General features: G+C 74.4%; 57 protein-coding genes (2 of these 57 only partly in view). 31 read left to right on the top strand and 26 right to left on the bottom strand.

Annotation, left to right across the window (positions count from 1 at the left end):
- Positions 1–940, top strand: the 3' portion of a protein-coding gene (locus tag HJG45_RS06030) for an NAD(P)/FAD-dependent oxidoreductase (protein ID WP_254452293.1). It extends 416 nt beyond the left edge of the window; the window shows 940 of its 1,356 coding nt (coding positions 417–1,356); its start codon lies beyond the left edge, outside the window; it ends in the stop codon at positions 938–940.
- 147 nt (positions 941–1,087) lie between these two features.
- Positions 1,088–2,038 (top strand): polysaccharide deacetylase family protein, encoded by a 951-nt coding sequence (locus tag HJG45_RS06025; RefSeq protein ID WP_217362829.1) that lies wholly within the window; start codon positions 1,088–1,090, stop codon positions 2,036–2,038.
- Here the strand turns inward: HJG45_RS06025 and HJG45_RS06020 are convergent.
- Both HJG45_RS06020 and HJG45_RS06015 read right to left on the bottom strand, forming a co-directional pair.
- Entirely contained in the window at positions 1,995–2,768 is a 774-nt protein-coding gene (locus HJG45_RS06020) for a glycosyltransferase family 2 protein (RefSeq protein ID WP_171611170.1), read from the bottom strand. The genes HJG45_RS06025 and HJG45_RS06020 overlap by 44 nt on opposite strands.
- A complete protein-coding gene (locus tag HJG45_RS06015; RefSeq protein WP_171611169.1) occupies positions 2,768–3,586 on the bottom strand; it encodes a 1-acyl-sn-glycerol-3-phosphate acyltransferase in 819 nt (272 codons plus the stop codon). The genes HJG45_RS06020 and HJG45_RS06015 overlap by 1 nt, the downstream gene beginning before the upstream one ends.
- Positions 3,587–3,713: 127 nt before the next feature.
- Between HJG45_RS06015 and HJG45_RS06010 the strand changes: the two genes are divergently transcribed.
- The 13 genes from HJG45_RS06010 to fabG all read left to right on the top strand — a co-directional run bounded on the left by HJG45_RS06010 (position 3,714) and on the right by fabG (position 15,246).
- On the top strand, positions 3,714–4,484 hold the full coding sequence (locus HJG45_RS06010) for a class I SAM-dependent methyltransferase (RefSeq protein WP_368040520.1): 771 nt from the start codon (positions 3,714–3,716) through the stop codon (positions 4,482–4,484).
- A gap of 6 nt (positions 4,485–4,490) precedes the next feature.
- Complete coding sequence (locus HJG45_RS06005) at positions 4,491–5,177, top strand: methyltransferase domain-containing protein (RefSeq protein WP_171611167.1); 687 nt, start codon at positions 4,491–4,493, stop codon at positions 5,175–5,177.
- 245 nt (positions 5,178–5,422) lie between these two features.
- Complete coding sequence (locus HJG45_RS06000; RefSeq protein ID WP_171611166.1) at positions 5,423–5,728, top strand: phosphopantetheine-binding protein; 306 nt, start codon at positions 5,423–5,425, stop codon at positions 5,726–5,728.
- Between the two features lie 4 nt (positions 5,729–5,732).
- On the top strand, positions 5,733–6,320 hold the full coding sequence (locus HJG45_RS05995) for a hypothetical protein (RefSeq protein WP_171611165.1): 588 nt from the start codon (positions 5,733–5,735) through the stop codon (positions 6,318–6,320).
- Positions 6,310–7,761 carry an AMP-binding protein gene (locus HJG45_RS05990; RefSeq protein ID WP_171611164.1) on the top strand — a complete coding sequence of 484 codons (1,452 nt, stop codon included), beginning with the start codon at positions 6,310–6,312 and terminating at the stop codon, positions 7,759–7,761. The genes HJG45_RS05995 and HJG45_RS05990 overlap by 11 nt, the downstream gene beginning before the upstream one ends.
- Before the next feature lie 11 nt (positions 7,762–7,772).
- Entirely contained in the window at positions 7,773–8,105 is a 333-nt protein-coding gene (locus HJG45_RS05985) for a hypothetical protein (protein WP_171611163.1), read from the top strand.
- Positions 8,090–9,046, top strand: coding sequence for a lipid A biosynthesis acyltransferase (locus HJG45_RS05980; protein ID WP_171611162.1), 957 nt, complete (start codon positions 8,090–8,092; stop codon positions 9,044–9,046). Before HJG45_RS05985 ends, HJG45_RS05980 begins: the two co-directional genes overlap by 16 nt.
- Positions 9,043–9,639, top strand: a complete 597-nt coding sequence (locus tag HJG45_RS05975) for an outer membrane lipoprotein carrier protein LolA (RefSeq protein ID WP_171611161.1) — start codon at positions 9,043–9,045, stop codon at positions 9,637–9,639. Before HJG45_RS05980 ends, HJG45_RS05975 begins: the two co-directional genes overlap by 4 nt.
- Positions 9,636–12,032, top strand: a complete 2,397-nt coding sequence (locus tag HJG45_RS05970; RefSeq protein ID WP_171611160.1) for an MMPL family transporter — start codon at positions 9,636–9,638, stop codon at positions 12,030–12,032. The genes HJG45_RS05975 and HJG45_RS05970 overlap by 4 nt, the downstream gene beginning before the upstream one ends.
- Positions 12,025–13,233: a beta-ketoacyl-[acyl-carrier-protein] synthase family protein gene (locus tag HJG45_RS05965; RefSeq protein WP_254452292.1), complete on the top strand. Its 1,209-nt coding sequence runs from the start codon at positions 12,025–12,027 to the stop codon at positions 13,231–13,233. The genes HJG45_RS05970 and HJG45_RS05965 overlap by 8 nt, the downstream gene beginning before the upstream one ends.
- Positions 13,230–14,036 (top strand): beta-ketoacyl synthase chain length factor, encoded by an 807-nt coding sequence (locus tag HJG45_RS05960; RefSeq protein WP_171611159.1) that lies wholly within the window; start codon positions 13,230–13,232, stop codon positions 14,034–14,036. Before HJG45_RS05965 ends, HJG45_RS05960 begins: the two co-directional genes overlap by 4 nt.
- Positions 14,030–14,497 carry a hydroxymyristoyl-ACP dehydratase gene (locus tag HJG45_RS05955; protein WP_171611158.1) on the top strand — a complete coding sequence of 156 codons (468 nt, stop codon included), beginning with the start codon at positions 14,030–14,032 and terminating at the stop codon, positions 14,495–14,497. Before HJG45_RS05960 ends, HJG45_RS05955 begins: the two co-directional genes overlap by 7 nt.
- Positions 14,497–15,246: a 3-oxoacyl-ACP reductase FabG gene (gene fabG / locus HJG45_RS05950; RefSeq protein WP_171611157.1), complete on the top strand. Its 750-nt coding sequence runs from the start codon at positions 14,497–14,499 to the stop codon at positions 15,244–15,246. The genes HJG45_RS05955 and fabG overlap by 1 nt, the downstream gene beginning before the upstream one ends.
- Positions 15,247–15,258: 12 nt before the next feature.
- Here fabG and HJG45_RS05945 read toward each other — a convergent pair whose 3' ends face one another.
- The 3 genes from HJG45_RS05945 to HJG45_RS05935 form a co-directional block, all read right to left on the bottom strand.
- Complete coding sequence (locus HJG45_RS05945; protein ID WP_171611156.1) at positions 15,259–15,645, bottom strand: hypothetical protein; 387 nt, start codon at positions 15,643–15,645, stop codon at positions 15,259–15,261.
- A gap of 242 nt (positions 15,646–15,887) precedes the next feature.
- Positions 15,888–18,185, bottom strand: coding sequence for a xanthine dehydrogenase family protein molybdopterin-binding subunit (locus HJG45_RS05940; RefSeq protein ID WP_171611155.1), 2,298 nt, complete (start codon positions 18,183–18,185; stop codon positions 15,888–15,890).
- Between the two features lies 1 nt (position 18,186).
- Complete coding sequence (locus tag HJG45_RS05935; RefSeq protein WP_171611154.1) at positions 18,187–18,642, bottom strand: (2Fe-2S)-binding protein; 456 nt, start codon at positions 18,640–18,642, stop codon at positions 18,187–18,189.
- Positions 18,643–18,970: 328 nt separating this feature from the next.
- On the opposite strand from HJG45_RS05935, the gene ybaK reads away from it, so the two are divergent.
- From ybaK to HJG45_RS05920, 3 genes are all read left to right on the top strand, one after another.
- Complete coding sequence (gene ybaK / locus HJG45_RS05930; protein WP_368040519.1) at positions 18,971–19,429, top strand: Cys-tRNA(Pro) deacylase; 459 nt, start codon at positions 18,971–18,973, stop codon at positions 19,427–19,429.
- A gap of 109 nt (positions 19,430–19,538) precedes the next feature.
- Complete coding sequence (locus tag HJG45_RS05925) at positions 19,539–20,528, top strand: MDR family oxidoreductase (RefSeq protein WP_171611152.1); 990 nt, start codon at positions 19,539–19,541, stop codon at positions 20,526–20,528.
- Complete coding sequence (locus HJG45_RS05920; RefSeq protein WP_171611151.1) at positions 20,525–21,508, top strand: tripartite tricarboxylate transporter substrate binding protein; 984 nt, start codon at positions 20,525–20,527, stop codon at positions 21,506–21,508. The genes HJG45_RS05925 and HJG45_RS05920 overlap by 4 nt, the downstream gene beginning before the upstream one ends.
- A gap of 35 nt (positions 21,509–21,543) precedes the next feature.
- Here the strand turns inward: HJG45_RS05920 and HJG45_RS05915 are convergent, their stop codons facing one another.
- The 4 genes from HJG45_RS05915 to HJG45_RS05900 all read right to left on the bottom strand — a co-directional run bounded on the left by HJG45_RS05915 (position 21,544) and on the right by HJG45_RS05900 (position 26,126).
- Positions 21,544–22,593, bottom strand: a complete 1,050-nt coding sequence (locus tag HJG45_RS05915) for a hypothetical protein (protein ID WP_174890390.1) — start codon at positions 22,591–22,593, stop codon at positions 21,544–21,546.
- Positions 22,590–24,611 (bottom strand): DNA/RNA helicase domain-containing protein, encoded by a 2,022-nt coding sequence (locus tag HJG45_RS05910; RefSeq protein WP_171611150.1) that lies wholly within the window; start codon positions 24,609–24,611, stop codon positions 22,590–22,592. The genes HJG45_RS05915 and HJG45_RS05910 overlap by 4 nt, the downstream gene beginning before the upstream one ends.
- Positions 24,608–25,453 (bottom strand): DMT family transporter, encoded by an 846-nt coding sequence (locus HJG45_RS05905; RefSeq protein WP_171611149.1) that lies wholly within the window; start codon positions 25,451–25,453, stop codon positions 24,608–24,610. The genes HJG45_RS05910 and HJG45_RS05905 overlap by 4 nt, the downstream gene beginning before the upstream one ends.
- A gap of 208 nt (positions 25,454–25,661) precedes the next feature.
- Positions 25,662–26,126 (bottom strand): cupin domain-containing protein, encoded by a 465-nt coding sequence (locus HJG45_RS05900; protein ID WP_171611148.1) that lies wholly within the window; start codon positions 26,124–26,126, stop codon positions 25,662–25,664.
- 160 nt (positions 26,127–26,286) lie between these two features.
- On the opposite strand from HJG45_RS05900, the gene HJG45_RS05895 reads away from it, so the two are divergent.
- A complete protein-coding gene (locus tag HJG45_RS05895) occupies positions 26,287–26,910 on the top strand; it encodes a HupE/UreJ family protein (protein WP_171611147.1) in 624 nt (207 codons plus the stop codon).
- A 107-nt stretch (positions 26,911–27,017) separates the two neighbouring features.
- Here the strand turns inward: HJG45_RS05895 and HJG45_RS05890 are convergent, their stop codons facing one another.
- The 6 genes from HJG45_RS05890 to HJG45_RS05865 form a co-directional block, all read right to left on the bottom strand.
- Positions 27,018–28,199, bottom strand: a complete 1,182-nt coding sequence (locus tag HJG45_RS05890; RefSeq protein WP_171611146.1) for a GNAT family N-acetyltransferase — start codon at positions 28,197–28,199, stop codon at positions 27,018–27,020.
- Positions 28,200–28,437: 238 nt separating this feature from the next.
- Positions 28,438–29,427 (bottom strand): MBL fold metallo-hydrolase, encoded by a 990-nt coding sequence (locus HJG45_RS05885; RefSeq protein WP_171611145.1) that lies wholly within the window; start codon positions 29,425–29,427, stop codon positions 28,438–28,440.
- Positions 29,424–29,798 (bottom strand): DUF2155 domain-containing protein, encoded by a 375-nt coding sequence (locus HJG45_RS05880; RefSeq protein WP_171611144.1) that lies wholly within the window; start codon positions 29,796–29,798, stop codon positions 29,424–29,426. The genes HJG45_RS05885 and HJG45_RS05880 overlap by 4 nt, the downstream gene beginning before the upstream one ends.
- 139 nt (positions 29,799–29,937) lie before the next feature.
- Complete coding sequence (locus HJG45_RS05875) at positions 29,938–30,156, bottom strand: hypothetical protein (protein WP_171611143.1); 219 nt, start codon at positions 30,154–30,156, stop codon at positions 29,938–29,940.
- A complete protein-coding gene (gene mlaD / locus HJG45_RS05870; RefSeq protein WP_171611142.1) occupies positions 30,153–30,695 on the bottom strand; it encodes an outer membrane lipid asymmetry maintenance protein MlaD in 543 nt (180 codons plus the stop codon). The genes HJG45_RS05875 and mlaD overlap by 4 nt, the downstream gene beginning before the upstream one ends.
- 25 nt (positions 30,696–30,720) lie before the next feature.
- Positions 30,721–31,080, bottom strand: a complete 360-nt coding sequence (locus tag HJG45_RS05865; RefSeq protein WP_171611141.1) for an NADH-ubiquinone oxidoreductase subunit NDUFA12 family protein — start codon at positions 31,078–31,080, stop codon at positions 30,721–30,723.
- A gap of 198 nt (positions 31,081–31,278) precedes the next feature.
- On the opposite strand from HJG45_RS05865, the gene HJG45_RS05860 reads away from it, so the two are divergent.
- Positions 31,279–32,862 (top strand): TSCPD domain-containing protein, encoded by a 1,584-nt coding sequence (locus tag HJG45_RS05860; RefSeq protein ID WP_171611140.1) that lies wholly within the window; start codon positions 31,279–31,281, stop codon positions 32,860–32,862.
- A gap of 148 nt (positions 32,863–33,010) precedes the next feature.
- On the opposite strand, the gene HJG45_RS05855 is transcribed toward HJG45_RS05860, so the two are convergent.
- A complete protein-coding gene (locus HJG45_RS05855; protein ID WP_171611139.1) occupies positions 33,011–34,585 on the bottom strand; it encodes an alkaline phosphatase in 1,575 nt (524 codons plus the stop codon).
- Between the two features lie 189 nt (positions 34,586–34,774).
- Here HJG45_RS05855 and HJG45_RS05850 point away from each other — a divergent pair, with 189 nt between their 5' ends.
- The 3 genes from HJG45_RS05850 (at position 34,775) to HJG45_RS05840 (ending at position 37,515) form a co-directional block, all read left to right on the top strand.
- Positions 34,775–35,407: a 2-hydroxychromene-2-carboxylate isomerase gene (locus HJG45_RS05850; RefSeq protein WP_171611138.1), complete on the top strand. Its 633-nt coding sequence runs from the start codon at positions 34,775–34,777 to the stop codon at positions 35,405–35,407.
- Positions 35,404–36,684, top strand: coding sequence for an NAD(P)/FAD-dependent oxidoreductase (locus tag HJG45_RS05845; protein ID WP_368040518.1), 1,281 nt, complete (start codon positions 35,404–35,406; stop codon positions 36,682–36,684). Before HJG45_RS05850 ends, HJG45_RS05845 begins: the two co-directional genes overlap by 4 nt.
- Before the next feature lie 99 nt (positions 36,685–36,783).
- Complete coding sequence (locus tag HJG45_RS05840; protein ID WP_368040517.1) at positions 36,784–37,515, top strand: cold-shock protein; 732 nt, start codon at positions 36,784–36,786, stop codon at positions 37,513–37,515.
- Between the two features lie 97 nt (positions 37,516–37,612).
- Here the strand turns inward: HJG45_RS05840 and HJG45_RS05835 are convergent, their stop codons facing one another.
- On the bottom strand, positions 37,613–38,089 hold the full coding sequence (locus HJG45_RS05835; protein WP_171611136.1) for a CHAP domain-containing protein: 477 nt from the start codon (positions 38,087–38,089) through the stop codon (positions 37,613–37,615).
- A 325-nt stretch (positions 38,090–38,414) separates the two neighbouring features.
- On the opposite strand from HJG45_RS05835, the gene HJG45_RS05830 reads away from it, so the two are divergent.
- Both HJG45_RS05830 and HJG45_RS05825 read left to right on the top strand, forming a co-directional pair.
- Positions 38,415–38,972, top strand: coding sequence for a hypothetical protein (locus tag HJG45_RS05830; protein WP_171611135.1), 558 nt, complete (start codon positions 38,415–38,417; stop codon positions 38,970–38,972).
- The gene (locus HJG45_RS05825) at positions 38,969–39,490 is read left to right on the top strand and encodes a hypothetical protein (protein ID WP_171611134.1); all 522 of its coding nucleotides are present in this window, start codon (positions 38,969–38,971) and stop codon (positions 39,488–39,490) included. The genes HJG45_RS05830 and HJG45_RS05825 overlap by 4 nt, the downstream gene beginning before the upstream one ends.
- A 43-nt stretch (positions 39,491–39,533) precedes the next feature.
- On the opposite strand, the gene HJG45_RS05820 is transcribed toward HJG45_RS05825, so the two are convergent.
- From HJG45_RS05820 to HJG45_RS05800, 5 genes are all read right to left on the bottom strand, one after another.
- The gene (locus tag HJG45_RS05820; RefSeq protein WP_171611133.1) at positions 39,534–40,511 is read right to left on the bottom strand and encodes a TRAP transporter substrate-binding protein; all 978 of its coding nucleotides are present in this window, start codon (positions 40,509–40,511) and stop codon (positions 39,534–39,536) included.
- 232 nt (positions 40,512–40,743) lie between these two features.
- Positions 40,744–41,733, bottom strand: coding sequence for a hypothetical protein (locus HJG45_RS05815; protein WP_171611132.1), 990 nt, complete (start codon positions 41,731–41,733; stop codon positions 40,744–40,746).
- Positions 41,730–42,470, bottom strand: coding sequence for a hypothetical protein (locus HJG45_RS05810; RefSeq protein ID WP_171611131.1), 741 nt, complete (start codon positions 42,468–42,470; stop codon positions 41,730–41,732). The genes HJG45_RS05815 and HJG45_RS05810 overlap by 4 nt, the downstream gene beginning before the upstream one ends.
- Positions 42,467–42,979, bottom strand: a complete 513-nt coding sequence (locus tag HJG45_RS05805) for a hypothetical protein (protein ID WP_171611130.1) — start codon at positions 42,977–42,979, stop codon at positions 42,467–42,469. Before HJG45_RS05805 ends, HJG45_RS05810 begins: the two co-directional genes overlap by 4 nt.
- Before the next feature lie 190 nt (positions 42,980–43,169).
- The gene (locus HJG45_RS05800; RefSeq protein ID WP_171611129.1) at positions 43,170–43,424 is read right to left on the bottom strand and encodes a hypothetical protein; all 255 of its coding nucleotides are present in this window, start codon (positions 43,422–43,424) and stop codon (positions 43,170–43,172) included.
- Between the two features lie 299 nt (positions 43,425–43,723).
- On the opposite strand from HJG45_RS05800, the gene HJG45_RS05795 reads away from it, so the two are divergent.
- Positions 43,724–44,470, top strand: coding sequence for a transposase (locus tag HJG45_RS05795; protein ID WP_171611128.1), 747 nt, complete (start codon positions 43,724–43,726; stop codon positions 44,468–44,470).
- Between the two features lie 157 nt (positions 44,471–44,627).
- Here the strand turns inward: HJG45_RS05795 and HJG45_RS05790 are convergent, their stop codons facing one another.
- The 3 genes from HJG45_RS05790 to HJG45_RS05780 all read right to left on the bottom strand — a co-directional run bounded on the left by HJG45_RS05790 (position 44,628) and on the right by HJG45_RS05780 (position 47,281).
- On the bottom strand, positions 44,628–45,377 hold the full coding sequence (locus tag HJG45_RS05790; protein ID WP_171611127.1) for an SDR family NAD(P)-dependent oxidoreductase: 750 nt from the start codon (positions 45,375–45,377) through the stop codon (positions 44,628–44,630).
- Between the two features lie 16 nt (positions 45,378–45,393).
- Positions 45,394–45,843 carry a PH domain-containing protein gene (locus HJG45_RS05785; protein ID WP_217362828.1) on the bottom strand — a complete coding sequence of 150 codons (450 nt, stop codon included), beginning with the start codon at positions 45,841–45,843 and terminating at the stop codon, positions 45,394–45,396.
- 64 nt (positions 45,844–45,907) lie between these two features.
- A complete protein-coding gene (locus HJG45_RS05780; protein ID WP_171611126.1) occupies positions 45,908–47,281 on the bottom strand; it encodes a formimidoylglutamate deiminase in 1,374 nt (457 codons plus the stop codon).
- Positions 47,282–47,369: 88 nt separating this feature from the next.
- Between HJG45_RS05780 and HJG45_RS05775 the strand changes: the two genes are divergently transcribed.
- The 3 genes from HJG45_RS05775 (at position 47,370) to HJG45_RS05765 (ending at position 49,377) form a co-directional block, all read left to right on the top strand.
- Entirely contained in the window at positions 47,370–47,870 is a 501-nt protein-coding gene (locus HJG45_RS05775) for an MOSC domain-containing protein (RefSeq protein ID WP_171611125.1), read from the top strand.
- 71 nt (positions 47,871–47,941) lie between these two features.
- Positions 47,942–48,460 (top strand): carboxymuconolactone decarboxylase family protein, encoded by a 519-nt coding sequence (locus HJG45_RS05770; RefSeq protein ID WP_171611124.1) that lies wholly within the window; start codon positions 47,942–47,944, stop codon positions 48,458–48,460.
- 20 nt (positions 48,461–48,480) lie between these two features.
- Positions 48,481–49,377 (top strand): sigma-70 family RNA polymerase sigma factor, encoded by an 897-nt coding sequence (locus tag HJG45_RS05765; protein ID WP_254452291.1) that lies wholly within the window; start codon positions 48,481–48,483, stop codon positions 49,375–49,377.
- Positions 49,378–49,382: 5 nt separating this feature from the next.
- On the opposite strand, the gene HJG45_RS05760 is transcribed toward HJG45_RS05765, so the two are convergent.
- Positions 49,383–50,447 (bottom strand): lipid kinase, encoded by a 1,065-nt coding sequence (locus HJG45_RS05760; protein WP_254452290.1) that lies wholly within the window; start codon positions 50,445–50,447, stop codon positions 49,383–49,385.
- Here HJG45_RS05760 and HJG45_RS05755 point away from each other — a divergent pair.
- Both HJG45_RS05755 and hutU read left to right on the top strand, forming a co-directional pair.
- A complete protein-coding gene (locus HJG45_RS05755) occupies positions 50,446–51,177 on the top strand; it encodes a phosphatase PAP2 family protein (protein ID WP_171611122.1) in 732 nt (243 codons plus the stop codon). The genes HJG45_RS05760 and HJG45_RS05755 overlap by 2 nt on opposite strands.
- Before the next feature lie 32 nt (positions 51,178–51,209).
- A protein-coding gene (gene hutU / locus HJG45_RS05750; RefSeq protein WP_171611121.1) for a urocanate hydratase crosses the window boundary here: on the top strand, positions 51,210–52,682 show its 5' portion. The gene runs 210 nt beyond the window's last position; 1,473 of the gene's 1,683 nt are visible here — the first part of the coding sequence; its start codon is at positions 51,210–51,212; the stop codon falls past the right edge of the window.

Genomic DNA, 52,682 nt, shown 5'->3' with positions numbered 1-52,682 from the left:
CCGCCGCGGCGCCCATGCCCTGCAGCGCACCCAGGCGACCGGCATCGACTTCCACCCGGACGGGGAGGGAGCCATGGTGCGGGCACGCCGGGCGGATGGCACGCCCCTCGCCATCGCGGCGCGCTACGTGCTCGACGCCTCCGGCCGCGACACCTTCCTCGCCAGCCGCATGCGGGTGAAGAGCGCGAACAAGTACAACAACACCGCCGCCGCCTATGCGCATTTCCGCGGCGTGGCGCGGCGGGAGGCGGAGCTGGAGGGCTATATCAGCATCCACCTCGCCGAGGATGGCTGGTTCTGGATCATCCCGCTGCAGGGGGGCGTCACCAGCATCGGCTTCGTCGGCAACCAGAGCGCCTGGAAGGGCCGCAGCGGCAGCCCGGCCGAGCTTCTCATGGCGCGCATCGCCGCCAGCCCCACCGTCTCGACGCGCATGCAAGGGGCCGAGCTCGCCTCCGAGGTCTTCAGCACGGCGAATTACAGCTACCGCGCCCGCACCGGCAGCGGCGACGGCTTCCTGATGATCGGCGACGCCTTCGGCTTCGTCGACCCGATGTTCTCGACCGGCGTGCTGATGGCGATGACCGCCGGCGAGCTCGGCGCGGAGGCCGCCGATGCCTGGCTGGAGAATCCGGCGCGCGGCCGGGCCCTGGCGCGGCGGACCAACCGCGACCTCGCCGCCGCCATGGACCGCATCAGCTGGCTGATCTACCGGGTGAACGATCCGGTGCTGCGCTCGATGTTCCTCGCTCCCTCCAACCTCTTCTGGATGCGCGACGGGGTGGTGAACATGCTGGCCGGCAACCTGCGCGGCAGCCTGCGGGCGGAGCTGCCGGTGCTGGCCTTCAAGGCGGCCTATCACGGGCTGACCGCGCTGCGCCGGATCGGGCTCGGCCCGGCGATGCCGGAGGCCGTGGCGGCGGCGCCGCTGCGCGGCTGAGCCCGGCGGCGCCGCGGAAGCGCCGCTTTCCAGCCCTTATGATAGTGGTGTAACGGCGCGTTCCGCCGCCGCTCGGCGCCCCCGGGGGGTCGGACCCAGGGCCGGGGCGGTCAGCGGGGCTTGCGAGATCGAGGAGCAGACAGCGCGGTGCGTCCCCTCCGTGTCCTGCCGGAGCATCGGGCGCTCCCGCCTGGCATCCTGCCGCCTGGAACCGATCCCGCCGGGGCGGTGGTCGCGGCGCTGGAGGCAAGGCGCCGCCCCCTGCCGGCCCGGCTCGTCGCCTCGGCCCTCTGGCCGGGCGAGGCCGCAGGCTGGGTCCCGTCACCGGCCATCCGCGCCTCCCTGCTCGCCCACGCCCTGGCCCTCGGCGCCGGGCTGGCGGCGCCGCAGCACTGGCCGGGCCTCGCCGGGCTGCTGCTCGGCAACCATGCCCTGCTCGGCTTCGGCATGCGGCCGCGCAGCGCCCTGCTCGGCCCGAACCTCACCCGCCTGCCGCCGGCGCGCGACCCGCTACCGCGCCCGGTGGCGCTCACCTTCGATGACGGGCCGGACCCGGCGGTGACGCCGCGCGTGCTCGACCTGCTGGACCGGCACGGGGCGCGGGCCAGCTTCTTCGTCCTCGGCCATCTCGCCGAGCGGCACCCCGGGCTGGTGCGCGAGATCCGGGCCCGCGGCCACAGCGTCGAGAACCACACCCATGCGCATCCGCTGAGCTTCGGCTGCTGGGGGCCCGGGGCGATGCGGCGGGAGATCGCCCGGGCGCAGGCGGCGATCGCCGCGGCCTGCGGCGAGGCGCCGCGCTTCTTCCGCCCGCCCGCCGGCATCCGCAACCCGCTGCTCGACCCGGTGCTCTGGCAGGCCGGGCTGCGCCTCGTCACCTGGACGCGGCGCGGCTACGACACGGTCTGCCCGCGGCCGGAGCGGGTGATCGCCCGGCTCGCCGCCGGCCTCGATGCCGGCGACATCCTGGTGCTGCACGACCGGCCGAGCCCGCGCGGCACGCCGGCCCTGGCCGTGCTGCCGGCGCTGCTCGAGACCTTCGCCCGGCGCGGCCTCACCGCGGTGTCGCTGCGGCAGGCGGTGCCGCGCGACGCCTGAGCAGGCGGGGGCTGCGGCCGAGCATGCCGAGCACCAGCCGCGCATGCATCCAGGCGAGGCGGATATTGTCGCGCAGATAGTGGAAGTGCGAGACGCCCCCCTCCTCCGGCCGCAAGTAGCGGCAGGGCACCGGCCGGTTCACCGCCGGCACCCCCTGCCAGGAGAGCCGCACCGCCGCCTCCGGGTCGAAGTCGAAGCGTCGCATCCAGCGGCTCTGCCGCATGATCCCGACCAGCGGCGCGATGGGATAGACGCGGAAGCCGAAGAGCACGTCGCCGATGCCGCCGCCGAGCGTCTCGAGCTGCGCCAGCCGGTTGGAGATGCGCCGGCCGCGCAGCCGGATCAGCGGCGCCTCCGGGCCGAAGAGCGGATCGCCGAGGATCATCGCCGCCGGCGCGGCGCGCGAGGCCGCCATCATCGCCGGGATGCAGTCGGCCGGGTGCTGGCCATCGGCATCCATCACCAGCGCATGGGTGAAGCCCTCGCCGAGCGCCGCGCGCAGCCCCGCCAGCACCGCCGCGCCCTTGCCGCGATTGACCGGCAGCAGGATCACCCGCAGGCCCGGATCATCCTGCGCCAGCGCCTGCAGCCGCGCCCCGGTGCCGTCGGTGCTGCCATCGACCACGACCCAGACCGGGCTCCAGGCGGCGCGCGCCTCGCGCACCGTCCGCAGCACCAGCGGTCCGGTATTGTAGCTCGGGATCAGGACAAGCTGGCGCGCGGGCGGCATCAGCCGCGGCGCCAGCCGGCGAGCTCGGCGCGGACATGCGCCTCGAGCCGGGCGACGAAGCGGGCCGGCTCCTCCACCGGATCGAAGCGCTCGCCGAGGCGGATGCGGAAGACCAGCGGCAGGGCCGGCCGGCGGAACAGCGGCCAGCCCTTGCGCAGATAGGGGCTGTCGGCCTCGATCAGCACCGTCTGCACCGGCGCGCGGGTCGCCTGGGCGATGACGGCGAAGCTGCGGTGGAAGGCATCGACCGGCGGCCGCTGCGTGCGCGAGCCCTCGGGGAAGATCATCAGCTGCCGGCCGCCCTGCACCGCCCGGGCGGCGCCGCGGATCATGGCGAGCGGCGCGTCGTTGCGGACATAGCCGGCGAGGCGGATGCCGCCGCCGAGGAACAGGTTGTCCCACAGCGCCGCCTTGGTGATGCAGACGCTGCGCGGCAGGCGCGAGACCAGCAGCACCGCGTCGAGCATGGTCGGATGGTTGGCGGCGATGACCAGCCCGCCTTCCCGCCGCAGCGAATCGAGCGCGGAGAGATCGGCGCGCAGCACGCCGGTCAGGCGCATCAGGCCGAGCGTCATGCGGAAGCCGGCCGAGATGCCGGCCTGGCCGAGCGGCTCGCCCCAGCGGCGCGGCAGCAACCGGTGCAGCAGGGCGGCCGGCAGGCTCCAGGCCAGGCAGCTCAGGCCGAAGACCAGCAGGCAGAGATGGAAGGCGATGCCGTAATACCAGGCCGCGAGGCCCTTCGCCCCGCCCGCTTCCTCCCAGCCCGCCGCGGCGCCGGTCTGACCCGTGCCGGTCGGGCTCGTGCCGGTTGGTTGCATTATTGCCTCATCTTGGACCGAAGAGTAGAATCGCGGCCTTGCGAGGTGAAGTGACAAAGTCCTGCGCGGGAGTGACGACGACACAATGACGCAGGCCGGTCCCGCAGCAGGGCTGCAGGGAAGCTCCGTGGCGGCGCCACACCCGACGCTGACGCGCTTCTACGGCAGCACCGCCGAGCGCGATCCCTTCGTGCGCCGGCTCTTCGCCGAGACCGCCGGCGTCTATGACCGCATCAACGCCGCCTGCTCCTTCGGCTCCGGCGGCTGGTACCGGCGGCAGGCGCTGCTGCGGGCCGGGCTGCGCCGGGGCGACCGGCTGCTCGACGTCGCCATCGGCACCGGGCTGGTGGCGCGGGAGGCGCTGCGGATCCTCGGCGCGCCGGACGATGTCATCGGCCTCGACCTCAGCCCGGAGATGCTGCGCGAGGCGCGGCGCAGCCTGCCGATCCGCCTCCTCGCCGGCCGGGCCGAGGCGCTGCCCCTCGGCGATGCCGAGTTCGATTTCCTCAGCATGGGATACGCGCTGCGCCACGTCGCCTCGCTGCCGGTCGCCTTCGCCGAGTACCGGCGCGTGCTGCGGCCCGGCGGCCGGCTGCTGCTGCTCGAGATCGCGCGGCCGGAGAACCGGCTCGCCTATGCCGCGGCGCGGTTCTATCTCGGCCGGCTGGTGCCGGCGGTCAGCGCCCGGCTCGGCGCCATCGGGGGCAGGGGCGGGGGCGGGGGCGGGGGTGAGGGCGCGCGGCGACTGATGCAATACTACTGGGACACGATCGACCGCTGCGTGCCCGCCGCCATCATCCTCGATTCGCTGCGCCAGGCGGGCTTCGCCTCGGTCGGCTGCGAGGTGCAGTTCGGCCTCTTCCGCGCCTATACCGCGCAGCGCCCGCCGGGCGGCTGAGCCGGCATGGCCGCCCTGCCGGTCACCGGCCCCGTCGGCGGCGATCTCGACGTCGTCGCGGAGCAGGTGGCCGGGCGCTATGCCGGCGCCTCGCGCTTCGCCCGCGGCTTCGTCCGGGGCAAGCTGCGGCGCGACCCGGCGAGCGCCGCCATCCTGCGCCGCGCCGCCGCCGCGCCCTTCGGCGAGGTGGTCGATCTCGGCTGCGGCCGCGGCCAGCTCGGCCTCGCCCTGCTGCTCGCCGGCCATGCCACGCGGCTCACCGGCCTCGACCGCAACGCGGCGAAGGTCGCCGAGGCGCAGCGGGCCGCGGCCGGCCTGCCGGCACGCTTCGCGGTCGCCGACCTCGCCACGGCGCCGGTGCCGGACTGCGACACGGTGCTCCTCATCGACGTGCTGCTGCAGATGCCCGAGCCGGCGCAGCGGGCGCTGCTCGCCCGCGCCGTGGCGGCGGCGCGCCGGCGCATCCTGATCCGCGCCTTCGATCCGGATTGCGGCTGGCGGGCGCGCATCGGCTTCGCCATGGAGCGGCTGGGCCGGCGGGTGCGTGGCGACGGCGTCGAGATCCGCCCGCTGCCGCTGCCGGTGCTGCGCGGCCTGCTGGAAGCCTCGGGCTTCGCCGTCGGCATCGTGCCCTGCTGGCAAGGGACGCCGCTGCCCAACATGCTGCTGCAGGCCGAGCGGGCGGTGGCCTGACGGCGCCGGCGCGTGATTGGCCGAGGCGGCATCGCTGAAGGCGAGACCCGCGCCATCGAGGCTGTGCGGCACCGCATGGACCGGCGACGCTGGCGGGCCTAGCCCTTGCTCCCGTCGCCGCGAGCCGATCGGCGCGGTGGCGGAACCGTTCTTGTCATGCTGTCCAAGTTTCTGATAATCATCGAGAAACTTGCCGTATTGTACCAAGGGCGGCGGTCAAGATTTCTCAGGTGGATATCGTTTCCATGACATCCGGCGCTCCCGCATCCGAAACCGTCGCCCCGCCCGCGGGACTGCTGCCGCAGGAACTGGACCTGGCGCGGCTCATCGTCTCCGTCCTGTCGCTCGAGATCGCGCCGGAGGAGATCGAGCCCGAGGCGCCGCTGTTCAACCAGGGCCTCGGCCTCGATTCGATCGATGCGCTGGAGATCGCCCTGGCCGTTTCCAAGACCTATGAGGTGAAGCTGCGCTCGGACGACGAGCGCAACCACCGGATCTTCGCCTCGCTACGCAACCTCGCCGCGCATATCGAGAAACATCGGCCGCGGTGACACGATGGCCGGCATCGCGGCCGGCCTCGGCGCCGGCATAGGGGGCGGGGGCCCCAGCCGGGAGACGCGGGAGCGCCGGCCGCCGATCGTCCAGGGCCCGCGCCTGCTCGCCGCCATCCTCGGCACGCCGCTCGGCGCCATGCTGCTGCTGCTCGGGCTCGAGGCGGCGGCCGGGGCGGCGATCCTGGATGCCGCCGGCCGGGCCGGGCCGGCGCTGCTCGCCGCGCTCGGCAACCTGGTCGCCGGCCTTCGCTTCGGCCTCACCCTGCTGCCGGGGCGCGAGCCGCTGATCTCGCGCTATTCCCGCTTCGACGCGGCCGGGATGCCGGATGCGGACGGGCGCTACACGCGGCGCCTCACCCGGCTCTGGGCGCTGCTGCTCGGCGGCTTCGCGCTCGCCTTCCTCGCCGCCGCCCTCGGCCTCGGCAGTGCCGCGCCGCTCGCCCGGCTGCAGCCGCTCGCCTGCCTCGGCCTCTTCCTCGGCGAGCATGCGCTGCGGCGGCGCTGCTTTCCGGGCCTCGGCCCGGTCTCGCCGCTCGGCACGCTGCGCGCCATCTGGCGCTGCCACCGGCAGGTGCGGCATGCGCCCTGAGCAGGGGGCGGCGCTGCCGCTGACCGATCGCCGCCTGGATTCGGTGATCTGCCGCCGCGACGGCCGGGCGATCACGGTCGGCGCCCTGCTCGCCGCCGCGGCCGAGCTCGCCCGCCGCCTGCCGGAGGGCGCGGCGCCGCAGGCGATCAACATCTGCACCGATCGCTGCCGGATGCTGGTCGGCTTCGTCGCGGCGCTGCTGCGCGGGCATGTGACGCTGCTCAATGCCGATCCGGCGCCGCAGCGGCTGCGCGCCCTCGCCGCCCGGCATCCCGGAGCCTATCTGCTGGTTGATGGCCCCGTGCCGGAGGCACCAAACCTCTATGCGCCGGAGGCACCAAACCTCTATAGGCCGGAGGCACCAAACCTCTCTATGCCGGAGGCGCCCGGCCTGCCGGTGCTGCAGGTGCCCGAGGTCGAGCCGGATGCCGGGGAGGGCGCGCCCCCGCCGGCGCCCGCTATCCCCGCCCGGCGGATCGTCGCCATCGGCTTCACCTCCGGCTCCACCGGCACGCCGACCGAGCACCCCAAGCCCTGGGAGGCGCTGGTCGCCGCGGCGCAGGCCGCCGCCGAGCGCTTCGCCCTCGACGACCCGGCGCAGCCGCCGGCCAGCCTCGTCGCCACCGTGCCGCCGCAGCACATGTACGGCTTCGAGACCACGATCATGCTGCCGCTCTGGGCGCCGGTGGCGATCCATGCCGGCGCCAGCTTCTTCCCGAACGACGTGCTGGACGCGCTGGAGAGCCTGCCCGCCCGCCGGGTGCTGATCACCACGCCGCTGCATCTGCGGGCGCTGGTCGCCGAGGGCCGCCGGCCGGCGCCGCTCGCCGCCGTCATCTCGGCCACCGCGCCGCTGCCGCCGGCTCTGGCCGAGGCGGTGGAGCGGGGCTGGGGCGCGCCGATGCTCGAGATCTACGGCGCCACCGAGGCCGGCTCCATGGCCAGCCGGCGCAGCCTGCTGGAGCCGGACTGGCTGCCCTATCGCGGCGTCAGACTCGCCCTCGGGGCAGCCCCTGGGGCAGCTCCCGGGACAGTCGAGGTGCCGGGACTCGGCGAGGTGGCGCTCTCCGACCTGCTGGAGCCGCAGCCGGATGGCCGCTTCCGGCTGCTCGGCCGGCGCGGCGACGTGGTGAAGCTCGGCGGCCGCCGCGCCTCGCTGGCCGATCTCAACCGGCGCCTGCTGGAGGTGGAGGGCGTGACCGATGGCGTCTTCCTCGCGCCGGAGGATCTGGAGCGCGACCCGGCGGCGCGGCTGATGGCCTTCGCCGTCGCCCCCGGCCGCTCCGCCGAGGCGGTGCTGGCGGCGCTGCGGCAGAGCGTGGAGCCGCTCTTCCTGCCGCGGCCGCTGCTGCTGGTGCCGGCGCTGCCGCGCGACCGGCTGGGCAAGCTGCAGCATCGGAGCCTCGCGGCCCTGCGCCTCGCCGCGGCCAAGGGGGAATGATGGGGGGCGTGATGCCGGACGCCGCGCCGCGCCGCTTCACCCTGCCGCCGGAGCATCCGGCGCTGCCGGGGCATTTTCCCGGCCGCCCCATCGTGCCGGGCGTGCTGCTGCTCGATGCGGTGATGCAGACGGCGGGGATTGGCCAAGGGATCACTGGCCAAGGGATCACTGGGCAGGGGATCGAGGAGTGGCGGCTGCTGCGGGCGAAATTCCTCGCCCCCGTCGCCCCGGGCCAGGCGGTGGAGATCGAGCTCGCCCCGCGCGGCGCCGACCGCCTCGCCTTCCAGTGCCGCTGCGACGGCGCCCTGGTGCTGCACGGGGAGTTCGCATGTCCGCCGCGCTAGGGCCCCAGGGGGCGGGTGCGGGCGCGGCTGCCGCACGGCCGGCGCCGGAATGGACCCGGGCGCAGGAGCGCGGCAGCCTGGCGCTCGCCCGCTTCATGGTCTGGCTGGTGCGCCGCATCGGCTGGTGGCCGGGGCATGCGCTGCTCTACCCGATCGCCCTCTATTTCCTGCTCGCCTCGCCGCGGCCGCGCGCCGCCGCCCGCGCCTATCTCGCCCGCGCCCTCGGCCGGGCGCCGCGCTTCGGCGACCTGTTCCGGCTCTACTTCGCCTTCGCCTCCACCATCCTCGACCGCGTCTTCCTCGTCACCGGCGAGACACGGGGCTACCGGGTCGAGCTGCACGGGCTGGAGGCGCTGCAGGCCCGCATCGCCGCCGGGGAGGGCTGCCTGATCCTCGGCGCGCATCTCGGCAGCTTCGAGGCGCTGCGGCTGGTCGCCGATCGCGGCTGCCCGGTGGATGTCGCCGTCATGATGCATGAGGCGAATGCGGCGCGGCTGAAGGCGGTGTTCGACGGGCTGGGCGGCGCGGCGCGGGCCGCATCGGTCATCCCGCTCGGCACCGCCGCGGCGATGCTGCGGGCGAAGGAATGCCTGGAGCGCGGCGGCTTGGTCGGGCTGCTGGCCGACCGGGCGCCGCGCGCCGAGCGGGTGCTGGAGGTGCCCTTCCTCGGCGCCCCGGCGCCGCTGCCGACCGGGCCGCACCTGCTGGCGGCGGTGCTGGACGCGCCGGTGATGCTCGCCTTCGGCCTCTGGCGCGGCCCGCGGCATTACGAGGTACGCTTCGAGCCCTTCGCCGAGCGGCTGCCGCCAGGCCGCGCCGGGCGCGAGGCCGCCATCGCCGAGCGGGTCCGGCGCTATGCCGCCCGCCTCGAGTCCCTCTGTCGGGAGCACCCCTACAACTGGTTCAATTTCTACGATTTCTGGCACCGGGACGCGGCATGAGGCGCCGCGCCCTGCTGCTTGTCGGGCCCGCCCTGCTCGTGCCCCGCCTGCTCGCGGGGGCGGCGATTGCCGCCGAGCCGGCGCCGCCCGGCCTCGCCGCGCTGCTGCGCCGCTTCGCCGCCATCCCCCGCTCCGAGGCCCGCTTCTCCGAGAGCAAGGCGATCCCCGAGCTCGACCTGCCGCTGCCGAGCCAGGGCACGCTGTCCTGGCAGGCGCCGGACCGGCTGGAGAAGCGCACCGCCAGCCCGATCGAGGAGGTGCTGCGGGTCGCCGGCGATCGCCTGGTCTATGAGCGCCCCGATCGCGGCATCCGCCAGGAATTCAACCTCGACGACCAGCCGGAGATGCGGGCCCTGGTCGAGGCGATCCGCGGCACGCTGGCCGGCGACCTCGCCGCGCTGCAGCGGCACTACGAGATCGGCTTCGATACGCTGCCGGAGGAGGGCTGGCGGATGACCCTGACGCCGCGCTCGCTGCGGGTCCGCGCCGCGGTGCAGCGCATCCTGGTCTCGGGCCGCGGCCCGCAGGTGCTGCAGGTGGAGACCGAGGGCAATGGCGGCGTCTCCCGCATGCAGGTGACGCCGGGGCCGTGACCGATGGAACCGAGGCGGCGGGGACCGGCGGCCGCCGCGCCGCCGCGCGGCTGCTGCTGGTGCTGGCCCTGCTGGCCGGGCTCGGCGCCGGGCTCGGCCTCGGCATCGGGCTGCGCACCGACCTCACCGGCTTCCTGCCGGCCGGGCGCAGCCCCGCCGCCGCCTTCCTGCTCGACGAGCTGCGCCGCGGCACCGCCACCACCCTGCTGCTCGCCGGCATCGAGGGGGCGCCGGAGGCCGAGCTCGCCCGCCTCTCGCGCGAGACGGCGGCGGGGCTGCGCGCCTCCGGCCGCTTCGCCCTCGTCGGCGACGGCACCACCACCCTCTCGGACTCCGAGCGCGACCTGCTCTTCCGCTACCGCTACCTGCTCTCGCCCGAGACCCGGCCGGCGGCCTTCACCGCCGAGGCGCTGCGGGCGAAGCTGCAGGCGCTGCTCGACGGACTGCGCTCGGCCGCCTCGCCGCTGCTCGCCCGCTTCGGCTTCGCCGACCCGACCGGCGCCTTCCTCGGCCTGGCGCGGGAATTCCTCGCCGATGCACGGCCCGAGACGCGGGACGGCGCCTGGTTCGCCCGCGGTGCCGAGCCGCCGCGGGCGCTGCTGCTCGCCCGCATCGCCGGCGCCGGCGGCATGGATGCCGCGGCGCAGGGGGCAGCGATCGCGGCCTTCCGCGCCGCCTTCGCCGCCGCCCATCCCGGTCCGGCCCGGTTGCTGCTGAGCGGGCCCGGCGTCTTCGCCAGCGAGGCGGCGGTGGCGATCCGCGGCGATGTCGAGCTGATCAGCCTCGCCTCCGGCCTGCTGCTGGCCGGCTTCCTCTGGTGGCGCTTCCGGTCGCTCTGGCTGCTCGGCCTGGTCGCCGTGCCGCTCGGCGCCGCCACCATCGCCGGCTTCGCGGTCGCGGCGCTTGCCAGCGGCGGGCCGCCGCACGGCATCAGCTTCGGCTTCGGCATGACCATGCTCGGCGTCGCGGTGGACTACCCGCTGCTGCTGCTCGGGCTGCGGCGGCCAGGGGAGGCGCTGGGGGCGACGGCGCGGCGCATCTGGCCGGTGCTGCGCCTCGCCGCCGCCTCGGCCGCGCTCGGCCTCGCCGCCATGCTTGGCTCCGGCCTGCCGGGCCTGGTGCAGCTCGGCCTCTTCGCCGGCAGCGGGCTGCTGGTGGCGGCGGCGGTGACGCGCTGGGGCCTGCCGCATCTGCTGCCGACAGGGCTGCGGATCGAGGCGCGGCCGCTGCCCGGCTGGATCGCGGCCGGGCTGGCGGGGCTGCGCGGCCGGCCACGGCTGGCGGCGGGCGCGATCGGCCTCGCCGCCCTGCTGCTGGCGGCGCTCGGCGGCCCCAGCTGGCAGCGCGACATCGCGGCGCTGAGCCCGGTGCCGGCGGCGGCGCAGGCCCTCGATGCCGAGCTGCGGCGGCAGATCGGCGCGCCGGACGTGCGCGTGCTGATCGCCCTCGGCCCCGGCACGGAGGAGGCGGTGCTGCGCGCCTCGGAGCGGCTGGAGGCGGCGCTGCGGCCGCTGCTCGGGCCCGGCGGCGCGCTCGACGGGCTCGACCTGCCGAGCCGCTGGCTGCCGAGCGCCGCGACCCAGCATGCCCGCGCCGCCTCCCTGCCGGCGCCGGGGGCGGCCGAGGCGGCGCTGCGCGAGGCCATGCGGGGCCTGCCCTTCCGCGCCCAGGCCTTCGACCCCTTCCTCGCCGGCTTGGCCGAGAGCCGCGACCTGCCGGTGCTGACCGCCGCCCGCCTCGGCGCCGAGGCGCCGGTCCTGGCGGCGCGGCTCTCGCCGCTGCTGAGCGGTGAAGGCAATGCGGTGCGCGGCATCGGCCTGGCCCAGGGGGTGCGGGACCCGGCGGCGCTGGCCCGGGCGGTCGCCGGGCTCGGCGACCCGCAGATCCTGCTGGTCGACATCAAAGCGGAGACCGAGGGGCTGCTCGCCGCCTATGCCCGCGCGACGCTGCTCTGGGCGCTCGCCGGCGGCGGTGCGGTGCTGCTGCTGCTGGGCCTCGGCCTCGGCGGGGCGCGGCCGGCGCTGCGGGTGGCGGCGCCGATCGGCGGCGCGCTGCTCGTCACCCTCGCCGCGCTGGCCGTGCTGGGGAAGGGGCTGACGCTGTTCCAGCTCGCCTCGCTGCTGCTGCTGGCCGGGCTCGCCATCGACTACGCGCTGTTCCTGGCGCGGCCCGGCGGGCAGGCGGCCCCGGATGCAGCGGCCCGCGATGCGCCCAGTTCGGGCGCGGTCTTGAACTGCGCGGTCGCGACCTTATTGACCTTCGGGATGCTGTCCTTCTGTGAGACCCCCGTATTGCGGGGCATCGGCGTGACCGTCTCGGTCGGGGTGGCGAGCGCCTTCCTCCTCGCCCTGGCCATGGCCCCGGCCAGGATGTCCGGGCGCGCCGATGGCTGAGGGCACCGCCATGCCGCCGCTCGCCCTGTCCGCCGCCACCGCCGTCACCGCCCTCGGCCGCGGCACCGGGCCGCTCAGGGCGGGGCTGCTGGCGCGCCGGGGCGGGCTGCAGCCCTGCGACCTGCCGGACATGCCGGAGGGCATCTGGATCGGCCGCGTCGAGGGGCTGGAGGCGGTGGCGCTGCCGCCCGCGCTCGCTGGCTTCGCCTGCCGCAACAACCGCCTCGCCGAGCTGGCCCTTGCCAGCGACGGCTTCGCCGAGGCGGTCGCGGCGACGCGCGCGCGGCACGGCGCCGGCCGCATCGCGGTGGTGCTCGGCACCAGCACCGCCGGGATCGAGGAGACCGAGCAGGCCTGGCGCCGGCGCGGCGCCGACGGCGCCCTGCCGCCCGAGTTCGACTATGCCCGCAGCCACGACCTGCAATCCCTGCCGCGCTACGTGCGGGCGCGGCTCGGGCTGCGCGGCCCGGCGCTCGCCTTCTCCACCGCCTGCACCTCCGGCGCCCGCGCCATCATGGAGGCGGCGGCGCTGATCGGCGCCGGCATCGTCGATGCCGCCGTCGCCGGCGGCGTCGACACGCTCTGCCGCATGACCCTGCACGGCTTCGCGGCGCTCGAGGTGCTGAGCCACGGGCCGACCCGGCCCTGCGCCGCCGACCGCGACGGCATCAGCATCGGCGAGGCGGCGGGCCTGGTGCTTCTGGAACGGGCGGGGCAGGCGCCGGCCGGGGCGATCCGCCTGCTCGGCGCCGGGGCGAGCAGCGACGGCCACCACATGTCCTCGCCGCATCCGGACGGGGAGGGCGCCGTCGCCGCCATGCGCATGGCCCTCCGCTCGGCCGGGCTGGCGCCGGGGGAGGTCGGCTATGTCAACCTGCACGGCACCGGCACGCGGGCGAATGACGCGATGGAAGACCGCGCCGTGCACCAGCTGTTTGGCGACCGGGCGCCCTGCAGCTCCACCAAGGGCTGGACCGGCCATGCGCTCGGCGCCGCCGGGGCGGTCGAGGCGGTGATCGCCGCGCTCTGCCTGGAGGAAGGGCTGGTGCCGGGCTGCCTCGGCATCGCCGCCGCCGATCCGGCATTCCGCTGCGACATCGTCACCGGCAACCGGGCGGCGCCCGGCCTGGCGCGGGTGATGAGCAATTCCTTCGGCTTCGGCGGCAGCAATTGCAGCCTCATTCTTGGCCGCGCCGAATGAGCGGCCTGCGCTGCCGCATCGCCGGCATCGGCCTGCTCGGCCCCGGCCTGCCGGGCTGGGCGGCGAGCCGGCCCATCCTCCTCGGCGAGGTGCCCTGGACGCCGGCCGAGCCCGTCATCCCGCCGCCGGCCCTGCTGCCGCCGACCGAGCGGCGGCGGACCAGCCTGGTCATCCGCCTGGCGCTGGCCGCGGCCACCGAGGCGGCGGCCGGGGCGCCGGACCGCGCCGCGCTGGAGACGGTCTTCGCCAGCAGCAATGGCGACGGCGCCATCATCGGCAGCATCCTGGCGGCGTTGCACGAGCCCGCCGGCGTGGCCCTTTCGCCGACCCAATTCCACAATTCGGTGCACAACGCCCCGGCCGGCTACTGGCACATCGCCGCCGGCTCGGCCGCGCCCTCGCTCAGCCTCGGCGGGCATGACGACAGCTTCGCCGCCGGGCTGCTGGCGGCCGCGACCGCCATCGCCGCGCGCGGCGGCCCGGTGCTGCTGGTGGCCTATGACGCGCCGCTGCCGCCGCCGCTCGATGCCGTGCGGCCGACCGGGCTGGCCTTCGCCGCCGCCCTGCTGCTGCGGCCGGAGCCGGCGGCGGGGGTGCCGCTGGCGCTGCGCTTCCGGACCGAGCCGGCCGCGCCGCCAGCATCGGGCGATGCGCCGGGCGATGCGTTGGACGCGCTGGCGGCGGGCAACCCGGCGGCGCGGGCGCTGCCGCTGCTGCGGGCGCTGGCCGCCGGGCGGGCGGCGCGCCTCGCCTTGCCGCTGCTCGAGGATGCGCATCTCGCCGTCGAGCTCGGCCCATGCTGAGCCCTCCGCCGAATCCGGTGCTGGATGCCGCGGCCATCGCCAGGCTGGTCCCGCATGCCGGCGCGATGTGCCTGCTCGACCGGGTGCTCGCCTGGGATGCGGCGCGGATCCGCTGCGAGACGGAGCGGCACGCCGCCCTGTCCAACCCGCTGCGCCGCGACGGCCGGCTGCCGGCGGTCTGCGGCCTGGAATTCGCCCTGCAGGCCATGGCGTTGCACGGCGCGCTGACCGAGGGGGGGATGATGGGCGGTGCGAGACCGCAGCGGGCCGGCTTCCTCAGCAGCCTGCGCGAGGTGGCGCTGGCGGTCGAGCGGCTGGACGACATCCCGGGCCCGCTCACCATCGCCGCCGAGGCGCTGGCGGCCGAGACGCGCGGCTTCATCTACCGCTTCGAGGTCGCCACCGGCGATGCGGTGCTGCTGGCCGGCCAGGCGGCGGTGATCCTGCCGGAGGGGGCGTGATGGGGGAAGCGAGAGGACGCCTCGCCCTCGTCACCGGCGGCGCCAGCCCGATCGGCGCCGCCATCTGCCGCCGCCTCGCCGCGGACGGCCATGCCATGCTGGTGCATGCGCATGCCGGGCTGGAACGGGCCGAGGCGCTGGCCGCCGCGCTGCGCGCCGGCGGCGCCCAGGCCGCCGCCTTCGCCTGCGACCTCACTGACGCCGCGGCGACGGCGGCGGCGCTGGAGGCGCGGCCGGCCGGCGGGGATCGCCTGCGGGGTCCCGTGCAGATCCTGGTGCACAATGCCGGCACCCATGCCGATGCGCCGCTCGCCGGGATGAGCGAGTCGCAGTGGCGCGGCGTGATCGACGTCTCGCTGAACGGCTTCTACGCCGTGCTGCAGCCGCTGCTGCTGCCGATGATCGGCACGCGCTGGGGGAGGATCATCGCCATCTCCTCGGTCTCCGGCCTGATCGGCAATCGCGGCCAGGCGAATTACGCGGCGGCCAAGGCGGGGCTGATCGGCGCGGTGAAGTCGCTGTCGCTGGAATACGCGGCGCGCGGCGTCACCGCCAATGCCGTCGCGCCCGGCATCATCGAGAGCCCGGCGGTCGCCGCGGTGCTGACGCCGGAGCGCATCGCGCAGCTGGTGCCGGCCCGCCGCGCCGGGCGGCCGGAGGAGGTGGCCGATCTCGTCGGCTTCCTCGCCTCCGAGCGCGCCGGCTACATCACCGGCCAGGCCATCGGCATCACCGGCGGACTGGGTTGAGCCCGGCGTCGGTCACGGCTTCCCGGATTCGACGATGATGCCGTTCTGCAGGTTCTGCACCCAGCTGTTGTAGTTGCGGTGGATGACCCGCCCGTCATAGTCGAGATTGCTGCTCGAGACATAGCGGATGCTGAAGCGCCGCGTGTCGTAGGGGATGTCGACCACCGCCTGATGGGTGCGGAGGTTGAGCGTGCCGCGCATCAGCCCCGGCCCTCTCGGCTCCATCGCCCAGCCGAGCTCGGCGCCGGCGCGGCGGATCTGGTCGCCGCGCTGGTTCAGCGTCGCCTGGCCGATGAAGCTGCCGCCGCCATCCTGGATCGGCGCGGTGCGGTTGCAGGCGGCGAGGCCGCCCGCGGCGAGCAGGGCGAGGATGGGGAGCGTACGTCGGGTCGAAGGCATCGGTCCCTCCCGGTTCCGGCGCGGCGAAGTCCGCGATCGGTTCTTGCGCGGACAGGATAGCAGCGATGCCGCTGGCCCGCACGCCGGGGAGGGAGAGCGGCGGACCGGTCACCTGACCACTCCGAGGCCCCGAATGGCCAAGCCACCGGAGGCAATGCCGGCGCTTGAGGGCAGCGATGGATCACCATCGCTGCCGGCCGGCATGAGGTGGCGGCCGGGCATGGCCGGCCGCCCCGCCTCCATCACGCCTTGAGCTGCGTCCCGATCGGCAGCTCGCGGATGCGCTTGCCGGTCGCGGCGAAGATGGCGTTGCAGAGCGCCGGGGCGAAGACCGGCAGGCCCGGCTCGCCGACGCCGCTCGGCGGCACGTCGAGCCCGGCGGGCACGATATGCACCCGCACGTCGCGCGGCGCGTCGTCGATGCGCGAGACCTCGTAATCCGTGTAGTTGGACTGGACGACGCGGCCCTGCTTGTAGGTGATGGCGCTCTTCGTCGCCAGCGACATGCCCATCACGCAGGCGCCCTCGACCTGCGAGCGGACGCGTTCCGGGTTGACGAAGAAGCCGCAATCGATGGCGACGTCGACGCGCGGCACGGAGAGATTGCCCTGCTCGTCCACCGCCACCTCAACCACCGTCGCCACATAGGTGACGAAGCTGCGATGCGCGGCGATGCCGAGCCCGTGCCGCGGCGGCAGCTTGCGGCCCCATTCCGCCTTCTCCGCCGCCAGCTCGACCACCTTGCGCAGCCGCCCGGTATCGATCGGGTATTTCCGCGGATCCTCGTTGTAGTTCCAGAACTCGGTCGAGTCCTTGCCGACCGGCAGGTCGACGATCCGCGCCGGGCCGATCAGCTCCAGCAGGTAGTCCTTCGGGTCGCGGCCGGCCGCATGCGCCATCTCGCCGACGAAGGAATGCGCGGCGAAGATGTGCGGGATGTTGATCACCGAGCGGAACCAGCCGATGCGCGTATGCGCCTCGGCCGCGCCGTTCTCGATGCGCATGTTCGGGATGGCGAAGGGCGTGTCGTAGAGGCCCATCCCCACCTCGAAGCCGGCGCCCTGCTTCGGATCGGGCGCGAAGATGCTGACGATGGTCGGGAAGACGCTGCGATGCATCCAGCCCACCGCCTTGCCGTCGGCGTCGAGCCCCGCCTCGAGCTTGTTGGCCTGGACGGTGTGGTAGTAGCCGTTCTGGATGTCGTCCTCGCGCGTCCAGACGACCTTCACCGGCTTGCCGTCCATCGCCTTGGAGAGCAGCCCGGCCTCGATCGCATAGTCGCATTTCGACTTGCGGCCGAAGCCGCCGCCGAGCAGCTCGATATGCACCGAGACGTTCTCCATCGGCACCTTCAGCCGCTCGGAGAGCTCGCCGCGCACCGAATAGGGGCTCTGGGCGCTGGTCCAGCACTCGACCTTGCCGTCGGCGATGCGGACCGTCGCGGCCGGCGGCTCCATCGTCGCATGCGCGAGATGCGGCGCGTAGTACTCGGCCTCGATCTTCTTCGCGGCCTTGGCCATGGCGCCGTCGAGGTCGCCCTCCTTGCGCAGCACCTTGGCCGGCTTGCGGGCGGTCTCGGTGATGGCGGCGCGGTAGGCGTCGCTGTCGTAGGAGGCGTTCGGGCCGTCCTTCCAGGTGATCTTCAGGGCCTCGCGGCCCTGCATCGCCGCCCAGGTGTTGCGCGCGATCACCGCGACGCCGCCGAGCGGCAAGAACTTGGCCGGCGGCGGCGTGCCCTCGAGCCGCACCACCTTGACCACGCCCGGCACCTTCAGCGCCGCCGAATCATCCACCGCCTCCACCGTGCCGCCGAAGACCGGCGGCCGCGCCACCACGGCGAAGAGCATGCCCGGCAGGACGGTGTCCTGGCCGTACCTGGCGCGGCCGGTGGTGATGTCGAAGCCGTCGACGATCGGCAGCTCCCCCTTGCCGATGTAGCGGAAGGCCGAGGCCTCCTTCAGCTTCAGCGTCTCGGGCTTCGGCACCGGCAGCTTCGCCGCCTCCGCCGCCACCTCGCCATAGCCGAGGCTACGGTTGGTGCCGGCATGGACGAGCTGGTGGTTGCGCGCGCTCACCTGCTCCGCCGGCACGCCCCAGCGCTTGGCCGCCGCGGCCTCGAGCATCTGGCGCGCCGCGGCGCCGCATTCGCGCATCGGCTGCAGGAAGTGCCGCGTCGAGCGCGAGCCGTCGGTGTCCTGGTTGCCGTAGCGGATCTCGTCGCCCGGCGCCTGCTCGATCCGCACCTTCGACCAATCGGCCTCGAGCTCGTCGGCGATGATCATCGGCATGCCGGTGCGCACGCCCTGGCCCATCTCGGCGCGGTGGCAGATGATGGTGACGATGCCGTCCGGCGCGATGGAGACGAAGACCAGCGGGTCGTTCACCACGCCATGCGGCATGGCGTCGGCGCCGAATTTCGGCTTCGGCGCGTCCTCCACGGCGCGTGCTGGCGGCACGCGGAGCGCGAGCAGGAAGCCACCGGCGGCGGCGCCCTGCAGCAGCAGGCGGCGGGAGGGTTTCTCGATGCGCAGATCGGTCATGTCACGCCGCTCCCCGTGCCGCGGCCTTGATGGCCGCCCGGATGCGCTGATAGGTGCCGCAGCGGCAGATGTTGCCCTGCATGCTGGCGTCGATCTCCTCGTCGGAGGGCTGCGGGGTCTGCTGCAGCAGCGCCGCCGCCTGCATGATCTGCCCGGCCTGGCAGTAGCCGCATTGCGGGACGTTGATGGCGCGCCAGGCCTTCTGGACCGGATGGTTGCCGTCCGGGCTCAGCCCCTCGATGGTGGTGATCGCCTGGCCGTCGACATCGGCCATGGCCGTCGCGCAGGCGCGCACCGCCTCGCCGTTCAGATGCACGGTGCAGGCGCCGCAGGCGGCGACGCCGCAGCCGAATTTGGTGCCCGTCAGGGCCAGCTCGTCGCGCAGGTACCACAGCAGGGGCATGGCGGGATCGCCGTCATAGGCGCGCTCCTCGCCGTTGACACGCAGCTTGACCATGGAGTTCCTCCTCGACCGGCGCAGAGCACGCGCATGGGCTGAAAGGGAACGCCCTCACGCACGGCTCATGCAACTTTTCATCGTATTCGCAACGATACGGCATCGTCGCGGATTGTCCGGCCTCGATAGTCTAGGGCGCGAAGGCGGCTTCGGTCATCCTCCGCACAAGATTGGGCCGCCCGCTGGAATCACGCTTCCGTGCAAACGCCCTCTGCCCTGCGGTCGCGGCGCCGCGGAATGCGGTTCGGTTCCGCCCCGATCCGCTATAGGCTCGGTTGCGTATCAGGGAGCACATCGCGCCGCCATGCCATCGAGGAGGACGCCCGCCGTGCGCGCGGCCGAGGCGGCCGGCATCCGCTTCCGCCTGCTGGAATACGACTACGATCCGGACGCGGAAGCGGTCGGGCTGCAGGCAGCGACGGCCATGGGCATCGAGCCCGCGCGGGTCTTCAAGACGCTGGTCTGCCTGCTCGACGGCGGCGAGATGGTCTGCGCCGCCATCCCCTCCGATGCGCGGCTCTCGCTGAAGGCGCTGGCGGCGGCGGCGGGTGTGAAGCGGGCCGACATGGCCGATCCGGCGCGGGCCGAGCGCGCGACGGGCTATGTCGTCGGCGGCATCAGCCCCTTCGGCCAGCGCAAGCGCCTGCGCTGCTTCGTCGATGCCAGCGCCAGGCAGCATGCCGAGGTGGTGGTCAATGGCGGCCGGCGCGGCTTGCAGATCGCCCTCGCGCCCGACGACCTGGCGACGGCGATGGAGGCCGTGGTCTGCCCGCTGCAGGCGGAGTAGAAGGCCCCGACACGCGCCGCCGCCCGCCCTCCCGCCATGGTTCCGCCGCGGCGGGCGCGCCATGTCGCGTCGGCAGGCGGGCCGGCACCGGATCAGGGGGAGAGAGCGCATGCGGGCTTTGGTGGTGGACAAGCCGGAAGCGGGGCAGACCGCCCGCGCCGCCTTCCGCGACCTCGCGGAGTCCGAGCTGCCGGACGGCGAGGTGGTGGTGCGCGTCAGCCATTCCACGGTGAACTACAAGGACGGCCTCGCCGTCACCGGCCGCGCGCCCGTGGTGCGGCGCTTCCCGATGGTCCCGGGCATCGACCTCGTCGGCCTGGTCGAGAGCTCCTCCAGCCCGCAGGTGAAGCCGGGCGATGCGGTGCTGCTGAACGGCTGGGGCCTCGGCGAGACGCATCCGGGCGCCTATGCGCCGCGGGCGCGGGTGAAGGCGGACTGGCTGGTGCCGCTGCCGCAGGGCATGGCGCCGGCCGAGGCAGCGGCGATCGGCACCGCCGGCTACACCGCCATGCTCTGCGTCATGGCGCTCGAGCGGTACGGCCTCACGCCCGATCGCGGCCCGGTGCTGGTCACCGGCGCGGCGGGCGGCGTCGGCTCGGTCGCCATCGCGCTGCTCTCGGCGCTCGGCTGGTACGTCGCGGCGAGCACCGGCCGGCCGGAGGAGCAGGGTTATCTCGAATCCCTCGGCGCGAAGGAGATCGTGCCGCGCGACCGCTATGCCGGCGGCGCCGCGCGGCCGCTCGGCAAGGAGGTCTGGGCGGCGGCGGTGGACACCGTCGGCTCGAAGACCCTGGCCGGCCTTCTGACCGAGCTCCGCTACGGCGGCGCCGTCGCGGCCTGCGGTCTGGCGCAGGGGATGGACCTGCCGGCCTCGGTCGCGCCCTTCATCCTGCGCGGCGTCGCGCTGCTCGGCGTCGATTCCGTCATGGCGCCGCGCCCCCTGCGGCTGGAGGCCTGGTCGCGCCTCGCGCAGCAGCTCGACCGCGGCAAGCTCGCGGCGATGACGAAGACCATCGGCCTCGACCAGGTGCCGGAGACCGCCGAGGCGATCCTCGCCGGCCGGGTGCGCGGCCGCGTCGTGGTCGAGATCGGCGGATGAGCGCCGTGCCGGCGCGGCGGCGGGCGCTGCTCGGCGCCGCGGGCCTGCTGGCCGCGGCCGGCAGCCGCCCGGCGCGGGCGCAGCCCTGGCGGCCCTCGCATCCGGTGACCATCATCGTGCCCTTCGGCGCCGGCTCCGGCACCGATGCGGTCTCGCGCATCCTGGCGCAGTTGCTGGAGCCGGTCTGGGGCCGGCCGCTGGTGGTCGAGAACCGCGCCGGCGCCAACGGCATGCTGGCCGCCGTCGCCTGCGCCCGCAGCGCGCCGGACGGCCACACGCTGCTGATGACGACGAACACGCCGCATGCCGCCAATCCGGCGCTGATGAAGCGGCTGGACTACGACCCGATCGGCGACTTCACCGCCATCAGCCGCACCGGCAACTACAATTTCTGGCTGGTGGTGCCGGAGGGCTCGCCCTATCGCAGCCTCGCCGAGCTGCTGGCGGCGGCGAAGGCGAGGCCGGGCGCGCTCAGCTACGCCACGGGCAATGCGACCGGCATCGTCGCCGGCGGCGCCATCGCGGCGCAGGCCGGCGTCGAGATGACGCATGTGCCCTATCGCAGTACGCCGCCCGCCATCACCGATGTCGTCGCCGGCCGCGTCGCCTGCATGGTGGTCGATGTCTCCTCCTCGCTCGGCCAGGTGAAGGCGGGGCAGCTGCGGGTGCTCGGCGTGACGACCAAGGCGCGGAGCAAGCTGCTGCCGGAGATCCCGACACTCGACGAGGTCGGCCTGCCTGGCTTTGACGTCGCGGCCTGGGCCGGGCTGCTCGGGCCGGCGCGCATGCCGCCCGAGATGGTGCGGTCGATCAATGCCGATCTCCGCAGCGTCTGGGACCGGCCGGAGACGGTGAAGCGGCTGGGCGAGATCGGCTTCGACGGCATGAGCTCGACGCCGGAGGAATTCGCCGGCTTCATCCGCGACGAGATCGCCAAATGGGGCCGCATGGCGCGCGCCGCGGGGATCGAGCCGGAGTAGTCTATCCCCGCGACGCGCCCCCGCGGTGGGACCCGTCACACCGGCTGCGGGCGCGGGCGCGGGGCGATGCGCCAGCGGAAGGCGCCCTCGCCGAGATCGAGGCGGCGCTCGACGGTGAGGGCGAGCCGCGGGTCATGCGCCGCGACCAGCCCTTCCCAGAGCGCGTTCCAGCAGGCGAAGGCGGCGGGATGCGGATCGGCCACGCCGCGCATCAGCGCCCAGCTCGTCTGTGCCACATGATCGGCATCGTGCTCGACGCCGCGCTCGCCCTGCGCCAGGGCGATGGCGGCGAGCAGCGCCGCCGCCTCGACCGGGCCGCGGCCGGTGAGGCCCGCCGCCGCGGCCAGCGGCGCGCGCCACTGCATCCCCACCTGCCGCAGCGCCAGCCCGACCAGCGCCACCGCCTCCGCCGCGCCGAAGAGGTCGATGGCGCAGGGGATGGCGGTGCGGAGATATTCCATGGCGTAATTGCGATGCGCCTTGCGCAGCCGCTCCGCCGGCCAGTGCAGGGCTTCCACCCAGGGCATGGCGGCGGGGTCGTAATCCGGCGAGGCCTTGGCGCGGGCGAAGCGCAGCCGCTCCTCCGGCGCCAGGTCGCGCTCGTGCTCGAGGTAGTAGCCCTCCAGCGCCGGATCGCCATCCGCCACCTGACCGGTGCAGACGAAGCCGAGCCGCGGATTGCCGAGCGAGACGCCGTTCTGCGCATGCCAGCCGCGCAGCATGGCGCGCGAGACCTCGCCGGGGATGCCGCAGATGGCGGTGCCGTGCCAGAGCCAGCGCGGCGGGGTGTAGCGGATCCAGGCCTTGCGGTCGCTCTCCCGCGCATAGTCCACCGCGACGCCGCCGATGCGGTTCGAGAGGTAGTGGTACTGCGCTGCCGCGACGGCATGCGGCAGATGCGCCAGGCCGAGCTTGTGCAGCCCCGGCAGGAAGCGCTCGCGGTGCTGGCGGCGGAAGATGGCGAAGACGAGCTCGGCCGCCGCGGGCGTGCCGCGCCGCGCGACGGCGGCGAGGACGAGGCCGGTGAAGGCGGCGCGATGCAGGTCGGCGACCTCCTGCGCGAGGCCGGGATGGGAATCGGTCACGATGCGTCCTCGGCTGTACTGAAGAGATCGGCGGGGCGCGGCGCGGTGGCGGGGGGCGCATCCAGCGCCCGGGCGCCGCAGGCGCGGAGGAACTCGGCGATGGCGTCCATCTCGGCGGTGGGGCGGGTGGGGTCGTGGAAGGGATCGTCGGCCGCCGAGCCGCGCGGCACCCAGATCACCGTCTCGTAGCGGGCGCGGGTCAGCAGCACGCGATAGGTGTTGCGGATGAAGGCGAAATCCTGCGTCGCCCGCTGCCAGCGATGGCCGACGAAGGCGCGCGCCTGCCATCCCGTGCGGCCGCGGAGGAAGTCGCCGCCCCAGGCCAGCCCGACCACGTCGAGTTCCAGCCCCTGGCAGGCATATTCCGTCGCCGCCGCCTCCAGCGCGTCGGAGGCGCGCACATCCGGCCAGCGGCGGAGGAACCAGTCGGGCACCTCCTTGCCGGAGACCTCGGCCGCCAGCCCCTCCGCCCGCAGCCGCCGGGCGCCGGCGGCGCGGACCAGCCCGGCGCGGCGCCGGCCGCGGGCGAGATGGCGCAGCGCCGCCCGCAGGGCGCCGAGATCGCGCGTGATGCAATAGGGCAGGGCGGGCACCCCGGCCGCGATGCGTCGCGCCGCCGCGGCGTCGTCCTCCAGCACCGCCTGCACCCAGGCGGCGCCGGCGCTCTCGCCGACGCCGCGCATCGGCACGGTGAGGTCGAGATCGGCATCGAGGGCGAGCCAATCCGGCTGCCCCTCCGCCAGGCGCTGCACCGGGTCCGTCGCCGTCAGCACGCGCGGCGCGGCGACGGCCTGCCAGCCGCGCGACCCGCCGATCACCCGGCCCCATTCGGCGATGCCCGCCTCGCCGGTGTTGATCTCCTGGCCGTTGCCGATCAGCGCCACCACCACGGCCCAGCCCGGCCGCCGCGCCATGATCTCGAGCGTATGCGCCGGCTCGCTCAGCGTGAGGCGGGAGCGCCTGTTTTGCGTGCCGGTGCGCGCCTTGGCCTCGTCCCAGGCGCGCTGCGCCTCGTCGAAGACGATCAGCCGCTCGGGCGGCCAGCGCGCGGGATCGGTGGCGCAATCCTCGAGGAAGCGATGCACGTTCTGCAGCGCCGCGGCGGCCCGCCGCTCTGCCTCCGCCCGGCCGCAGGCGCCGCGCGCCACCGCATCGCGGGCGAGCGCCGCGCGCAGCACCGCGACCAGCGGCGCGTTGCCGGTGAGGAAGGCGGCGCCATCCTGCCGCGCCGGGCCGAAGACGGCGTTGAGGCCGCAGAGCGTCTTGCCCGCGCCGGGGATGCCGGTGACGAAGACCACCAGCCGCCGCTGCCCGGCCCGCGCCGCCGCGACATGCCGGGCGATGGCCTCGGCGGTCCGCGTCAGGCTCGGCGCATCAGCTCGGGCGGCGGCGATCTCGGCGACGCCGTGCCGCGCATAGAGCATGGTCGCCGCCTCGATGATGCCCGGCACCGGCCGGTAGGGGGCGGCGAGCCAGACGGCGCCCGAGAGCGGCTCGGCGGGGGCGGGCAGCACCGCCTGCACCCAGGCGACGAGCCGGCCGAGATCCCCGGCGCCGCAGAGCAGCGGCTCGGTCGGCTGGGTCGGCAGCAGCCAGGGCTGCGCCGGCGGCGTGAAGCCGCGCTGCCCCGCCACCAACACCGGCACGATGGCGTGCCGCCGGCTGCCGGCATGGAAGTCGCGCAGGTCGAGCGCGTAATCCTCCGCCTCGGCCAGGGCGGCGGGCGAGGGCGCGGCGGTCTTGAACTCCAGGCAGAGGATGGCGCGATCGGTCAGCAGCACCGCGTCGATGCGCTTCTCCAGCCGCAGCAGCTCGTATTCCAGCGCGAGGGTCCAGGCTGCGCCGCCGCAGGCCGCGATCGCCCGGCGCAGCGCCGCGAGCTGCGCCGCCCAGGCCTGGCCCTGATCCGGCGACCCGGCGAAGCCGCGCGCCTGCTGCGCCGCGGCGAGGCGGCCGGCGATGGCGCGCGGATCCTGCGCGAGGAATTCCGCGCCGCTGCAGGCGAACCACGCCCTCATCGCGCCCCGCGCCGCGGCCAAGTGGCGAGCAGCAGGCTGGCGCCGGTCAGCGCGAAGCCGATGCCGTGCACCGGGGTGACGCGCTCGCCGAGCAGCAGCACCGCGGTCAGCGCCGCCGTCGCCGGCAGGAAGCCGGTGAAGACGCCGGCGACGCCGGCCGGCACGCGCTGCAGCCCGGCATACCAGAGCAGCAGGCAGAGCACGCTCGCCGTCAGGCTGTGGAAGACCAGCAGCCCGGCGAGGCCGGGATCGGCGAGCGCCGCGACGGCGCCAAGGCTGGGCAGGCAGAAGGGCAGCAGCATCAGCGCGCTCCAGGCCTGCATCCAGAAGCTGGCGGTGATCACCGGCACGCGGCCGGCGATGCGCTTGGCGAGCAGCACATAGGCGGCCTCGCCGCAGACGCCGGCGAAGATCAGCGCATTGCCGAGCGCCGAGCCGGCACCGCCCGCATCGCCGAGCCGGGCGAGGGTGATCGCGCCCATGCCGCAGGCGGCGAGCGCCGCCGCCAGCCATTGCCGCGGCGCCAGCCGCTCGCGCAGCCAGAGCGCGCTGCCGAGGGCGACGACGGCCGGCAGCGTGGCCAGCACCAGCCCGCCCTCCAGCGCCGTGGTCAGCCGCAGCCCGGCGAGCAGCCCGGCATTGTAGAGCGCGGTGCCGAACAGCGCCTGCAGCGCCAGGTTGCGCAGCACCGGCCCGCCCACCCGCACCCGCCCCTCGCGCGCCCGCGCCAGCGGCCAGAGCAGCAGGCAGGCGAGCAGGCAGCGCAGGAAGGCGATCATCGGGATCGGCAGCGCGGCGGCGAGCAGCTTGGCGACGCCGACATTGGCGCCGACCAGCGCCATGGACAGCGCCAGCTGGGCATAGGCGATCAGCAGCGTGCGGCGTCCCTCTCATCATGCCGCGAAGCGTCCGTCATCGGATGGACACGTCCCGCTCCGCAGTCGCCTCCCGTTGCCCTGCCGAGGCTTCGCCTCGGCAGGCTATGACGGACTTCGGACCTTGAGCGACTCCCGGGGCCCCCGCGAAGACGCGCAGCGGCTTCGTGGGGAATCAGGGGACCGGGCGCACGTCGTCCGGCCGCTGCGGCGGCAGCTTGATGGCGAGCACCCGGAACCGCCCGCTCGTCGCCTTCGAGCCGGCATGCACCGTGCCCTTCGGGATGACGACGAGATCGCCCGGCTTCACCTCCACCTGCCTGTCGCCGAGCCAGAAGCTGCCGCTGCCGGCGATCACGTACTGGATCTCGTTGGCATCGGCGTGGAAGTGCTTCATCACGTTGCCGCTCTGCACCGCCACCGTGCCGTATTCCGTCACCACCAGGCCGCGGCTGCGCAGGTCGGTGTTGTTGATCAGCGGCCCGATCTCCTCCTCGCTCAGCGCGGCCAGGTTGACGATGTGCGGCGTCAGCGCGGGCGGCGTCGCGGTCTGGGCGCCGGCGGGCGGGGCGATGCGGGCGGCGAGCAGGCCGGCGGCGAAGGCCGCGGCGAGGCCGCAGGCGATGACGGGCAGGCGCATGGGCGTTCCTCCGGTTATCCTTTGCGCCGCCAGCCTGCCCGAGCCCGGGCGTGGCGCCCAGCCGTTTCGCGTGCCGTCCGCGCCGCGCCCTTGCCCCGCCGTCCCGGCCGGGCAAGGCTGCCGCCCGACGGGACAGCTGAGGGGGAGGGGGATGCGGAGCATGACCGGAGGCCGGATCATCCAAGGCGCCGCCTGGCTCGCCGCCGCCGCGGCGCTGCCGCGGCCGGCCCTGGCGCATCACGCCATGGGCGGGGCGGCGCCGGCGACGCTCTGGCAGGGCGTCGCCTCGGGCCTGGCGCATCCGGTCATCGGGCTCGACCATCTCGCCTTCCTGCTGGCCATCGGGCTGCTGGCGGCGGCGGCGCCGGCGCGCGGGCTGCGGGCGCTCGGCCTGGTGCTCGCCGGCGGGCTGGCCGGGGCGGCGCTGCATCTGGCGGGGATCGGCCTCGGCCCGGTGGAGGCGCTGGTCGCGCTCAGCGTGCTGCTCGCCGGCGCGCTGCTGCTGGCGCCGGCGCCGCGGCCGGCGGCGCTGCTCGGCCTCGCGGCGGCGCTGGCCGGGCTGGTGCATGGCCATGCCTATGCCGAGGCGGTGGCCGGCGCGGGGCCGGTGCCGGTGCTCGGCTATCTGGCGAGCCTCACCGTCATGCAGGCGGCGCTGGTGCTCGGCGCCATGGCGGCGGCGCGCTGGTTCGGCGCGGCGCGATCCGTGCAGCCGCGCCGCCTCGCCGGCCTTGCCGTTGCCGGCATCGGCGCGGTGGCGCTGGGCGCGGCGCTGCTGGCGTAAATCTGCACGAAGCTGCTGCGCATCGTCGCGGGAACCCGCTGAGTCGTTCAGGGCGCGGGATGCGTCACAGCCTGCCGCGGCGGGGCAACGGGAGGCGCGGGGCGTGATCAGCCCTCCGGCGCGCCCTCGGCCTGCCCGTCCTGGCGGAAGGGCGAAAGCGTCGCCAGCGCCGCCATCTCGCGCTGCATCGCCGGGCGCTCGCGGGCCAGGAACTCGCCCACCGCCCGGCGCAGCCCGGCATGCTCGATCCAATGCGCCGAATAGGTCGGCGCCGGCAGATAGCCGCGCTGGATCTTGTGCTCGCCCTGCGCCCCGGCCTCGACGCGGGGCAGCTTGTGCTCGATGGCGAAGTCGATGGCGCGGTAGTAGCAGAGCTCGAAATGCAGGAAGGGCGCATCCACCACGGCGCCCCAGTTGCGGCCGTAGAGCGCCTCGCGCCCGAGCAGGTTCAGCGCGCCGGCCACCGGCTCGCCGTCCCGCTCGGCCACCATCAGCACCACCCGGTCGCCCAGCGCCTCGCCGAGCAGCGGCCAGAAGCGGGCGTTCAGATAGGCGCTGCGGCCCCATTTGCGGTCGGTGGTGCTGCGGTAGAAGCGGTGGAAGGCCTGCCAGTGGCGCGGCGTGATCTCGTGCCCGCGCAGTGTCTTCAGCACGAAGCCGGAGGCGGCGGCGTCGCGCCGCTCGCGCCGGATGGCCTTACGCTTGCGCGAGGCGAGGGCGCCGAGGAAGTCCTCGAAGCTGCCATAGCCCTGGTTGTGCCAGTGGAATTGCGTGCCCAGCCGCTGCAGCCAGCCGGCCTCGCCGAGCGCCTGCCACTCCGCCTCCTCGCAGAAGGTGACATGCACGGAGGAGAGGCCGAGCTGGCCGCAGGCCTGCACCAGCCCTTGCGCCAGGGCGCCGGGGCCGATGCCGCTGCCCGGCCGCGTCAGCAGCCGCGGCCCCGGCACCGGGCTGAAGGGGGCGCAGACCTGCAGCTTCGGGTAGTAATTGCCGCCGGCCCGCTCGAAGGCATCGGCCCAGCCATAGTCGAAGACGTATTCGCCCTGGCTGTGGCTCTTCGCGTACATCGGGCAGCAGGCGACGAGCTGGCCGGCCGGATCGCGCAGCGCGGCGTGCTGCGGCAGCCAGCCGCTGCGGCCGGTGGCGCTGCCGCTCGCCTCCAGCGCGGCGAGGAAGGCGTGGCTGACGAAGGGGTTGTCCTCGCCGGCGCAGGCATCCCAGTCGCCCGCCGGGATCTCGGCGATGCCGGGATGCAGCGAGAGGGTGAGGGCAGGGGCGCTGTCGGGCATCTGCCCCAGCATGTGCGGTGCAGCAGGCCGAGGGCAAGACCCGCCTCCGGCGAGGGGCCGGGCGGCGAGCGGCCGCGCCGGCAGCCACCCGCCCATCGGCCACCACCAGAACCAGAGCCGCCACCAATCGGAGGGCCGCCAGCCGGAGAGCATGCGGGGAGACTGCCGGGCCGGCGACGCGCCGGCACCTGCTGCCCTGCGCCGCGCCGATGACGAGCGTGTGAAGCCGGCGCCGGACTCACCGACCGGCGGGCAGCACCAGCCTCGCCCCGAAGGGCAGGGTGGCGAATTCGTCCGCCGGCAGGCCCTCGGTCGCCAGCGCCGCCGCCAGCCGCGCCTCCGGCTCCCCGATCGGCTCGTCGGTCAGCCCGGCGAAGGTGCCGAAATGCATGCCGAGGCTGCGCCGCGCGCCGAGGGCGCGATGCGCCATCACCGCCTCCTCCGGCTCCATGTGCTGGGTCTTCATGAAGAAGCGCGGCGCATAGGCGCCGATCGGCAGCAGGGCGAGGTCGATGCGCGGGAAGCGCCGGCCGATCTCGGCGAAATGCGGGCACCAGCCGCTGTCGCCGGCGAAGTAGACGCAGGCGGCGGGGCCCGCGACCGTCTCGATGACGAAGCCGCCCCAGAGGCTGCGGTTGCGGTCCCAGGCGGTGCGGGCGGAGAAATGCTGCGCCGGGACATAGGTGACGCGCAGCCCGGCGACCTCCGTCGCCTCCCACCAGTCGAGCTCCCGCGCCGCGCGAATCCCGGCCTTGGCCAGGTGCCGGGCATTGCCGAGCCCGGTCACCGCCGGCGGCGACCAGCGCCGCCGCACCTGCCGCAGGGTCGGCAGGTCGAGATGGTCGTAGTGGTTGTGGCTCACCAGCAGCAGGTCGCAGCCGGGCAGGGCGGCGAGGGGCTGGCCCGGCGCCCGCACCCGGCGCGGCCCGGCGAAGGCCAGCGGGCTGGCGCGCCTCGACCAGATCGGGTCGAGCAGCAGGCAGCGCCCGCCGATCTGCAGGAAAAAGCTGGCATGGCCGATGAAGGTGGCGCCGATCTCGCCCGGCCCGAGCCGCGCGGGCGGCGGCTGCGGCGGGTCGGCGATCCAGGCCGGCCAGGGCGCCGGCCGGGCGGTGCGGCGCCAGCGCCAGACATCGCGCAGGCTGTGCTGGGTCGCGTCATGCGGGTTGCGGAAGCCGCGCCCGGCATGGTGGCCGGCGGCGGGGGCGGGCGGCGCCGCCGCGGTCATTTGCAGTCGAGGACGCGCAGGTCGTAGACCGGATGCTCGAGCATGCTGACGCCCGGCGCGTTGGCGAACATCCAGCCGCGGAAGACGACGGCATTGCCGCGCAGGCTGTCGGTGATCTCCATCCAGGCCGCAGCATCCGGCACCTCGCCGACGGGGCGGGCGTTGCAGGCGCGGACATCGATGGTGAGCGTGCCGAACCGCGCCGGCTGCCCGACCTTCGCCGGCAGCACGGTGACGCGCGCCGTCACCTTGTCGAGCAGCTGCAGCTCGGCGACGGGCTTCGGCTCCCAGCCCTGCGCCGCGGCCGGGCGCGCCGCGCCGAGCAGGACCAGGGTCGCGAGCCCGGCCAACCAGGTGATGCGGGCTTGCATCAATCCTGACGTGCAGCCGGCGGAGCGCCCGGACGGGCGCCGCCACCAGCGTGGCGTAGCCAAGCCACCGGAGGCGGCGCCGGCGACCGCGGGCATCGATGGGTCACCATCGCTGCGCACCGACACGGGACGCGCCATCTCAGGACCGCCGCTTCGGGCTCGGCAGGGCGGCGACCATGGCGGCGAGGATGCGCCGCATCTCCGCCTCGTCGACGCCCATCAGCACGGCATCCTCAAAGGCGTCGCGCATCACCTGGGCCAGCTCGCGGTGGTTCTCGGCGAGCATCTTCAGCTTCTCCCGGCAGGCGAGCGGCGCGCCGTCGCTGCCCGGCCAGCTCTCCGGCGGCTCGAGGCTCATCGCGGCGCCGTGCCCCCGGCAGCCCCGCCCGCGGCCGGCGCATGCCCCTGCTGTCCCTGGGTCTGGGAGCCCTGGTTGCTCGCATTCATCTGGGTGACGGAGAAGATGAAGCGCCCGAGCAGGGATTCGAGGCTGACCGAGCCCTGCGTCTCGGTGATCTTGCCGCCATCGGCGAGCAGCTTGTCGCTGCCGCCCGGCACGAGCGAGATGTACTTGCCGCCGAGCAGCCCCTCCGAGGTCACCTCGGCCGAGGTGTCGACCGGCAGCTTCAGCGCGCGGTCCACCCGCAGGGTGAGATCGGCCGCGAAGGTCCGCGGGTCGATGCCGCTGGCCGTCACCGTGCCGACCTTGACGCCGGCGATGCGCACATCGGCGCCATTGGCCAGCCCGTCGATGCGGTCGAAGCTCGCATGCAGCACCATGCCGTCGCCACCGACGCTGCCGCGGCCACTGTGCAGCACCGCATAGGCGAGGAAGACCGCCGCGACCGCGATCACGACCGCGCCGGCCGCGATCTCGGCGAAACTGCGTCCCTTCATACTGATTTGCTTCCGCCCACCCGCGTCACGAACCAGGTGTCCAGGCCTCGTAATCGCCGCCGGTGACGCGGCGGGTGCCGCCCACATAGTCGTGGCCGGCCGGCCGGTAAGCGTGCGGGGTGCCGGTCAGGTTCGGCCGGTGCTCCTGCTGCCAGGGGTAACGCTTGGTTTCCGGCAGGGGCTCGGGCACGGTGTGGTGCAGCCAGGCATGCCATTCCGGCGGCACCACCGTCGGCTCGCGCCCGCCGCCGGCATAGACCGCCCAGCGCCGCGGCCGGTTGTAGACGGGCAGGTTGCTGCGGCCCTCGTAATAGACATTGCCGAAGCGGTCGGTGCCGACCTTGCGCCCGCGCAGGGGCGAGGTGAGGCGAAGCAGGAAGGACATGGGTCCGGAAAGGCTCCTCGGGGTCCGCGCGAAAGCGCCACGCGGGCGGCGTCGGTAGGGGGCGCACCATCGCACAGCGGAAGAACCGGCGCAAAGCGATCGGGCTCCCCGGGCGCCCTACCGCATCTAGGGGGCAGAGTCGCTCCGACTCACAAAATATGGCTTCCGCCGGGGCCGTTGCCGCCCTAGCATCGGCGCATGGCACGCATCCAGGGCACGCTGTGGGATGGGGTGGCGCTGCGGCGCCTGCGGGCAGGGGCGGATCCCGATGCCGCGCCGCGCCCGGTGGCGCTGCCGCGCGCCTGGGAACTGGGCTGGGAGGCGGAGGCCGCCGCCGCGCTGGCCGCCCTTGCCCCGGGCGAGGGGCCGGCGAGCCTGCCGCGCGCCGCCGAGGCCTGGATCGCCCGCGCCGCCGCTGAGGGCCGCCGCGCCGGGCTGTTCGAGGCGGCCGGCGCGGCCGCGATGCAGGAGGGGCTGCGGGCCCTGCTGCTGCAGCGCCGCGGCGCGCCTGGGGCCGAGATCTGGCGCGAGACCGGGCGCAAGACGGGGCGCCAGGCCGGGCAGCCGACCGCGCGCGGCGCCGCCAGGCCGGCCGAGGCCGCGCCGCCGCGCTTCGTGCTCAACCTGCCGGCCTTCCTCGACCCGGAGGGCGGCTTCGCCGCCGCCGCCTATGCCGAGGCCTGCGCCCTCGCCGTGCGGGCGCTGGACGCCCTCTCAGGCGGCCGGGCGGAGCGGCTGCGGCTCGGCTTCGCCGATCTCGCCGGGCTGCTGGCCGGGCTCGGCCTCGCCTATGAGTCTGGCGAGGCGCGCGCCGTCGCCGCCGCCATCGCGGCGCTGACCCGCGGCGCCGCCGCCGCCGAATCGGGCCGCCTCGCCGAGGCGCTGGGCGCCCGCGCGCCGGTCGCGCTGGACTGGCCGGCGCCGCCCGCGGCCACGGTGGTGCCCGGCCTCGCCGAGGCCGCCCGTGCCGCGCTGGACGCCGCGGCCGGCATGCCCGGCCTGCGCCACCGGGCGCTGGTCGCGCTCGCCCCGCCGGATGCGGTCGAGGCGCTGCTCGGCGCCGAGACCGGCGGCCTCGCCCCCGCGGCCGGGCCGGTCCGCAGCCAGCTCGGCGCCGCGGGGCAGCTGCTCGACCTGCCGAGCCGCGCGGCGCTGCGCGCCGGGCCCCGCGCCGCGGCGCTGCTCGGCCCGGTCGCCGAGACGGGGCGGGAGGCGATGCGCCAGGCGGTCGCGCCCTTCCTGCAGGCGCCGCCGCCCGCGCCGGTGGCGCTGCCGGCGCCCGCACGGCCGGCGCCGCGCCCGGCCCCGGCGCTCCGCCGCCATGCCGGCACGGTGATGCATGTGACGGTCGGCGGGCATCGGGTGACGCTGCGCACCACCGAGGATGCCGAGGGCCGGCTGCTGGAGGTGGCCTTCGCCCTGTCGAAGGAGGGGGCGGCCTTCCGCAGCCTGATGGAGGCCTTCGCGCAATCCGTCTCGCTCGGCCTGCAGGGCGGCGTGCCGCTCGCCGACTACGTCGAGGCCTTCGCCTATACCCGCTTCGGCCCGGCCGGGCTGGTGGAGGGCGATCCGGCGATCCCGCGCGCCACCTCGGTGCTGGACTGGGCCTTCCGTCGTCTCGCGCTCGACTATCTCGGCCGGCGCGACCTGCCGCAGCCCTCGGAGGAGGATTGCCTCGGCGATGCGGTGGGGCATGCGGCGCAGGTGGCGCCGCTGCTGCCGCTCGACCTGCCGGCGGCGGCGAGCCCGCGCGGGCGGCGGCGCGCGCTCAGGGTGGTCTGATCCCGGCGAAGGCGCTGCCGCGCCTTCCCGGAGCCCCCGTGATTCGCAGCGGGCCCGAGCGGCGCCGCAGCCTGCCGCGGCGAAGCCGCGGCAGGGCGACGGGTGGCGTCGCGCCAGGGCATGGAGGCCATGCCCCACGCCATGCAGCCTATCCCCGCTCCGGCTCGAAGCTCCGCTGCCACAGCGTCTCGCCGGCCAGGTCCTTCAGCATCACCGTCAGCGCGCCGCTGCGCCCCTCGATCGCCGCCTCGCCGAAGAACTGCCCGCCCTCGACCGGCGAGACGTTGATCCGCCCGTCCGGCGCCTTCTGCCACACCACCTCGAGCCCGAAGGTGTCGTCCGGCGGGTTGGGGCCGAAGCCGCCGGCATGCAGCGGGCCGGAGACGAATTCCCAGAAGGGCGCGAAGTCGCGGTAGCGCGCCCGCGCCGGGTCGTAGCGATGCGCCGCGGTGTAGTGCACATCGGCCGTGACCCAGACGATGTTCCTGAGTTTCGCCGCCTTGATGGCCGAGAGCAGCCCGGCGATCTCGATCTCCCGCCCGAGCGCCGGCCCGTCGCCATTCGCCACCGCCTCGAAGATCGGCCGCCCCGCCGCATCCTTGCCGTCCGGCACCTGCAGGCCGATCGGCATGTCGGCGGCGATCACCTTCCAGGTGGCGCGGCTCTCCAGCAGGCCGGCGAGCAGCCAGCGGATCTGCTCCCGGCCGAGGAAGGCGGTCTCCGGCCCGGCCTGCTCCTCCCGGTTGGGGCCGTTCGGGCCGCGATAGCTGCGCATGTCGAGGGCGAAGACGTCGAGATGCGGGCCGTAGCCGATCTTGCGATAGACCCGCTCCGGCTCCTCGGCGCCATGCGGCCGCATCGGCGCGTAGTCGAGGAAGGCGCGCGTCGCCATGGCCTGCAACTGCGCGATGCGCGTCTCGGCATAGCGCCCGTCCAGCAGCTTGCTGTCGGACCAGTTGTTGGTGACCTCGTGGTCGTCCCACATCCAGAGCTGCGGCACCTCGGCATGGAAGGCGCGGAGGTTCCGGTCCATCAGGTTGTAGCGGTGCCGGCCGCGGAACTCGGCCAGCGTCTCGGCGACCTTCGCCACCTCCGGCGTCACCAGGTTCTTCCACAGCCTGCCGTCGGGCAGCTTGATCTCGGCCGGGATCGGGCTGTCGGCATAGATCGTGTCGCCGCAATGGATGAAGAAATCGGCGCCGGTCTTCCGCATCGTCTCGTAGCAGCGATAGCCGCCCCAGTCCTCGTTGATGCCCCAGCCCTGGCCGGCCGTGTCGCCCGACCAGAGGAAGCGGACATCCCGCCGCGCCGCCGGGGCGGTGCGGAAGCGCCCCAGCACCGGGGCGGAGAGCGGCGCCCCGGCATCCGGCCCGGCGAAGCTGACGCGATAGAAGATCTCGGCATCGGCGGGCAGGCCGCCGAGGTCGAGCCGGGCGGTGAAGTCGCTGGCCTCGGTCGCCCAGGGGCCGCGGAGGCGCGTGGCGTTGCGCATCCCCTCATCGGTGGACCATTCGACGATCATCCGCGCGGTGCGGTCGGCGCGGCTCCAGATCAGCGCCCGGTCGGCGGTGACGTCGCCCGTCGCGGCGCCCCATTCGGCGCGCGGCCGCGCGGCCTCGGCGGCGATGGCGGCCGGGCCGTGAAGGAGGCCGCCCTGGCTGCCGGCGGCGAGCCCGGCGGCGCCCAGCAGAGCGGCGCGTCGGGGGATGCGGAGGGTGCTCATGCCCGTCTCCTGTCGCGGTTGGCTTGGTGCCCGGCCTGTAGCGCCGGCGCGTGACCCTTCCGCGACACTCGCGTTGCCGGCGGATGACGGCTGTCGCCGGGGCGCCCCTCTGCGCGCCCTCTGGGCCATGGATTCACGCAAGCCGCCCGCGCCTCTATGCTGGCGCCGCTTCTTCGACGGGACGCAGCCATGGCCGAGACGGTGATCGAGTGCTTCTACACCCTGTCCTCGCCCTGGATGTATTTCGCCGCGCCGCGGCTGCGCGCCATGGCCGAGCGGCACGGCGCCCGGGTGCGGCTGCGGCCCTTCGACTTCCCCGCCGTGGTGCCGCAGACCGGCGGCATCCCGCTGCGCACCCGGCCGCAGCCGCGGCAGGACTACCATGCGCTGGAGCTGGATCGCTGGCGGCGGCATCTCGGCATGCCGCTGACCCTGCGGCCGCGCCACTACCCGCCGAGCGACCAGCGCCCGGCCGGGCGCATGGTGATGGCGGCGCAGCAGCGGGGGCTGGACGCGCAGGCGCTGTCGCAGGCGATCCTGACCGCGCTCTGGGTGGAGGAACGCGACATCGCCCTGCCGGAGGAGCGCGCCGCGATCGCCGATGCGCTCGGCCTGGACGGCGCGGCGCTGGTCGCCGCCGAGGAGAGCCCGCCGGTGCTGGCGGAATGGGCCCGCAACAGCGAGGAGGCGGTGGCGCGCGGCGTCTTCGGCAGCCCGACCTTCTTCCTGCCGACGCCCGGCGGCGCGCTCTGGCTCTGGGGCCAGGACCGCCTGTTCTTCCTCGAGCAGGCGCTGGCCGGCGACGCGGTGCAGACGCCGTGAACGGGACCGCGGCGCAGCCAATCCACACCGCCGTCATCGGCGCCGGCATCGTCGGCGCCTGCACCGCCCTCGCCCTGCTGCGGGAGGGGCATCGCGTCACCCTGATCGAGCCCGGCCCGCCCGGCGGCGAGCAGGCGGCGAGCTACGGCAATGGCTGCTGGCTCAGCCCGATGTCGGTGATCCCGCCGGCCACCCCCGGCCTCTGGCGCAAGGTGCCGGGCTTCGTCGCCGATCCGCTCGGCCCGCTCGCCATCCGCTGGACCTACCTGCCGCGGGTGCTGCCCTGGCTGGCGCGCTACCTCGCCGCCGGCTGGACCGAGGCGCGGGTCGCCCGCACCGCCGTCGCGCTGCGCGCCATGCTGCGCGACGCCCCGGCGCTGCATGCGGCGCTGGCGGCGGAGGCGGGGGTGCCGGGCCTGATCGAGCGGCGCGGCCTGATGTACGTCTATCCCTCGCGCGCGGAGTTCGAGGCCGAGGCCATGGCCTGGCGCATCCGCCGCCAGGTCGGGATCGAATGGCTGGAGCTCCCGGCCGAGGAGATGCGGCAGCGCGAGCCGGCGCTCGACCGGCGCTACGGCTTCGGCGTGCTGGTCGAGGAGGGCGGGCATTGCCGCGACCCCGGCGCCTATGTCGCGGCGCTGGTGGCGCAGGCCGAGGCGGAGGGCGCGGCGCGCCTCGCCCGCCGCGCCACCGGCTTCCGCATCGAGGGCGGGCGGCTGCGCGCGGTGCTGACCGAGGCGGGGGAGGTGGCGGCGGACCGCGCGGTGATCGCCGCCGGCGCCCAGTCCCGCGCCCTGGCCGCGGCGGCGGGCGACCGCCTGCCGCTCGAGACCGAGCGCGGCTACCACGCCATGATCGAGGGCGCCGAGACCGGCCCGCGCACGCCGCTGATGCCCTCCGACGGCAAGATGTCGATCACCATGACGGATCGCGGACTGCGCTGCGCCGGGCAGGTGGAGATCGCCGGCCTCGCCGCCGCGCCGAACTGGCGGCGTGCCGAGATCCTGCGCGACCATCTGCTGCGCAGCTTCCCCGGCCTGCCGCGCGACCTGCCGGCGGAGCGGGTGCGGGTCTGGATGGGGCACCGGCCGAGCATGCCGGACGGGCTGCCCTGCATCGGGCCGGCGCGGGGCAGCGCCGACATCCTGCACGCCTTCGGCCATGGCCATGTCGGGCTGGTGGCGGGGCCGCGCACCGCTCGGCTGGTCGCCGCCCTGCTGGCCGGGCGGGCGCCGGAGATCGATCCGCGCCCCTATGATCCCGGCCGATTCCGTTGATTTACCGCTCGCAAAGCCCGGGCGGCGGTGTCATGCTCAAACCATGGCGGGCCTGCACCTTGGGACCGGCCGAACATCGAGACACGGAAATTAGCGCAAGTGCCTTCCGACAACGATCTGCGGGACGATGCCGGGCCCGTCGAGGCCCAGGTGAAGTGGTACAACGCCCGCAAGGGGTTCGGCTTCGTGCTGGGTCCCGATGGTCAGGACGTGTTCTTCCATGCCTCGGCCCTGACCGAGGCGGGGATCGAACCGCCTGACACGGGCGACACGCTTGTCTGCGAGATCGGCACCGACCGGCAGGGCCGCCGCCTGGTCACCCGCATCACCGAGCTTCGGCGGGGCGAGGGCGGGGCCGCGGGCGGCGCGGCGCGCCGGCCGTTCCGGGAAGGCTTCGGGGACCGGCCGCCGCGGCGCGATTTCGGTGGCGGCGGCGGCTTCGGCGATCGGCCGCCGCGGCGCGACTTCGGCGGCGGCGGGGGCTTCGGCGCCCCGCGCGGCGGCTTCGGCGACCGGCCGCCGCGGCGCGACTTCGGGGGCGGCGGCGGGGGCTTCGGCGCCCCGCGCGGCGGCTTCGGGGACCGGCCGCCGCGGCGCGACTTCGGCGACCGCGATGCCGGCGGCCCGACCTATGCGGTCAGCGGCACGGTGAAGTGGTTCGACCAGGTGCGCGGCTTCGGCTTCGTCACGCCCGAGGATGGCGGCCAGGACGTGTTCCTGCACTCCTCCGTCCTGCAGCGCGCCGGCCGGCAGGATGTGCAGCAGGGCGAGAAGGTCGATCTCGATGTCCGCGACGGCCAACGCGGCCGGCAGGCGGTCAACCTGAAATAGGCTCTCCCCGAGGGTCGGGGGTTGTGCGAAGGCCGGGTTCCGCCCGGCCTTTTTCGTGTCGGGCCTTCTTAGCGTCGGGCCTTCTTCGTGTCGGGCCTCACCCCGCATGGATGAAGCCATAGGCCGGCCACTGGCTGGCGCCGTAATCGCCGATCGGCGGATACCAGACCCGCACCAGCGACCAGTCATTGCCCGGCGAGACGTCGAGCACCGGCTGGTCGCGCGCCTCCCGGCCCTTGCCGCGGCCGGAGGCCCAATTGGCGTGGTCGACCCGGATCTCCCGCGCCGAGACCAGGCGGCTGACCACCGCCACATGCCCCTGCGGCAGGCGGGAGGTGCGCATCAGCACCAGCACGCTGCCCGGGCTCGGCCGCTGGTCCCGCCGGTATTGCCCCTCGGCCGCCGCCCACCACTGCCAGGCATCGCCCCGCAGCGCGAGGCCCGAGCGGGCCCGGGCATAGGGCACGCAGGACAGGCTGCTGACCCCCGCATAGGCCCCCGGGGTCGGAGCCGGCCGGCGCGCCGTGCCGCAGCCGAGCAGCAGCAGCGGCGCCATCAGGATCAGCCGTCGCATGCCCGCATCCCCGATCGGCGGGCGGGGCAGAGCCGAGTCGCCCATGGTCGCCCGTCCCGTTGCGGCGTCGATCCTACAGGCTCATGCGGAATGCCGCCAAGCGGGGATTGCAAGTCTTTGGAATCAGGCATTTCTCCCTGTCAGCCATTGCCGCCAACCTGCGGCGATGCCACACCGGACCGGCAACCGGCGCGGTTTTCCAACCTGACTATCGCGCCCGTCGCGCGGTTGTGCTGAAAGAGCGGGCCGGAACCGGTGCGGCCACGCAACCGGACCGGTGAGAGAGACGCCAGGGCTCCCGCCGCTGCCAGGAAGGGCATCAGGAATGTCACACGAAACCCCGCGGTCCCAGCGGGTCCGGGGCCGCAGGACCCGGCTTGCCGCCGCCCTCGCCGCCGCCACGCTCCTCAGCCAGCCCGCGCTCGCCGTGCAGCGCTGCAGCAACGAGACCGAGCAGGCCGTCTTCGAGGTCGAGGCGTTGAAGACCGAGCTCATGGTCGTCGCCACCACTTGCAAGGGCGACAACGAGGAGCGCTACAACAACTTCGTCCGCCGCTACCAGCCGGCGCTCGTCGTCTCCAACCGCGAGGTCGGGCAGTATTTCACCCGCCATTACGGCCGCAACGGCCAGCGGCAGCAGGACATCTTCATCACCGAGCTGGCCAATGCCCGCTCCAACGACGCGCGCGCCCTCGGCAGCGATTTCTGCGCCCGCAACAGCGGGCTGTTCGACGAGGTGATGTCGCTGAGCGGCCTCACCGACCTGCCGGCCTACGCCGCCACCAAGAACCTGCTCGCCTCCGGCGTCACCGCCTGCCCGAGCGCCGCCTCGGCCGCCGCCGCCCCGACCAGGACCGCCGCCCGCGGGAGCAAGCGCAAGTGAGCCAGCCGAGCCTTCGCGCCTTCGCCGCCCTCGCCACCCTGGCCGGTCTCGCCGCCTGCGCCCCGCAGCAGCAGGCGCAGCAGGGCGCGCGCGTCTACTACGCCGATACCCAGGGCCAGTCGGCGCTCTGCACCGTGCCTCCGAAGGTCGAGCTGTCGAGCGGCCAGCAGACCGAGACGACCATGGTCATGAAGAACGACGGCGGCTGGTGCGGCATCACCGTCGCCCAGCCCGGCGGCCCGGTCGGGCGGAAGCCCTATGATGCCGGGCTCCTGGTCGGCCGGCCGGAGCATGGCCGGGTCTTCGTGCACAAGGTCGGCGACGTCACGCGCGTCGACTACATCCCCGACGCGGCCTTCGGCGGCGAGGACCGCTTCACCGTCCGCTTCCTGCCGGGCAACCCGGCGCTGCGCGTGGCGGTGACGGTGGAATACACCGCCCCGCCGGCCCCGCCCGCGCCGCCCGCCGCCCCGCCGGCGCCGGCCAAGAAGCGCGCCGCCCCGGCGAAGAAGCGCTGACCTGCGGCGGCGGGGCCGGCACGCCGCCGGCCCCGCCGACCTGCTACTGCAGCAACGCGCGGTAGCGCGCGAGCAGGGCGCGGCCATCGGGGCCGGCCTTCTGCGCCCATTCCTCCTCCTGCTTCGCGCCGATGGCGCGCAGCCCGGCAAGCAAGGCCGGGCTCGGCTCCGGCGTCTGCATGCCATGGCTGCGCAGCCGGTCGAGCTGCACCGGCTCGGACTCCTTCGCCGCCGCCCAGCCATGCTCCATCGCCCTGGCCGCCGCGTCGCGCATCGCCGCGCGCACCGCCGGGTCGAGCGCCATGAAGGCGCGGGTGTTCACCAGCACCGCGTTGCGCGTCAGGGTGAAGCCGATGTCGTAGACATACTTGGCGAAGTCCCAGGCGGCGCTGTCGGCGCCGGTCTGGGCGCTGGTCAGCATGGCGTTGACGATGCCGGTGGCGAAGGCCTGCGGCACGTCGGCCGCTTGCACCAGCACCGGCGTCGCGCCCATCAGCTCGGCCATGCGGGCGATGATCGGCGTCTGCGCCCGGAAGCGCGAGCCCTTCAGGTCCTCGAGGCTGCGGATCTCCGCCTTGCCGTAGATCGACTGGCTCGGCCAGGGCACGTAGTAGAGCGGCGTGACGCCCTGCTTCTCGAAGCGGGCGCGCAGCGCCGGCTCGCTCGCCTCGTGCAGCTTGCGCGCCTCGGGATAGGTGGTGGCGAGGAAGGGGATGAAATCCACCTCGAAGATCGGGTCCTCGTTGCCATAGGCGCCGAGCAGGATCTCGCCGAGCTGCACCTGGCCGGTCTGCACCGCGCGCTTGATCTGCAGCAGCGGCAGCAGCGAGGCATTGCTGTGCAGCTGCACCTGCAGCGCGCCGGGCGCCGCCTTCTCCAGCTCGGCGAGGAAGAACTTGATGGTCTGGGTGTGGTAGTTGGCCTCCGGATAGGGCGAGGCCATCACCCATTTCGTCTGCGCCCCGGCCGGGCCGGCGAGCGCGAGCAGCGCGGCGAGCGCCAAGGTTGCGATGCGATGCATACCGCTCCTCCGAATGCAGGGCCGTGGAGGGCGGCGTTCTTCCCCGGGCGCCGAGTATGGCAGGGCCCGGGCGGCGGGGCCATCCGGGGCATCGGATGCGCGGGACCAGCCGGTTCCTGCGCGCCGGAAGGGATGGGTGGACCGGCCGGAGGCGATCCCGCGAGCGGCGCGGCGGCGCCCATTCGGGCGCCCGGCCCCGCAGGCCGCAGGTTGGAATTTCGTGCGCCGAGTATCAGAAGCTCATGCCGATGCCGATGGAGACGCCGGTGACGTTCCGCTCGGCGAAGAAGTAGCGCGTGATCAGCCGGATGCGGGACAGGTTCAGGCCGAGGGCGCCGATCTCGTAGCGGCCGACATCCACCTCGACGCCGCCACCGACCTTCGTCGCCCAGTTGAAGCCCATGATCTCCGCCTGGTCGCCGACATAGCCGGTGAGGTTTCCCTCCAGCACCCAGCGCACGGGGCGGCCGAAGGCTTCGAGGCCGGAGGGCCAGCGATACCGGGCCCAGAGGCCGATGGTCCTGGCGTCGAGCCCGCCGCGCGCCGCCGGCACGGTGTCGCCGAAGGTCTGCAGCCGGAGCTGGGTGTAGCGCAGCTCCACATCGATGTCGCGCGCCGGCCGGTAGTCGTAATAGGCCAGCATCAGCGATCCGCCGGCGCCCCAAACATTGACATGCCGGTCGGTCAGCCCCGGCAGCTCGCGGTCGGTCCGGAAGCTGACGAAGCTGCCGAAGAGCGACGCGTCGGAGGCGGCATAGCCGGCCGCGAGGTTGAGGATCGGCCGCAGCCAGAAATACTCGCCCAGGCGGATGTCGTAGCCGATGCCGACGGTGCTGGAGATGTTGTTCCAGCGCAGCGGCGTCCGCCTCGTCCCGAGATCGGTGAAGACGGCGCGCGGGTCGTAGCGCGCCGTGCCGAGATAGCCTTCCAGCCAGAGCGGGAAGGATTCGCTCAGGGTGAAGCCGGCGCCGAGCTGGCCGAGGGTGAAGGTCGGCGACCCCTCCTGGCGTCCCGCCGCGTCGGTGCGGTTGATCTGCACGGCGTTGGCGGAGCCGTCCGGCGTCATGTTGTAGCCCATGATGCCGAGCACGCCCCCCGAGCGCGAGCGGACCTGCGAGAGCAGGGCCTCGGCGCGCTCCTCCGGCGCCTGCGCGGCGGCGCCGCCCGCGATGGCGGGAAGCAGCGCCGCGGCCAGCGCGGCGAGGCGGAGCCATCCTGTCACGACGGGCGGGGCCCCGATGGCGGATCGGCGGGCACCGGATCGGCGGGCACCGGATCGGCGGGCACCGGATCGGCGGGCAGCGGCCTCGCCGGCAGCGGCAGGCTGCGCGAGGCCCGCCTCACCCGGTCCTCGGCGGCCCGGACGCGCTGCACCGTCGCCGGATCGGCGATGTCGCGCGCCTCCGCCTTCAGCATGGCATGCGCGGCGGCGATCTCCCGCAGCAGCAGGGCGTAGCGCTCGCCGAGGGAGTCCGCCGCGCCGCCGCCCGGCCCCGCGGGCGCGGCATCCGCCACGGCGCGGCCGAGCGCGGCGACGAGGGTCTGCACGGCGGCATCGCCCTCGCGGATCGTGCCGCGCAGGGCCGGCGCGCGCAGGTTCTGCCGCGTCGCGTGCCGCAGGATGCGCCCCAGCTCGGCGATGGCGGCGCCGGCCCGCGGGTCGAGGCGCGCCGCGGCCGGCGCCAGGTCGCGGAAGGGATCCTCCGGATAGGGCTGCACCCCGTCATCGGCCATGCGGCCCAGCGCGGCGAGCCAGGTCACCAGCGCCGTCTGCATCGCCAGGATGCCCTCCGCCCGCGGCGCGCCCGGCGTCGGCGCCGGCACGATGGCCGGATACTCCGCGGCGAGGCTGGCGCTGCGCGCCCATTCGCGGACCGGCGTGTAGTCCGGTGCGTTGCAGGCGGCGGGCAGCAGGAGGAGGCCGAGGCCGCGGCGGCACCAGCGCGCGGGCCGCCTCACGGCTGCACCGTCGCGGCGATGATGGCGCCGTTGCCCGGCCTGGCGGGCGGCAGGGCGGCCGCGGCCCGGCGCAGCGCGTCCTCCGCCTCGCGGATCGCCCGCGCCGTCTCGCGCGGCCGCCGGCGCAGCGGGCCGCGCGCCGCCGCGGCGAGCAGCGCATGCCCCTCGCCGATGCGCAGCAGCACCAGGCGATAGGCCTCGCCCTCCCGCCGCCGGGCGAGGAGCGTCGCGACCAGGGCCTGCACGGGGGCATCGGCCGCCCGGATCATCGGGCGGAGGCGCTGTTCATCGGCCGCGGCCTGCAGGACCGCGCCGAGCTCGGCGACAGCCTGGCCGGCGCTTCCCCCGGCCGCGGCGGGCAGGGGCGCGAAGGCCGCGGCGCGGAAGGGCAGGGGCGCGCCATCGGCGACGAGGCCGAGCGCGTAGAGATAGATGGCCAGCGCATCCTGCATGGCGTCCTGGCTGGCGGCGCCTGCCGCATCGCCGGGGAGGGACGGCGCGACCGCCACCTCGCTCGCGCTCCACGCCCAGTCGCGCAGCGCCGTCTCCGGCGGCAGGGCGCAGCCGCCGGGTAACAGGAGCGTCGCCAGCAGGAAGGTTGCCGGTAGGAGGGTCTGTATCCGGGGGCGGGACCGGGCAGGGCGGGATCGGGCAGGGCGGGATCGGGCAGGGCGGGACCGGGCAGGGCGGCCGCGATCGCTATCCACCGCCCGCAAGGCCCTGCGGCGGCCAGGCCTCGGGCGGCACCCGGTCCCGGGCGCGGCTCCATTGCGGGGAGGGAAGCTGGAGGCGCGGCGAGGCCATCGGGGTCACGCCGGCGCGGAAGGGCCCGGGATCGAATTGCTCGTGGCGCAGGTCCCAGGGCGAGATGCTCTCCGCCATCCCGTCGGGATCGGCGCCGTCGCGCGACCAGCGGAAGACGACCGGCTCTGCCCCCTGGATGTGTCGCGCCATGCCCGGCTCCGCTGCAGCCTGTTGTGTCCAGAGCCAGGTCACGCCTCCGGGCCCTCGCGCCCCTCCCGCGAGCTGCCCTGGCCCCCGGCGGTTCGGCAGCGCTTCGGCGTCGCGGGGGCATCGTCCCGGCTGGTGCCGGAGGGTGGACTGCCTGTTACCGGAACAGATATCACGCTTCAGTGAAACGAGAGGGGCGTCCCTGCCGCCTGGGCCGGCCCGACAGGATCGTTGCGAGGTCATCTTGAAAAAATTCCTATGATCTGCTCTCATGCGCGAGCCGCCGGAGTGGAGCCGCCCGCATGCCCCGCCGCCCTCCCGCCCGATCTGCCAGCGTCCCGCTGCCCCCCGGCCTGATCCCGCCCGACCTGCTGCGCCGCCACGCGCTCTGGCGCCGGCTGTATCTCGACCCGCTGACCAAGCTGACCCCGCCGGCGCCCTGGGCGCCGCTGACCGATGCCGAATGGGAGGCGCTGGCGCCGCATCTGGCGGCGCTCGGCTGCGGCCTCGCCGCGCCGGGGCGGGCGGGGGAGCGGATGGCGGATCCGCGCGGCCGGCTGGACGCCATCTTCCGCGCCGTCACCCTGAAGCGGAGCAACACCGAGGGCGGCGGCCGCGCCGCCTGGTCGGCGCTGCCGGCAGAGTTCGGGCGGCACGGCACCGTCGCCCGCAGCTACCGGCGCTGGGCGCATCGCGGCCTCTGGCTGCGGCTGCTGGAGGCGGTGGCGCAGCCGGGCGCGCCGGCGGCGCTGCGGGCCATCACCCACCGGCTCTGCTGCGCGGTGCGGCGGGGCATCCGGCTGATGGGGCTCAGGGCGATCCTGCTGGCGCGGCGGCTCGGCCTGTTCAGCGCCCTGCCGGCGCCCTCGCAATACCTGCCCGACCCCGATCTGTCCGCGATCTACACCCCCCTCCTGCTGCGGATCGCGAATTTCCGCCGGGCGCATCCGCACTGGCGGGCGCCGCCGGCCCTGCGCCTGCTGCTGCAGCAGATGCACCGCCTCGCCGGCGGCCGCACCCGCATCCCCCGCGGCTGGGAGCCGGCCTGATGCGGCGCCTCCCCGATGCCGCCGGCCACGCCCAGCCGAAGCGGGCTGCCCGTTGCCCTGCCGAGGCTTCGCCTCGGCAGGCTCTGTGACGCGCCTGGGACCTGCGGGGACTCGCCGGAGGCCCCGCGACGGCGCGCAGCGACGTCGCGGGGAAACGTCAGTGCATCACATCGCCGCCGTTCGGCGAGAGGGTGGCGCCGACATAGAAGGCGCCGCCCGGCCCGGCGAGCAGCAGCGCCGTCGCCGCGATCTCCTCCGGCCGGCCGAGCCGCCCGGCGAGGATCGTCTCCTCCATCCGCCGCTTCCAGTCGGGGCCGCGGGCGCGGGTGAGGTCGGTCTCGATCGGGCCGGGGGCGATGGCGTTCACCTGGATGCCCTTCGGCGCCGCCTCCCAGGCCAGAGCCCGGGTGAAGCCGATGATGCCAGCCTTGGCGGCGCAGTAGGGGGTGATCTCCGGCCCGCCCTTGAAGGCGAGCTGCGAGGCGATGTTGATGATCCGCCCGGCGCCGCGCGCCACCATGCCGGGATAGACGGCCTGCGCCATGAAGAACATGCCCTTCAGGTGCACGTCGATGACGCGGTCGTAGACCTCCTCGGTGATGCTCTCGAAGGGTCCGCGCAGGTTGATCCCGGCATTGTTCACCAGGATGTCGCAGGGGCCGAGCGCGGCCTCGGCGGCGGCGAAGCCGCGCAGCGCGGCGGGGGAGGCGGCATCGGCCTCCCTCTGGAAGCCGCGCCGGCCGCGCGCCGTCACCGCCTGCACCAGGGTCGCCGCCTGCTCGGCATCGCCGAGATGGCAGATCGCCACATCCGCCCCCGCCTCGGCGAAGGCCAGCGCGATGGCGCGGCCGATGCCGCGGCTGCCGCCGGTGATGTAGGCGATCTTCCCGAGCAGTTGTTGGGTCATGTCACCGAGTCAACCGTTATTGCTCTCTATTGTCCAGAAGGCGCAGTGCGGTGCGCCGAAACTCAAGTGGGTGATCAATATCAGGCACAGGGGTCCTTACTCCGCCGGTACCATTGACGATGATTGTACCAAATCGGAATAATCTGCCAAACACTCCCTGGCTGACGTGCAAGCTCTCTACATTTCGGTGGAGAAGTTCTACTGTATTGCGGCGTATAAAGCCAAATTTTGCAATAATTCTCCTATTTGTTATTACTAATTCTGTTGTATTGCGCACTATAAAAGCCGAAATTAGCCGCAAGATGCCGAACAATAAAACTAAAAATCCAAAGGCAGGCGCATCAGTTGCCATAAGGAAGAAAGATGCTATAATCGAAATGACAGGAACGATATACACGAACCAATGTATTTTTCCTTCAGAAACAATTTCTTCTCCAGTCATTAAGTTGGCTGCAACGTATGCCATAACGATCACCAATCTATTGAGCAGCGGAAGTATAAAATCTTCTCGATCGAATAAGCGAGAAAATTTACTTGTTGCAACGCACATCCAAGAGTTTTTCAATTGCCAAAATGTAACGCTTCCCTGCTTCTACCCTTATGATGTGGCGACCGTTTTCAACCATTCGGCGTCCTCCCACGACCACCGTATCGACCGGATTGCCCTGGCCGGAGAAGATCCAGGCATCCAGCAGCGCATCGCCGGCGCGGCCGACCAGGGTTGGATGCGCATCGTCCAGCGCCACCAGGTCGCAGCGCCGCCCGGGCGCGATGGCGCCGACCGGCCGGCCGCTCGCCTGCGCCCCGCCGGTAAGCGCGGCTTCGAGCAAGAGGCGGCCGGGATGCGGCACCGCCTCGCTGGTCGCCACCGCCCGCTCCTGCCGCGCCAGGCGCTGGCTGGTCTCGAGCTGGCGCAGCTCGTCGCGCGGCGAGGTGCCGACATGGCTGTCGGTGCCGATGCCGAGCCGCCCGCCGGCGGCGAGGAAGCCGGGCAGCGGGAAGATGCCGTCGCCGAGCGAGGCCTCGGTGCTCGGGCAGAGGCCGGCGACGGCGCCGGTCGCGGCCAGCGCCGCCGTCTCGCCGGGCTCCATATGGGTCGCGTGGATGACGCACCAGCGGGCGTCGAGCGGCGCGTTGTCGAGCAGCCAGCGCACCGGCCGGGCGCCGGTGGCGGCGAGGCATTCCGCCACCTCCTTCGCCTGCTCGGCGGCGTGGATGTGGATCGGCCCCGGCAGCGGGGCGAGGGCGGCGAGCATCGCCGGCGTCACCGCGCGCAGGCTGTGCGGCGCCATGCCGGTCGCGGCCTGCGGGTCATCGGCCGTCGCGGCGCGGCAGGCCTCCAGGATGCGCAGATACGGGTCGAGATCGTTGAGGAAGCGCCGCTGCCCGGGATCCGGCGGCGCGCCGAAGATGCCGCCATGCCGGTAGAGACTCGGCAGCAGGGTGATGCCGATGCCGGCGCGGCGCGCCGCGGCGAGGTGGCGCAGCGCCATCTCGGCCGGCTGGTCGTAGGGCCGGCCGTCGGGCTGGTGGTGCAGGTAGTGGAACTCGGCGACACCCGTGAAACCCCATTCCAGCAGCTCGACATAGAGCTGCAGCGCCACCGCCTCGGCGGTGTCGGGATCGAACCGGGCGACGAAGCGGTACATGGTCTCGCGCCAGGTCCAGAAGCTGTCCCGCCCGGCCGGGCTGCGCCGCTCGGCGCCGCCGGCCATGGCGCGCTGGAAGGCGTGCGAGTGCAGGTTCGGCAGGCCGGGGATGATGGCGCCCGGCAGGCGCTCGGCCGCGCCCGGCGGGGCGCCGGGAGTGACGGCGGTGATCCAGCCCGCTGCATCGGCGGCGATCAGGACATCGGCGGCCCAGCCATCCGGCAGCAGGGCGGCGCGGGCGTGGAATTCCGGCATGGCGCGATCATGCCCGCGGCACGGGCCGGCGCACCAGGGGGAGGGGAGGCGCTGGCCTGGGGCGGCGCCGCGGCCGAGACTGCGCGGCATGGCCGCCCCACCCCCGCCCGGATCGCTGCTCGCCCGCCTGCTCGACGCGCCGGTGGCGCCGGGGCGGCTGGTCTGGATCGGCCTGCGCCCGGCCCGGCGGGCGCCGATGCAGGCGGTGGCGGCGGCGGAGGCGCGGGCGGGGGAGGGGCTGCCCGGCGATCGCTGGCGCGGCGCGCCGGACGGGGCACGGCAGGTGACGCTGGTGATGCAGGAGCATCTGGCGGCGATCGGCGCCTGCCTCGGCGAAGCGCCGGTCGCGCCGGAGCGGTTGCGGCGGAACCTCGTCACGCGCGGCATCAACCTGGCAGCGCTGGCCGGGCGGCGCTTCCGGATCGGCGGGGCGGTGCTGGAGGCGAGCGGCGCCTGCCATCCCTGCTCGCGCATGGAGGAGGCGCTGGGGCCGGGCGGCTACAATGCGGTGCGCGGCCATGGCGGCATCACCGCGCGGGTGGTGGAGGGGGGCCTGCTGCGGCTCGGCGACGCGGTGCTGCGGCTGTAGCGGCGGGTGGCGTCACATCGCGCCGGCCTGCCTCGTCCTGGGGGCGGAGACAGCATGGAAGGAGCTCCGCGATGACCCCCCGCCTCGAGTATTTCGCTGCGGCCCCGAAGCTGATGCAGGCGATGCTCAACCTGGAGAAGGTCGCCACCGGCAGCGGCCTCGAGCCCGGCCTGATCGGGCTGGTGAAGATGCGCGCCTCGCAGATCAATGGCTGCGCCTTCTGCCTCGACATGCACAGCCGCGAGGCGCGCCGCCGCGGCGAGACCGAGGCGCGGCTCTACCTGCTCAATGCCTGGCGCGAGGCGCCGCACTACACGCCGCGCGAGCGGGTGGCGCTCGCCTGGACCGAGGCGCTGACGCTGGTCGACCGCAGCCAGGCGCCGGATGCCGACTATGCCGCGCTGGCGCCGCATTTCACCGAGGCGGAGCGGGTCGCGCTCAGCCTGGTGATCGTCACCATCAATGGCTGGAACCGGCTGGCGATCGGCTTCCGCAGCGTGCCGCCGCTGGCGCCCGATACGGTGCCCGAGGCGGTGCCCGACACGGTGCCTGGGGCGGCATCCCGGGCGACGCCCGTGGCGGCGGCCTGAGCATGACGGGCGAGCCTGACATGGCAGCGGCCTATCAGCGGCACCGCGCCGCGGTGATCGGGCTCGCCTACCGCATGACCGGTTCGCTGGCGACGGCGGAGGACATCGCCCAGGAGGTGTTCCTCCGCTGGCACGACGCCGACCGTGCCGCCATCGCCCTGCCGCGCGCCTGGATGCTGAAGGCGGCGGCGCGGCTCAGCATCGACCACCTGAAATCGGCGCGGATGCGGCGCGAGCGCTATGTCGGCGCCTGGCTGCCCGAGCCGCTGCTCGATGCCCCGCTCGGCGCCGGCGAGGCGATGCGGGCGCCGCAGGAGGCGGCGCGGCTGGCGGCGGAGGATCTTTCCGTTGCCTTCCTGCTCACCCTGCAGCGTCTCTCGCCGGCCGAGCGGGCGGTCTTCATCCTGCACGACCTGTTCGAGACGCCCTTCACCGAGATCGCCGGCCTGCTCGGCCGCAGCGAGGCGGCCTGCCGCAAGCTGGCCGGTCGGGCGCGGGCGCATCTCGGCACGGTCGAGCCGCGCCAGGCGGTGAGCGAGGCGGAGGCGCGGCGGATCGCGACCGCCTTCCTCGCCGCCTCGCGCAGCGGCGACGAGGCCGGGCTGCGCCGGCTGCTGGCCGAGGATGCGGTGCTGCGGAGCGATGGCGGCGGGCTGCGCTATGCCGCGCTGAACCCGATCCGGGGCGCCGAGCGGGTGATCCGCCTCTTCGCCGGCCTCGCCCGCAAGGGGTCGCCCGGCCTGCCGCCGCTGCTGCATCTGGGGCACATCAATGGTTGGCCCGGCTATGTCACGCTCGAGCCGGACGGGCTGCCGCAGGTGACGACCCTCGAGCTGCGCGAGGGGCGGATCGCCGGCATCTACGTGCTGCGCAACCCGGAGAAGCTGGCCGCCCTGCGCGTCCGGCAGCCAGCGTGAGCGGGTTACGCCGTCTCGTCCGGCGGCGCGAAGACGCGCAGCGCCGCCGGATGCACCCGGAAGCGCGCCGGGGTGTGCGTCGTCAGCTCGCCATCGGTGTTGACCGGCCGCGGCTTGCGGGTGCGGAGCACGAGCTCGGTGGTGCGGAAGGCCCGCACCTCCCGCCACTGCCCCTGGGTGCCGCGGCGCAGCCAGGGCAGCAGGGCGACGAGCTGCCACCAGTGCCGCATCTCCAGGCTGTAGACATGCAGCACCCCGTCATCCGGCCGGGCATCCTCGGCCACCGTCATGCCGCCGCCATAGTGCCGGCCGTTGCCGACCGAGACCTGGATGGTGCGCACCCGCTCCTCCCGCCCGTCATGCGCCAGCCAGGCGGAGAAGGGGCGGGCGCGGCGCAGCAGGCCCAGCGCGGCGACCGCATAGCCGAGCCTGCCGAAGCGCTTCTTCGCCTCGGCCTTCAGCTCGCCGGCCAGCTCGGCGCTGAAGCCGATGCTGGCGACGTTGAAGAAGCAATGCCCGTTCACCTCGCCGAGATCGACCGGCCGCGGCGCGGCGGTGGCGATCACCTGCGCCGCCCCCTCCAGCTCGAAGGGGATGCCGAGGCTGCGGGCGAGGTCGTTGGCGGTGCCGAGCGGCATGATGCCGAAGGGCAGGCCGGCCCGCAGCAGGCCGGGGATGGCGCCGTTCAGCGTGCCGTCGCCGCCGCCGATGACGACGCGGTCGAAGCCCCCAAGCCGCTCCCCCTGGGCGAGGCCGGCGGTCACCGCCTCGCCGCAGCCCATCTCCTCGGGCGGGTCGTAGGGATGCACGTCGAGCCCGGCGCCGGCGAGGGCGGCGATGGCCGCCTCCGCCCGCTCGGCGCCGTTGCGGGCCCGGCGGTTGACGATGAGCAGCGTGCGGCCAGGGGTGGGGGCCCCAGCAGGTCCGGTGGCAGGTCCGGTGGCAGGTCCGGTGGGCGGGCGCGCGGCATCCGCCGGCATTCCGGTCGCGGTGATCTCGGTGGCGATGGTCCCGGCTCCCGCCTGTTGCATCGTGGCAACCGGCGCGGCGGCCACGGGTTGCGCCAGCATGGACCAGGGGAGCATCTCCCGCACGGGGCTTTTGCCGCGGCTCGGCCGCTTCGCGCTCGGCCAGGGGGCGGCGCTGGCGGCGCTCGCGGTCCTGGCCGGCGGGCTGCTCGGCTTCGCCGCCATCCTGCGGCTGATCGGCGAGGGGCCGCACCGGGCGGACGAGGCCATCCTGCTGGCGCTGCGCCGGCCGGGCGAGCCCGGGGTGCCGATCGGGCCGCCCTGGCTCACCCTCATGGCGCGGGAGGTGACGGCGCTCGGCAGCATCCCGGTGCTCGCCCTGTTCGGGCTGATCGCGCTGTTCTACCTGCTGCTCGACCGGCGCTGGCGGGCGGTGCTGCTGCTGCTGCTCTCCCTGCCGGGCGGGCTGCTGCTGAACGCCCTGCTGAAGCTCGGCTTCAGCCGGCCGCGACCGGAGCTGGTGCCGCATCTGATGGAGGTGCAGACGGCGAGCTTCCCCTCCGGCCATGCCATGCTCTCGGCCATCACCTTCCTCACCCTCGGGACGCTGCTCGCCTCCGGCATGCCGCGGCGGCGGCACCGCGCCTATGCCATCGCCGTCGCCGTGCTGCTGGCGCTGCTGGTCGGCGGCAGCCGGATCTGGCTCGGCGTCCACTGGCCGACCGATGTGGCGGCCGGCTGGTGCCTCGGCGCCGCCTGGGCCATGGCCTGCTGGCTGATGCTGCGGCGCTGGCGGCGGGAGGAGCGGCAGGCGGGCCGGGATGGCGGCTGACGGCGCGGTGCTGCCTTGGCTATCCTCGGCGCATGAGTGATCCCCTCCGCAACGCCCCCGTCATCCGCTCCCCCCGTGGGCTGGAGCGATCCGCGAAGCACTGGAGCACCGAGGCGCCGCTCCGGATGCTGATGAACAACCTCGACCCCGAGGTGGCGGAACGGCCGGGCGAGCTGGTGGTCTATGGCGGCATCGGCCGCGCCGCCCGCGACTGGCGGAGCTTCGAGACCATCGTCGCGGTGCTGCGCCGGCTGGAGGAGACGCAGACCCTGCTGGTGCAGTCCGGCAAGCCGGTCGGCGTCTTCGAGACCCATGCCGATGCGCCGCGGGTGCTGATCGCCAATTCCAACCTGGTGCCGCGCTGGGCGAGCTGGGAGCATTTCTCCGAGCTCGATCGCAAGGGGCTGATGATGTACGGCCAGATGACGGCCGGCTCCTGGATCTATATCGGCTCCCAGGGCATCGTGCAGGGCACCTACGAGACCTTCGCCGAGGCCGGGCGGCAGCATTTCGGCGGCTCGCTGGCCGGGCGCTGGATCCTGACCGGCGGGCTCGGCGGCATGGGTGGGGCGCAGCCGCTGGCGGGCGTCTTCGCCGGCGCCTCCATCCTCTGCGTCGAGTGCCAGCCGAGCCGGATCGAGAAGCGACTGGAGACGAAATACCTCGACCACCGCGCCGACGACCTCGACACCGCGCTGGCCATGATCCGCCGCGCCTGCGACGAGAAGCGGGCGGTCTCGGTCGGGCTGCTCGGCAATGCCGCCGAGGTCTTCCCCGAGCTGGTCCGCCGCGGCGTGGTGCCCGACATCGTCACCGACCAGACCAGCGCGCATGACCCGGCCAACGGCTACCTGCCGGCCGGCTGGACGCTGGCCGAGTGGGAGGCGAAGCGCGAGAGCGACCCGGTCGCCGTCGCCGCGGCGGCGCGCCGCAGCATGGTGCAGCATGTCCAGGCGATGCTGGACTTCCAGGCGCGCGGCGCCGCGGTGCTCGACTACGGCAACAACATCCGGCAGATGGCGAAGGAGGAGGGGCTGGCGCGGGCCTTCGATTTCCCGGGCTTCGTGCCGGCCTATATCCGCCCCCTGTTCTGCCGCGGCATCGGCCCCTTCCGCTGGGCGGCGCTCTCGGGCGATCCGGAGGACATCTACCGGACGGACGCCAAGGTGCGGGAGCTGATCCCCGACGACCCGCACCTGCATCAGTGGCTCGACATGGCGCGCGCGCGCATCGCCTTCCAGGGACTGCCGGCGCGCATCTGCTGGGTGGGGCTCGGGCAGCGCGACCGGCTCGGCCTCGCCTTCAACGAGATGGTGGCGCGGGGCGAGATCGGGCCCGTCGTCATCGGCCGCGACCATCTCGATTCCGGCAGCGTCGCCTCGCCCAACCGCGAGACCGAGGCGATGCGGGACGGTTCCGACGCCGTCTCCGACTGGCCGCTGCTGAACGCGCTGCTGAACACCGCCTCGGGCGCCACCTGGGTCTCGCTGCATCATGGCGGCGGC

Origin of the sequence: Roseicella sp. DB1501, assembly GCF_013112485.1 — a bacterium.
Classification (GTDB): domain Bacteria; phylum Pseudomonadota; class Alphaproteobacteria; order Acetobacterales; family Acetobacteraceae; genus Paracraurococcus.
The sequence above is the reverse complement of the archived record's forward strand: the minus strand, read 5'-3'. Positions and strand labels throughout refer to the sequence as shown.

Excerpts from the sequence above, each read along its gene's own strand:
- HJG45_RS06020 (WP_171611170.1), bottom strand. The coding sequence starts at position 2,768 with ATGCCGCCCGCGCGCCAGCTTGTCCTGATCCCGAGCTACAATACCGGA.
- HJG45_RS06015 (WP_171611169.1), bottom strand. The coding sequence starts at position 3,586 with ATGCAACCAACCGGCACGAGCCCGACCGGCACGGGTCAGACCGGCGCC.
- HJG45_RS06005 (WP_171611167.1), top strand. The coding sequence starts at position 4,491 with ATGGCCGCCCTGCCGGTCACCGGCCCCGTCGGCGGCGATCTCGACGTC.
- HJG45_RS06000 (WP_171611166.1), top strand. The coding sequence starts at position 5,423 with ATGACATCCGGCGCTCCCGCATCCGAAACCGTCGCCCCGCCCGCGGGA.
- HJG45_RS05995 (WP_171611165.1), top strand. The coding sequence starts at position 5,733 with ATGGCCGGCATCGCGGCCGGCCTCGGCGCCGGCATAGGGGGCGGGGGC.
- HJG45_RS05990 (WP_171611164.1), top strand. The coding sequence starts at position 6,310 with ATGCGCCCTGAGCAGGGGGCGGCGCTGCCGCTGACCGATCGCCGCCTG.
- HJG45_RS05985 (WP_171611163.1), top strand. The coding sequence starts at position 7,773 with ATGCCGGACGCCGCGCCGCGCCGCTTCACCCTGCCGCCGGAGCATCCG.
- HJG45_RS05980 (WP_171611162.1), top strand. The coding sequence starts at position 8,090 with ATGTCCGCCGCGCTAGGGCCCCAGGGGGCGGGTGCGGGCGCGGCTGCC.
- HJG45_RS05975 (WP_171611161.1), top strand. The coding sequence starts at position 9,043 with ATGAGGCGCCGCGCCCTGCTGCTTGTCGGGCCCGCCCTGCTCGTGCCC.
- HJG45_RS05965 (WP_254452292.1), top strand. The coding sequence starts at position 12,025 with ATGGCTGAGGGCACCGCCATGCCGCCGCTCGCCCTGTCCGCCGCCACC.
- HJG45_RS05960 (WP_171611159.1), top strand. The coding sequence starts at position 13,230 with ATGAGCGGCCTGCGCTGCCGCATCGCCGGCATCGGCCTGCTCGGCCCC.
- HJG45_RS05955 (WP_171611158.1), top strand. The coding sequence starts at position 14,030 with ATGCTGAGCCCTCCGCCGAATCCGGTGCTGGATGCCGCGGCCATCGCC.
- fabG (WP_171611157.1), top strand. The coding sequence starts at position 14,497 with ATGGGGGAAGCGAGAGGACGCCTCGCCCTCGTCACCGGCGGCGCCAGC.
- HJG45_RS05945 (WP_171611156.1), bottom strand. The coding sequence starts at position 15,645 with ATGCCTTCGACCCGACGTACGCTCCCCATCCTCGCCCTGCTCGCCGCG.
- HJG45_RS05940 (WP_171611155.1), bottom strand. The coding sequence starts at position 18,185 with ATGACCGATCTGCGCATCGAGAAACCCTCCCGCCGCCTGCTGCTGCAG.
- HJG45_RS05935 (WP_171611154.1), bottom strand. The coding sequence starts at position 18,642 with ATGGTCAAGCTGCGTGTCAACGGCGAGGAGCGCGCCTATGACGGCGAT.
- HJG45_RS05925 (WP_171611152.1), top strand. The coding sequence starts at position 19,539 with ATGCGGGCTTTGGTGGTGGACAAGCCGGAAGCGGGGCAGACCGCCCGC.
- HJG45_RS05920 (WP_171611151.1), top strand. The coding sequence starts at position 20,525 with ATGAGCGCCGTGCCGGCGCGGCGGCGGGCGCTGCTCGGCGCCGCGGGC.
- HJG45_RS05910 (WP_171611150.1), bottom strand. The coding sequence starts at position 24,611 with ATGAGGGCGTGGTTCGCCTGCAGCGGCGCGGAATTCCTCGCGCAGGAT.
- HJG45_RS05905 (WP_171611149.1), bottom strand. The coding sequence starts at position 25,453 with ATGGCGCTGGTCGGCGCCAATGTCGGCGTCGCCAAGCTGCTCGCCGCC.
- HJG45_RS05900 (WP_171611148.1), bottom strand. The coding sequence starts at position 26,126 with ATGCGCCTGCCCGTCATCGCCTGCGGCCTCGCCGCGGCCTTCGCCGCC.
- HJG45_RS05895 (WP_171611147.1), top strand. The coding sequence starts at position 26,287 with ATGACCGGAGGCCGGATCATCCAAGGCGCCGCCTGGCTCGCCGCCGCC.
- HJG45_RS05890 (WP_171611146.1), bottom strand. The coding sequence starts at position 28,199 with ATGCCCGACAGCGCCCCTGCCCTCACCCTCTCGCTGCATCCCGGCATC.
- HJG45_RS05885 (WP_171611145.1), bottom strand. The coding sequence starts at position 29,427 with ATGACCGCGGCGGCGCCGCCCGCCCCCGCCGCCGGCCACCATGCCGGG.
- HJG45_RS05880 (WP_171611144.1), bottom strand. The coding sequence starts at position 29,798 with ATGCAAGCCCGCATCACCTGGTTGGCCGGGCTCGCGACCCTGGTCCTG.
- HJG45_RS05875 (WP_171611143.1), bottom strand. The coding sequence starts at position 30,156 with ATGAGCCTCGAGCCGCCGGAGAGCTGGCCGGGCAGCGACGGCGCGCCG.
- mlaD (WP_171611142.1), bottom strand. The coding sequence starts at position 30,695 with ATGAAGGGACGCAGTTTCGCCGAGATCGCGGCCGGCGCGGTCGTGATC.
- HJG45_RS05865 (WP_171611141.1), bottom strand. The coding sequence starts at position 31,080 with ATGTCCTTCCTGCTTCGCCTCACCTCGCCCCTGCGCGGGCGCAAGGTC.
- HJG45_RS05860 (WP_171611140.1), top strand. The coding sequence starts at position 31,279 with ATGGCACGCATCCAGGGCACGCTGTGGGATGGGGTGGCGCTGCGGCGC.
- HJG45_RS05855 (WP_171611139.1), bottom strand. The coding sequence starts at position 34,585 with ATGAGCACCCTCCGCATCCCCCGACGCGCCGCTCTGCTGGGCGCCGCC.
- HJG45_RS05850 (WP_171611138.1), top strand. The coding sequence starts at position 34,775 with ATGGCCGAGACGGTGATCGAGTGCTTCTACACCCTGTCCTCGCCCTGG.
- HJG45_RS05835 (WP_171611136.1), bottom strand. The coding sequence starts at position 38,089 with ATGCGACGGCTGATCCTGATGGCGCCGCTGCTGCTGCTCGGCTGCGGC.
- HJG45_RS05830 (WP_171611135.1), top strand. The coding sequence starts at position 38,415 with ATGTCACACGAAACCCCGCGGTCCCAGCGGGTCCGGGGCCGCAGGACC.
- HJG45_RS05820 (WP_171611133.1), bottom strand. The coding sequence starts at position 40,511 with ATGCATCGCATCGCAACCTTGGCGCTCGCCGCGCTGCTCGCGCTCGCC.
- HJG45_RS05800 (WP_171611129.1), bottom strand. The coding sequence starts at position 43,424 with ATGGCGCGACACATCCAGGGGGCAGAGCCGGTCGTCTTCCGCTGGTCG.
- HJG45_RS05795 (WP_171611128.1), top strand. The coding sequence starts at position 43,724 with ATGCCCCGCCGCCCTCCCGCCCGATCTGCCAGCGTCCCGCTGCCCCCC.
- HJG45_RS05790 (WP_171611127.1), bottom strand. The coding sequence starts at position 45,377 with ATGACCCAACAACTGCTCGGGAAGATCGCCTACATCACCGGCGGCAGC.
- HJG45_RS05785 (WP_217362828.1), bottom strand. The coding sequence starts at position 45,843 with ATGGCATACGTTGCAGCCAACTTAATGACTGGAGAAGAAATTGTTTCT.
- HJG45_RS05780 (WP_171611126.1), bottom strand. The coding sequence starts at position 47,281 with ATGCCGGAATTCCACGCCCGCGCCGCCCTGCTGCCGGATGGCTGGGCC.
- HJG45_RS05775 (WP_171611125.1), top strand. The coding sequence starts at position 47,370 with ATGGCCGCCCCACCCCCGCCCGGATCGCTGCTCGCCCGCCTGCTCGAC.
- HJG45_RS05770 (WP_171611124.1), top strand. The coding sequence starts at position 47,942 with ATGACCCCCCGCCTCGAGTATTTCGCTGCGGCCCCGAAGCTGATGCAG.
- HJG45_RS05765 (WP_254452291.1), top strand. The coding sequence starts at position 48,481 with ATGGCAGCGGCCTATCAGCGGCACCGCGCCGCGGTGATCGGGCTCGCC.
- HJG45_RS05755 (WP_171611122.1), top strand. The coding sequence starts at position 50,446 with ATGGACCAGGGGAGCATCTCCCGCACGGGGCTTTTGCCGCGGCTCGGC.
- HJG45_RS05760 (WP_254452290.1), bottom strand. The coding sequence starts at position 50,447 with ATGCTGGCGCAACCCGTGGCCGCCGCGCCGGTTGCCACGATGCAACAG.